This is a genomic window from Flavobacterium croceum DSM 17960 (genome assembly GCF_002917885.1).
In the GTDB taxonomy this organism is placed as follows: Bacteria; Bacteroidota; Bacteroidia; order Flavobacteriales; family Flavobacteriaceae; genus Flavobacterium; species Flavobacterium croceum.
Genome location: NZ_PQNY01000004.1, coordinates 173014 through 224585, shown reverse-complemented (window position 1 = coordinate 224585; position 51572 = coordinate 173014). Strand labels below are relative to the sequence as shown.

At 33.2% G+C, this 51572-nt stretch carries 47 protein-coding genes (1 of these 47 running past the window's edge); 27 read left to right on the top strand and 20 right to left on the bottom strand.

The features are described 5' to 3' along the window. Nucleotides 1-323: 323 nt before the first annotated feature. Nucleotides 324-1205 (top strand): GTPase Era, encoded by an 882-nt coding sequence (era, locus tag Q361_RS04620; protein ID WP_103725543.1) that lies wholly within the window; start codon nucleotides 324-326, stop codon nucleotides 1203-1205. Here the strand turns inward: era and Q361_RS04615 are convergent, their stop codons facing one another. Continuing rightward, nucleotides 1206-1700 (bottom strand): hypothetical protein, encoded by a 495-nt coding sequence (locus Q361_RS04615; RefSeq protein WP_103725542.1) that lies wholly within the window; start codon nucleotides 1698-1700, stop codon nucleotides 1206-1208. It abuts the gene before it with no gap. A gap of 346 nt (nucleotides 1701-2046) precedes the next feature. Between Q361_RS04615 and der the strand changes: the two genes are divergently transcribed. Further along, the gene (gene der / locus Q361_RS04610; protein WP_103725555.1) at nucleotides 2047-3354 is read left to right on the top strand and encodes a ribosome biogenesis GTPase Der; all 1308 of its coding nucleotides are present in this window, start codon (nucleotides 2047-2049) and stop codon (nucleotides 3352-3354) included. Between the two features lie 133 nt (nucleotides 3355-3487). Beyond that, the gene (locus tag Q361_RS04605) at nucleotides 3488-3994 is read left to right on the top strand and encodes a hypothetical protein (protein ID WP_103725541.1); all 507 of its coding nucleotides are present in this window, start codon (nucleotides 3488-3490) and stop codon (nucleotides 3992-3994) included. Between the two features lie 61 nt (nucleotides 3995-4055). Here Q361_RS04605 and Q361_RS04600 read toward each other — a convergent pair whose 3' ends face one another. Further along, the gene (locus Q361_RS04600; protein WP_103725540.1) at nucleotides 4056-5033 is read right to left on the bottom strand and encodes a TerC family protein; all 978 of its coding nucleotides are present in this window, start codon (nucleotides 5031-5033) and stop codon (nucleotides 4056-4058) included. 186 nt (nucleotides 5034-5219) lie between these two features. Here Q361_RS04600 and Q361_RS04595 point away from each other — a divergent pair, with 186 nt between their 5' ends. The 4 genes from Q361_RS04595 (at nucleotide 5220) to Q361_RS04580 (ending at nucleotide 10247) form a co-directional block, all read left to right on the top strand. Beyond that, nucleotides 5220-7409, top strand: coding sequence for a glutamine synthetase III family protein (locus Q361_RS04595; RefSeq protein WP_103725539.1), 2190 nt, complete (start codon nucleotides 5220-5222; stop codon nucleotides 7407-7409). A gap of 83 nt (nucleotides 7410-7492) precedes the next feature. Beyond that, nucleotides 7493-7936, top strand: coding sequence for a GNAT family N-acetyltransferase (locus Q361_RS04590; protein ID WP_103725538.1), 444 nt, complete (start codon nucleotides 7493-7495; stop codon nucleotides 7934-7936). A 142-nt stretch (nucleotides 7937-8078) separates the two neighbouring features. After that, nucleotides 8079-8966 (top strand): OmpA family protein, encoded by an 888-nt coding sequence (locus Q361_RS04585; RefSeq protein ID WP_169929261.1) that lies wholly within the window; start codon nucleotides 8079-8081, stop codon nucleotides 8964-8966. 102 nt (nucleotides 8967-9068) lie between these two features. After that, complete coding sequence (locus Q361_RS04580; protein ID WP_103725537.1) at nucleotides 9069-10247, top strand: AIR synthase related protein; 1179 nt, start codon at nucleotides 9069-9071, stop codon at nucleotides 10245-10247. A 12-nt stretch (nucleotides 10248-10259) separates the two neighbouring features. Here the strand turns inward: Q361_RS04580 and Q361_RS04575 are convergent, their stop codons facing one another. Both Q361_RS04575 and Q361_RS04570 read right to left on the bottom strand, forming a co-directional pair. Then, nucleotides 10260-10682, bottom strand: a complete 423-nt coding sequence (locus Q361_RS04575) for a VOC family protein (protein WP_103725536.1) — start codon at nucleotides 10680-10682, stop codon at nucleotides 10260-10262. 1 nt (nucleotide 10683) lies between these two features. Continuing rightward, entirely contained in the window at nucleotides 10684-11094 is a 411-nt protein-coding gene (locus Q361_RS04570) for an SRPBCC domain-containing protein (RefSeq protein ID WP_103725535.1), read from the bottom strand. Nucleotides 11095-11130: 36 nt separating this feature from the next. Between Q361_RS04570 and Q361_RS04565 the strand changes: the two genes are divergently transcribed. Next, complete coding sequence (locus Q361_RS04565) at nucleotides 11131-11568, top strand: hypothetical protein (protein WP_103725534.1); 438 nt, start codon at nucleotides 11131-11133, stop codon at nucleotides 11566-11568. A gap of 36 nt (nucleotides 11569-11604) precedes the next feature. Here the strand turns inward: Q361_RS04565 and Q361_RS04560 are convergent, their stop codons facing one another. From Q361_RS04560 to Q361_RS04535, 6 genes are all read right to left on the bottom strand, one after another. After that, nucleotides 11605-12858 (bottom strand): peptidylprolyl isomerase, encoded by a 1254-nt coding sequence (locus tag Q361_RS04560; protein ID WP_103725533.1) that lies wholly within the window; start codon nucleotides 12856-12858, stop codon nucleotides 11605-11607. Between the two features lie 10 nt (nucleotides 12859-12868). After that, nucleotides 12869-13975, bottom strand: a complete 1107-nt coding sequence (locus Q361_RS04555; RefSeq protein ID WP_103725532.1) for a peptidylprolyl isomerase — start codon at nucleotides 13973-13975, stop codon at nucleotides 12869-12871. Between the two features lie 41 nt (nucleotides 13976-14016). Next, nucleotides 14017-14607: a gliding motility-associated peptidyl-prolyl isomerase GldI gene (gene gldI, locus Q361_RS04550; protein WP_103725531.1), complete on the bottom strand. Its 591-nt coding sequence runs from the start codon at nucleotides 14605-14607 to the stop codon at nucleotides 14017-14019. Nucleotide 14608: 1 nt separating this feature from the next. Next, on the bottom strand, nucleotides 14609-15613 hold the full coding sequence (locus Q361_RS04545) for a DHH family phosphoesterase (RefSeq protein WP_103725530.1): 1005 nt from the start codon (nucleotides 15611-15613) through the stop codon (nucleotides 14609-14611). Between the two features lie 74 nt (nucleotides 15614-15687). Next, nucleotides 15688-16059, bottom strand: coding sequence for a fluoride efflux transporter CrcB (crcB, locus tag Q361_RS04540; protein WP_103725529.1), 372 nt, complete (start codon nucleotides 16057-16059; stop codon nucleotides 15688-15690). After that, a complete protein-coding gene (locus tag Q361_RS04535; protein WP_103725528.1) occupies nucleotides 16060-17316 on the bottom strand; it encodes a DEAD/DEAH box helicase in 1257 nt (418 codons plus the stop codon). It abuts the gene before it with no gap. A 116-nt stretch (nucleotides 17317-17432) separates the two neighbouring features. Between Q361_RS04535 and guaA the strand changes: the two genes are divergently transcribed. From guaA to Q361_RS04475, 12 genes are all read left to right on the top strand, one after another. Beyond that, complete coding sequence (guaA, locus tag Q361_RS04530; protein WP_103725527.1) at nucleotides 17433-18962, top strand: glutamine-hydrolyzing GMP synthase; 1530 nt, start codon at nucleotides 17433-17435, stop codon at nucleotides 18960-18962. A gap of 166 nt (nucleotides 18963-19128) precedes the next feature. Then, complete coding sequence (locus tag Q361_RS04525) at nucleotides 19129-21075, top strand: LysM peptidoglycan-binding domain-containing protein (protein WP_103725526.1); 1947 nt, start codon at nucleotides 19129-19131, stop codon at nucleotides 21073-21075. Beyond that, on the top strand, nucleotides 21075-21485 hold the full coding sequence (locus Q361_RS04520) for an OsmC family protein (RefSeq protein WP_103725525.1): 411 nt from the start codon (nucleotides 21075-21077) through the stop codon (nucleotides 21483-21485). The genes Q361_RS04525 and Q361_RS04520 overlap by 1 nt, the downstream gene beginning before the upstream one ends. Continuing rightward, the gene (locus Q361_RS04515; RefSeq protein ID WP_103725524.1) at nucleotides 21482-21697 is read left to right on the top strand and encodes a DUF3820 family protein; all 216 of its coding nucleotides are present in this window, start codon (nucleotides 21482-21484) and stop codon (nucleotides 21695-21697) included. The genes Q361_RS04520 and Q361_RS04515 overlap by 4 nt, the downstream gene beginning before the upstream one ends. Nucleotides 21698-21940: 243 nt before the next feature. Beyond that, complete coding sequence (locus tag Q361_RS04510) at nucleotides 21941-23557, top strand: CTP synthase (RefSeq protein ID WP_103725523.1); 1617 nt, start codon at nucleotides 21941-21943, stop codon at nucleotides 23555-23557. Between the two features lie 72 nt (nucleotides 23558-23629). Next, complete coding sequence (yidC, locus tag Q361_RS04505; protein ID WP_103725522.1) at nucleotides 23630-25528, top strand: membrane protein insertase YidC; 1899 nt, start codon at nucleotides 23630-23632, stop codon at nucleotides 25526-25528. A 57-nt stretch (nucleotides 25529-25585) separates the two neighbouring features. Continuing rightward, on the top strand, nucleotides 25586-26317 hold the full coding sequence (locus tag Q361_RS04500) for a toxin-antitoxin system YwqK family antitoxin (protein WP_245874607.1): 732 nt from the start codon (nucleotides 25586-25588) through the stop codon (nucleotides 26315-26317). Nucleotides 26318-26409: 92 nt separating this feature from the next. Then, nucleotides 26410-27597, top strand: coding sequence for a tRNA 2-thiouridine(34) synthase MnmA (gene mnmA, locus Q361_RS04495; protein WP_103725521.1), 1188 nt, complete (start codon nucleotides 26410-26412; stop codon nucleotides 27595-27597). A 195-nt stretch (nucleotides 27598-27792) separates the two neighbouring features. Then, a complete protein-coding gene (locus tag Q361_RS04490) occupies nucleotides 27793-29397 on the top strand; it encodes a S8 family serine peptidase (protein WP_103725520.1) in 1605 nt (534 codons plus the stop codon). Next, complete coding sequence (locus Q361_RS04485) at nucleotides 29397-30341, top strand: NAD(P)H-dependent flavin oxidoreductase (RefSeq protein WP_103725519.1); 945 nt, start codon at nucleotides 29397-29399, stop codon at nucleotides 30339-30341. The genes Q361_RS04490 and Q361_RS04485 overlap by 1 nt, the downstream gene beginning before the upstream one ends. 83 nt (nucleotides 30342-30424) lie before the next feature. Then, on the top strand, nucleotides 30425-32035 hold the full coding sequence (pafA, locus tag Q361_RS04480; protein ID WP_103725518.1) for an alkaline phosphatase PafA: 1611 nt from the start codon (nucleotides 30425-30427) through the stop codon (nucleotides 32033-32035). A gap of 51 nt (nucleotides 32036-32086) precedes the next feature. Next, nucleotides 32087-32848, top strand: a complete 762-nt coding sequence (locus Q361_RS04475; protein ID WP_103725517.1) for a T9SS type A sorting domain-containing protein — start codon at nucleotides 32087-32089, stop codon at nucleotides 32846-32848. Nucleotides 32849-32884: 36 nt separating this feature from the next. Here the strand turns inward: Q361_RS04475 and lysA are convergent, their stop codons facing one another. Further along, entirely contained in the window at nucleotides 32885-34090 is a 1206-nt protein-coding gene (lysA, locus tag Q361_RS04470) for a diaminopimelate decarboxylase (protein ID WP_103725516.1), read from the bottom strand. A 337-nt stretch (nucleotides 34091-34427) separates the two neighbouring features. Here lysA and sucC point away from each other — a divergent pair, with 337 nt between their 5' ends. Continuing rightward, nucleotides 34428-35621: an ADP-forming succinate--CoA ligase subunit beta gene (sucC, locus tag Q361_RS04465; RefSeq protein ID WP_103725515.1), complete on the top strand. Its 1194-nt coding sequence runs from the start codon at nucleotides 34428-34430 to the stop codon at nucleotides 35619-35621. 190 nt (nucleotides 35622-35811) lie between these two features. Beyond that, nucleotides 35812-39270, top strand: a complete 3459-nt coding sequence (locus Q361_RS04460; RefSeq protein ID WP_103725514.1) for a gliding motility-associated C-terminal domain-containing protein — start codon at nucleotides 35812-35814, stop codon at nucleotides 39268-39270. Here Q361_RS04460 and Q361_RS04455 read toward each other — a convergent pair. Further along, nucleotides 39267-40031 carry an ABC transporter ATP-binding protein gene (locus Q361_RS04455; RefSeq protein ID WP_103725513.1) on the bottom strand — a complete coding sequence of 255 codons (765 nt, stop codon included), beginning with the start codon at nucleotides 40029-40031 and terminating at the stop codon, nucleotides 39267-39269. The genes Q361_RS04460 and Q361_RS04455 overlap by 4 nt on opposite strands. Next, complete coding sequence (locus Q361_RS04450; RefSeq protein ID WP_103725512.1) at nucleotides 40028-40777, bottom strand: MlaE family ABC transporter permease; 750 nt, start codon at nucleotides 40775-40777, stop codon at nucleotides 40028-40030. The genes Q361_RS04455 and Q361_RS04450 overlap by 4 nt, the downstream gene beginning before the upstream one ends. 177 nt (nucleotides 40778-40954) lie before the next feature. Here Q361_RS04450 and Q361_RS04445 point away from each other — a divergent pair, with 177 nt between their 5' ends. Next, nucleotides 40955-41572: a hypothetical protein gene (locus tag Q361_RS04445; RefSeq protein WP_146046978.1), complete on the top strand. Its 618-nt coding sequence runs from the start codon at nucleotides 40955-40957 to the stop codon at nucleotides 41570-41572. Between the two features lie 19 nt (nucleotides 41573-41591). Here Q361_RS04445 and Q361_RS04440 read toward each other — a convergent pair whose 3' ends face one another. The 6 genes from Q361_RS04440 to Q361_RS04415 form a co-directional block, all read right to left on the bottom strand. After that, complete coding sequence (locus Q361_RS04440) at nucleotides 41592-42440, bottom strand: glycosyltransferase (protein ID WP_103725510.1); 849 nt, start codon at nucleotides 42438-42440, stop codon at nucleotides 41592-41594. 26 nt (nucleotides 42441-42466) lie between these two features. Continuing rightward, nucleotides 42467-42994, bottom strand: a complete 528-nt coding sequence (locus tag Q361_RS04435; protein WP_103725509.1) for a class I SAM-dependent methyltransferase — start codon at nucleotides 42992-42994, stop codon at nucleotides 42467-42469. A 97-nt stretch (nucleotides 42995-43091) separates the two neighbouring features. Continuing rightward, complete coding sequence (locus Q361_RS04430; protein WP_103725508.1) at nucleotides 43092-44150, bottom strand: 3-oxoacyl-ACP synthase III family protein; 1059 nt, start codon at nucleotides 44148-44150, stop codon at nucleotides 43092-43094. Nucleotides 44151-44410: 260 nt separating this feature from the next. Next, complete coding sequence (locus tag Q361_RS04425; RefSeq protein WP_103725507.1) at nucleotides 44411-44791, bottom strand: group III truncated hemoglobin; 381 nt, start codon at nucleotides 44789-44791, stop codon at nucleotides 44411-44413. A 374-nt stretch (nucleotides 44792-45165) separates the two neighbouring features. After that, the gene (locus Q361_RS04420) at nucleotides 45166-45723 is read right to left on the bottom strand and encodes a TIGR02594 family protein (RefSeq protein ID WP_103725506.1); all 558 of its coding nucleotides are present in this window, start codon (nucleotides 45721-45723) and stop codon (nucleotides 45166-45168) included. A gap of 211 nt (nucleotides 45724-45934) precedes the next feature. Then, nucleotides 45935-46420, bottom strand: a complete 486-nt coding sequence (locus Q361_RS04415; protein WP_103725505.1) for a hypothetical protein — start codon at nucleotides 46418-46420, stop codon at nucleotides 45935-45937. A 281-nt stretch (nucleotides 46421-46701) separates the two neighbouring features. On the opposite strand from Q361_RS04415, the gene Q361_RS04410 reads away from it, so the two are divergent. From Q361_RS04410 to Q361_RS04395, 4 genes are all read left to right on the top strand, one after another. After that, complete coding sequence (locus tag Q361_RS04410) at nucleotides 46702-47295, top strand: hypothetical protein (protein WP_103725504.1); 594 nt, start codon at nucleotides 46702-46704, stop codon at nucleotides 47293-47295. Nucleotides 47296-47576: 281 nt separating this feature from the next. Beyond that, complete coding sequence (locus tag Q361_RS13635) at nucleotides 47577-47936, top strand: hypothetical protein (RefSeq protein WP_146046977.1); 360 nt, start codon at nucleotides 47577-47579, stop codon at nucleotides 47934-47936. Next, nucleotides 47929-48696 (top strand): sensor histidine kinase, encoded by a 768-nt coding sequence (locus Q361_RS04400; protein ID WP_169929260.1) that lies wholly within the window; start codon nucleotides 47929-47931, stop codon nucleotides 48694-48696. Before Q361_RS13635 ends, Q361_RS04400 begins: the two co-directional genes overlap by 8 nt. A 1-nt stretch (nucleotide 48697) precedes the next feature. Then, nucleotides 48698-49357 (top strand): response regulator transcription factor, encoded by a 660-nt coding sequence (locus Q361_RS04395; protein WP_103725501.1) that lies wholly within the window; start codon nucleotides 48698-48700, stop codon nucleotides 49355-49357. A 63-nt stretch (nucleotides 49358-49420) separates the two neighbouring features. Here Q361_RS04395 and gcvP read toward each other — a convergent pair whose 3' ends face one another. Further along, nucleotides 49421-51572: the 3' portion of an aminomethyl-transferring glycine dehydrogenase gene (gcvP, locus tag Q361_RS04390; RefSeq protein WP_103725500.1), read on the bottom strand. It continues 692 nt past the right edge of the window; only the last 2152 of its 2844 coding nucleotides appear in the window; its start codon lies off the right edge, out of view; it ends in the stop codon at nucleotides 49421-49423.

Sequence of the window (51572 nt, the reverse complement as noted above, 5' to 3'; positions counted from 1 at the left end):
TTAACAGGACGTGGATATGGCGAATCACAATTGGTAAACAATTGTGGTTGTGAACCAACAAACAACTCTTCATGCTCGGAAGATCAACACCAAGCTAATAGAAGATCGGAGTTTATTATTACTAAAATGTAATAATCCTTATCCCTAAATACTAAGCCCGCATTAATTATGCGGGCTTTTTTTGTTTAGTAGTTAAGAATTTATTTAAAAATGATCATTATAATTACTAGTAAATAAGTTTCTTTTCAAGCAAGTTTTACAAGTAGATTAAACCTTCTTGACATATTGCGTATATTTGTGGTTTTAATATAATAGGTATTTTTATGCATAAAGCAGGTTTTGTCAATATTATAGGTAATCCAAATGTAGGGAAATCAACTCTAATGAATGCCTTTGTAGGCGAACGCATTTCAATTATTACATCAAAAGCCCAAACTACTAGACATCGTATTTTGGGTATTGTTAATGGAGATGATTTTCAAATTCTTTTTTCAGATACACCTGGAATTATAAAACCAGCTTACGAACTGCAATCATCTATGATGGATTTTGTAAAATCTGCATTTGAAGATGCTGATGTGCTCGTTTATATGGTTGAGATAGGAGAAAAAGAACTCAAAGATGAGGCTTTTTTTAATAAAATTATACATTGCAATATACCTGTTTTGCTTTTATTGAACAAAATAGATAAATCAAATCAAGAGCAACTAGAAGAACAAGTTAATTTTTGGAAAGAAAAAGTACCCAATGCAGAAATATTTCCTATATCTGCTCTTGAAAACTTTAACATTACTACTGTATTTGATAGAATAGTAGCCTTGCTTCCAGAATCAGCCCCGTATTATCCAAAAGATGCTTTAACAGATAAGCCCGAAAGGTTTTTTGTAAATGAAATTATTAGAGAAAAAATCCTTCTTAACTACGATAAAGAAATTCCTTACGCCGTTGAAATAGAAACCGAAGAGTTTAAAGAAGACGATACTATTATACGAATAAAAGCCGTTATTATGGTTGAGCGCGATACTCAAAAAGGGATTCTTATTGGGCATAAAGGAACTGCTTTAAAAAAGGTAGGCGTGCAATCGAGAGAAGAATTAGAGAAGTTTTTTCAAAAGAAAATACATTTAGAATTATTTGTTAAGGTGAATAAAAACTGGAGAAACAATGCGTACCAATTAAAACGTTTTGGCTATAATCAAAAATAATTAGCGAAGTACTTTATTCATCAATTGTTCTAAATTTTCCATCTGAGGCAAACATTTCTTTCGGTTTATTCTTGCTTGAATGTACAATGCAAACCAAAGTACAACCATAATTGCCATAATAACAAAATCAAACAAAAAAGGTTGTTTAATGCTCCAATTAGAATAGGCAATCATTCCAAAAATAAGGAAAACTCCTGCAATAATAAAATGTAAAAACATAAAAAATGTCCAAACAGTTTGGTCTGGGCCATACAAACCTTTTACATGAGTGGTATTGTCTTCATTTTTTAGTAATTCTATATGTAAATGAGGAGAATAGTATTTTCTTTTTGCAAGAGTAATGAAAAAGAAAATATGATGATCTGAAATTTTTATTCGGTAATCATCTTTAACTTCTGCTTTCAATACGGCAGCATCTTCTAAAATTTTATCAATACTTTTTGAAACAGATTTATGAAATCTTGGTCGTAAAACGATACTGTTCTCGCTTTCCATAGCTGTTAGTTTTAATTAATTCGTTGCTAAATAATAATAAAAAAACGAATAATAAAATTTATATCTTAAATAATTTAATAAAACGCAAATAAACTTGTTTAATTTAGAAAGTTTCTAAAAAGCATATTGAAACTTAGGTAGAGTTAATGTCCTTATTTTCTTTAAAATAGTGTACATTTGCAAGCAATTTTTGCTACTCAAACAACTATTGTTCGATGTTTTTATCAATTTGTAAATAAATTGAATGAACTATAGTTCAAAAAGTAGTACCTTTTTGAAATACTTGTTTACACATAGCAAGTAGATGAAACATACTATATGTTTCGCCAAAATTAAATTTATAAATATGAATAATATAGTAGCTATAGTAGGTAGACCAAATGTAGGAAAATCTACTTTTTTTAATAGACTTATACAGCGTAGAGAAGCTATCGTAGATTCTGTAAGCGGTGTTACTCGCGATAGAAATTATGGGAAAAGCGAATGGAATGGAAAAGAATTTTCGGTAATAGATACAGGTGGATACATTAAAGGATCTGATGATATTTTTGAAGCAGAAATACGAAAACAAGTTGAACTAGCTATAGACGAAGCAGATGTTATTGTTTTTGTGGTCGATGTTGAAGAAGGTATTACGCCAATGGACGAAGAAGTAGCAAAGCTGCTTAGAAAAATTACCAAACCTGTTTTGCTGGCTGTTAATAAGGTAGATAATGCCATGCGTGAAAAAGACGCTTATGAGTTTTACAATTTAGGTCTTGGTGAATATTTTACAATTGCAGGAATGAATGGTAGCGGTACAGGCGAATTACTTGATAAGTTGGTAGAAATTTTACCCGAAGTGCCCTCGAATGAAGAAGAAGAAACATTGCCTAGATTTTGCGTGGTTGGCCGACCAAATGCGGGTAAGTCATCATTTATAAATGCTTTAATAGGAGAGGATAGATATATCGTTACCGATATTGCAGGAACTACAAGAGATGCTATAGATACAAGATATACTCGTTTTGGGTTTGATTTTAATTTGGTAGATACAGCAGGAATAAGACGTAAAGCAAAGGTAAAAGAAGATTTAGAGTTTTATTCTGTAATGCGTTCTGTAAGAGCTATAGAACATTCAGATGTTTGTATTTTAATGATTGATGCTACGAGAGGTTTTGAAAGTCAAGATCAAAACATATTTTGGCTTGCCGAAAAAAACAGAAAAGGTATCGTAATATTGGTAAACAAATGGGATTTGATTGAAAAAGATACGATGTCTGCTCGAGATTTTGAGAAAAAAATACGGAAAGAAATAGAGCCATTTACCGACGTGCCTATATTGTTTGTTTCGGCTCTTACCAAACAAAGATTGTTAAAAGCACTAGAAGAAACCGTAAACGTGTATGAAAATCGCAAACAACGCATTGCTACTTCTAAGTTCAACGAACACATGCTTACTATTATAGAAAATTTTCCTCCACCAGCTATAAAAGGAAAATATATTAAAATAAAATACTGTATGCAGTTGCCTACTCCAACACCACAATTTGTGTTTTTTGCCAATTTGCCACAGTATGTAAAGGAGCCATATAAACGTTTTCTTGAAAATAAAATTCGTGAAAATTGGAATTTTGAAGGTGTTCCTATAGATATTTACATAAGAGAGAAATAATATAAAAGTCCGAATTTTTCGGACTTTTTTTATACAATAGCTTTTGTGTTCTTCTTAAAGTTTTCTTAAAACAAAATTTGTGGCATAACAATTGGTTAATGTAAAATATAACCATTAGAAAACTTTATAGATTATGAAAAAAATTACTTTATTGTTTGCTTTTATCGGGATGATAACGCTACAAAGTTGTACTGTAAACGAAGTTCAAAATACACAAGACAACGATACAATAAGTCAAGTGTTTGAAGTAACACGTTCGTTCAATTCGGCTAATGGTTTCACTGCCAATGTAACTTTTCCGTATACTATCTATTCTTCAGATATGGTTTTGGTTTATAGATTATCGGGTGTTTATCAAGGTGCAGATGTTTGGAAACTTTTGCCAGAAACATATTATTTTAACGATGGCACATTAGATTTTAGATACGATTTTGATTTTACAAAATACGATGCTCAAATATATATGGACGGGTATGATTTACCAAGCGTTTCAGCAGCATACAGAACCAATCAAGTGTTTAGAATAGTAATTATTCCTGCTGGATTTTTAAATAAAAATAGTTTTTCAGATTATTCAAACTACAACAAAACATTAGAAGCTTTTCATATAAAAGCAGATAACATCATAAAGGTTAATTAGATTAGGTTGGTTTTATAGTTTGTTTTGAAAAGGGTTGCTCAAATATTTGGCAACCCTTTTTTTATTCTTCGTCTCTAGAAGGCTTGTTTTCGTGTTCTTTTTTATCTCTGTGTAAAGAATAAAATACACCTCCAGCTAGTGCTAAAGCAATAAAACTTAAAGAAGCCCATTCAGGAATATGTAAATAATCATGAGCAAGCATTTTTACACCTACAAAACTCAAAATAGCAATAAGGCTGTATTCTAAATAACTGAATTTTTCTAACATATTTGCCAAAAAGAAGTACATAGAACGCAAGCCTAATATCGCAAATATATTAGAACTAAATACAATAAATGGATCTGAGGTAATAGCAAGAATGGCAGGAACACTATCTACAGCAAATAGTACATCCATCATTTCAATTACTATAAGCGCTACAAACAATGGTGTTGCTGCTTTTTTACCTTTGTAATTTCTTATAAAAAACTTCTCTTTATCGTGTTCAGAAGTTACAGGGATTATTTTCCCTAAAGTTTTGTATACAAATGAATCTTTGGGATTAAAATTATCTTCTCCATCTTTAGAAAACAACATTTTTATCGCTGTAAACAAAAGAAAAACACCAAAAACATAAGTAGTCCAAGTAAATTTATTAATTATAATTACACCAAAAGATATCATTAAACCTCTAAAAACGATAGCGCCAAGTATACCCCAAAATAGCACTCTATGTTGATATTTTTGAGGAATTTTGAAAGAGGTAAAAATAACAGCAATAACAAAAATATTATCAATACTTAAAGAAAGTTCTATAAGATAGCCTGTTATAAACTTTAACGCAGCATTGGTTTGAGATAATGAGTTCGGATTGTTAATGTATTGTGTGCCATACAGCCAATAAATTACACCCGAAAAAATAAAAGAAAGTGTAACCCAAATTCCAGTCCACTTACTAGCTTCTTTGGTGGAAATAATATGAGGGGTTTTATTAAAAACACCTAAGTCTAGAGCCAAGATAACTACTACTAACGAAAGAAATAATATCCAAACAGTCATAAGCTATGTAATTTTTTACAAACATAAGTTTTTAAAATTTATATTCATTACAACAGTTTGTTAAATCATTTTATTTAATTTTTTTAAAACAACCCCTAAAAAAATAGGGTTAAACGTTATTTGTAAGTATAAAATTGTTATTTTTGAGCAAAAAATTAAAGGGTTACTAATTTTAAATATAAAAAAATGGCTACTTTTCGTTTTGAAGCGCTAAAAAAAGCAGCTGGTAGAAAACCAGTAAAAGTAAAAGAACTCGATAGAAAATCGGTAATTTTTGCAAACAATGTATTTAATGATAAGGCGATGCGCCAATTTCTTACTCCAGAAGGGTATCAGGCAGTAAAAGGTGCGGTACAATATGGAACAAAAATTGACAGAAAACTTGCCGATGCTATTGCGCAAGGTATGAAAGAATGGGCGTTGTCTAAAGGGGTTACACATTATACACATTGGTTTCAACCTTTAACAGGTACTACTGCAGAAAAGCACGATGCTTTTTTTGAAACTTCATTTGACGGAAGTGATCCTGTAGAAAAATTTGGTGGAACTCAATTAGTTCAACAAGAACCAGATGCTTCTTCGTTTCCAAACGGAGGTATTCGTAATACATTTGAAGCACGTGGTTATACAGCATGGGACCCAACTTCTCCAGCATTTATTTATGGAACCACACTTTGTATACCTACAGTATTTGTTTCCTATACAGGCGAAGCATTAGACAATAAGACACCTTTATTAAGAGCCTTACACGCTATTGATGCTGCAGCAACAGATGTGGCTAAATATTTTGATAAAAATGTAAAAAAAGTTGCTCCTACTTTAGGTTGGGAACAAGAATATTTTTTAGTAGATAAAGCGTTAGCCTCATCTAGACCCGATATTTTAATGACAGGTAGAACCTTATTGGGGCATACTTCTGCCAAAGGGCAACAACTAGAAGATCATTATTTTGGTTCAATTCCAACTCGTGTATTAAACTACATGCGCGATTTAGAAAATGAATGTATGCTTTTAGGAATACCTGTAAAAACCCGTCATAACGAAGTAGCACCCAACCAATTTGAATTGGCACCTATATTCGAAGAGATTAATTTAGCAGTAGACCACAACTCATTACTCATGGACGTTATGTCAAAAGTGGCAGAAAGACATGATTTTAAAGTTCTTTTTCACGAAAAACCTTTTAAGGGCGTAAATGGTTCGGGTAAACACAACAACTGGTCTTTGGCTACAGATACAGGTATTAATTTATTAAGTCCTGGTAAAACACCTATGAGTAATCTACAGTTTTTAACATTTTTTATCAATACCATTAAAGCTGTATATACACACGAAGAATTGTTGAGAGCCTCTATAGCATCGGCAAGTAACGACCATAGACTCGGAGCAAATGAAGCACCACCTGCTATTATTTCTGTTTTTATTGGGCAACAACTTACCAAAGTATTGGCAGAGCTTGAAGGTGTTTCGAAGGGTAAACTTTCACCCGAAGAAAAAACCGATTTAAAATTGAATGTAGTAGGTAAAATTCCAGATGTATTGCTCGATAATACCGATAGAAATAGAACCTCTCCTTTTGCTTTTACAGGAAATAAGTTTGAGTTTAGAGCCGTAGGTTCGTCTGCCAATTGTGCTACATCAATGACTACTTTAAATACGATTGTTGCTAAACAACTTAAAGATTTTAAAGCAGAAGTAGATACCTTAATAGAAGGAAAAGGGCTTAAAAAAGATGAAGCTATTTTTAATGTGCTTCGCGAATATATAAAAGAAACTAAAGCGATTTTGTTTGAAGGAGATGGGTATAGTGATGCTTGGGAAAAAGAAGCGAAAAAAAGAGGTTTAAGCAATCATAAAACAACACCAAAAGCTTTAAAAGCAAAAGTGTCAAAAGAAGCGGTAAAACTATTTGCAGAAATGGGTGTTATGAACCACGTAGAAGTTGAAGCTCGATATGAAATAGAATTGGAAGAATACACCAAAAAAATCCAAATAGAAGGACGTGTACTTGGCGATATTGCTCGCAACCATGTTATCCCTACAGCCATTCGTTATCAAAATACTTTAATAGAAAATGTAAAAGGATTAAAAGAGATATTTGGTAAAGATTTTGAAAAAGTTGCCAAAGAACAAATAGCTTTAATCAAAGAAATTTCTACGCACATTGAAGGTATTAATACAAATGTTGATGCTATGACCGAAGAACGCAAAAAAGCAAACAACTTAAGTTCTTCCGAAAAAATGGCCGAAGCCTACTGCGATAAAGTAAAACCTTATTTTGAAACCATTAGAGAACATTGTGATAAACTAGAACTTCTTGTAGATGATGAAATTTGGACTCTTACCAAATACAGAGAGTTGTTGTTTACGAGATAAACAATAAAGATAGAATTCAAAAAAACTCTGTTGAGATGCAATTTCAACAGAGTTTTTTCTTTACCTCATAAATTATTTTGAAAATGAAAATAGTACGAACAAATTCTTCCAATAAAGATTTTAAAACTTTAGTAGTAAAACTAGATAAAGAATTGGAAATACGAGATGGAGAAATGCACAGTTTTTATCATCAATACAATACGATAGAAACAATCAATGAGGTTGTTGTTTTATATGTTAATGATAAGGCTGTGGCTTGTGGAGCATTAAAAAAATATCATGATAATATGGAACTTAAAAGAATGTTTGTACTACCAGATTATAGAAGTAAAGGTTATGCTACCACGGTTTTAAAAGAACTTGAAATATGGGCAAAAGAGCTAGAGTTTAAACAAATAATTTTGGAAACAGGGATTAATCAGCCCGAAGCGATTTCATTCTATATAAAAAATGGTTATATACAAATTGAAAATTATGGTCAATATAGCGGGATAACTACTAGCTTATGTTTTTTAAAAATACTATAAACATTAAAATTGACTTTGGTACGATTTTAGGTATATTTGAATGATATAGTTATAAAATCGTTACAATTAAAAACGTTATGCAAGTAAACACCAATGAATAAACGATTTTATACTATTTTATAAAATAAATAAAAATATACAAATGAATAAATTTCTTTCTATAGTCATTGTGCTTTTGGTGGTAAATACCTACGCTCAGCAACAATTTTCAGTATATTTTGATTCTAATAAGTATGAAACAAATGCCACAGAAACCAAAAAACTACAACGTTGGATTTACGAAAATCCATCTGTAAAAATTGTAGCCATAAATGGCTATACAGATGAAGATGGTACAAATGTGTTTAACGACAGTTTAGCTAAAAAAAGAGTAGATTTTATTTTTAAATTAGTTAAAGATAAAATAAAAATTAGAGAAGATTTTAAAACGCGAAGTTTTGGAGAAAATTTCAAACAATCAAAAATTAAAGCAGAAAATAGAAAAGCGATAATTTATTATTTATTAGCCAAAGATATTCCTAAAGAAAATGAAATATTAGGAATAAAGCCCGAAGTATCTGTAACTAAATCAGAAAAAAAGAACATAAAGTATCCAGAAAAAATGATTTTTGAAAATCCAGATGGTACTAAAAGTGAATACGATTTGGATGTAAAATTTATGAACGAAGTTACACAAGCAAAAATAGGTGATAAACTCAAAATAGAAAACCTCAATTTTGTTGTAAATACGTTTATTGTAGTTCAATCTTCTAGAAAAAAACTGTACGAACTACTACTCGTAATGCAAAATAACCCTGATTTAAAAATAGAAATACAAGGGCATTTGTGTTGCCAACCTATCGATAGAGTAAATCTTTCAACACAAAGAGCACAATCGGTTTATAAATTTTTGGTAGCCAATGGTATAGATAAAACCCGATTGAGTTACAAAGGTTTTGGTAGCACACAACCTATATATTCTTTGCCCGAAAAAAATGAAGAAGAACGAGCAGCCAACCGCAGGGTAGAAATTTTGGTTGTACAAAACTAAACCATATACATTGTTTGTTAAAAATACTTTTAAAAATTTCTACATTCATATTTTAAATTGAATAACTAAAAAGTATCTTTGCCCTACAACACACAACAACACATGATTTCCGAAAACAACCAACGCTACAACCAACGAGGCGTTTCTGCATCTAAAGAAGATGTACACAATGCTATAAAAAATATAGATAAAGGTTTATTTCCAAAGGCTTTTTGTAAAATAGTTCCAGATTATTTAACAGGCAACGAAGATTATTGCCTAATTATGCATGCCGATGGAGCAGGAACAAAATCGTCTTTGGCCTATATGTATTGGAAAGAAACAGGAGATTTGTCTGTTTGGAAAGGCATTGCCCAAGACGCTTTGATTATGAATGTAGATGATTTACTGTGTGTAGGCGCCGTAGACAATATTATGCTTTCTTCAACCATTGGGAGAAATAAAAATGTAATTCCAGCAGAAGTAATTTCTGCCATTATTAATGGCACAGAAGAACTTATCAAAGAGCTTAAACAATTTGGAGTAAACATACATACTACAGGAGGTGAAACAGCAGATGTAGGCGACTTGGTGCGTACCATAATTGTAGATTCTACCGTTACAGCTCGAGTAAAAAAAACAAATGTTATTGATAATGCTCATATTAAAGCAGGCGATGTTATTGTAGGGCTCGCTTCTTACGGGCAAGCTACTTACGAAAACAGTTACAACGGCGGAATGGGTAGTAATGGGCTTACTTCGGCTCGCCATGATGTTTTTGCAAAATATCTAGCAGAAAAATATCCAGAAAGTTTTGATAATGCAATACCAAGCGAATTAATTTATTCTGGAAATATAAATCTAACAGATTATATTCCAGATACACCATTGAACGCAGGAAAACTTGTGCTTTCTCCAACCCGAACTTATGCTCCTGTGATAAAAAAAGTATTAGAAAAATATACAGCAAGTCAAATACACGGCATGATACATTGTAGCGGAGGGGCTCAAACCAAAATATTACATTTTGTTGATAATTTGCATATTATAAAAGACAATTTGTTTCCAATACCACCACTTTTTAAACTGATACAAGAACAGTCTAAAACTACTTGGAGAGAAATGTATCAAGTTTTTAATTGCGGACACAGAATGGAACTCTATGTTTCACAAGATATCGCAGAAGATATTATTGCTATTTCAAAATCATTTCAAATTGATGCACAAATTGTGGGTAGAGTAGAGGCTAGTGATACAAAAAAACTCACTATAAAAAGTGAGTTTGGTGTTTTTGAATATTAAAAATAAGTGTAATTAAGCATCAAGCAGTTTCTGAATATCAAATTTTACCATTTGTTGTAAAGCGGCTACAACTTTTGGTGCTTTTTCTGGGTTGCTCATTAATTTACCAAGCACACTTGGAACAATTTGCCAACACAAACCATATTTATCAGTAAGCCAGCCACAGGCTTTTTCTTTTCCGCCATCTAAAAGTTTTGCCCACAAATAGTCAATTTCTTCTTGTGTATCACATTCTACAACAAATGATACGGCTTCGTTAAATGTATGATATGGGCCACCATTAAGCCCCATAAAATCTTTTCCGTTTAATAAAAAACGAACAACGTAATCATTTTCAGATATAATTTTTGAGTTTTCAAAAATAGAACAGTAAAATAGAGCCGCTTCTTTTGCATTTCCATCAAACCATAAACAAGGGTAACTAGATTGTATCATATTAATGGGTTTCTACATATTTTTTAAAATTATCCAAAATAGCCTGCCAACCAACTTGTTGCATTTCTACAGTATTGATGTTTTCGGGTTCAAATACTTCTGTAACGGTTGTAGTATCGTTGTCTTCTTCAAAATATACAGAAACATTTCTGCCATCGGCTATTTTATATTCTAAGTAATTATTGTTTTTTACAGTGGTATAAACTCCTTCAAAATCAAACCCAAAACTACCGTCTTTGGCTTCCATGCGAGATACAAATTTACCACCTACTTGTAAGTCATTTTCGGCTTTTGTAGTATGCCAATCTTCGGAGGCATTATTCCATTTAACAATATGTTTTGGATTGGTAAATTTTTCCCATACTATAGAAATATGCTCTTTTATATTTGTTTTAATAGTAATTTTGTTCATTATAATAGGGTATAATAATTTGATAATTGTAAAAATATGGAAATAAAATTAAAGTATGGCATTGCAAATTTGTTATTTGGTATGAAGACGAATGATGTAGAACAATGCTTAGGGAAACCAGATAAAAAAACAACAGACGATGATAAAAACTCAATCTATATCTATACTAATCTAAAATTAAAACTTACTTTTTATATTGATGAAGAATTACGGTTTGGCTATTTTGCAACCACAAATCCAAGTGTTACTATTTTTAATGTTTCGGTTATATCAAAACCTATTTCTCTTGTTATGAAAGAATTGGAGAATCATAAAATAACAAAATGGGAAACTTCTGAAGATGAAAACTACGTGTATTATTTTAATGAAAGTAATTGGATTACCTTACAAACAGAATTTGATGAGGTGGTTCGAGTAGAAATTGGAGCTGTTTTTAATGAAAAAGAAGATGAATTTGACTGGAAATATCTATAAAAAAAGAGGCTGAAAAGCCTCTTTTTTATGTATTCTTTATTTTGTTGGAGGTGTTTCTAATAGTTCAACCTCAAAAATAATATTGCTGTTTGGAGGAATCACATTGCCCGCACCTTTTTCTCCATATCCTAAATTTGATGGGATAAAAAACACGGCTTTGTCGCCAAAAGACATTAGGTTTAACCCTTCTAAAAACCCAGGTATTAAGCCACCTTTGTTGCCGTATTGAAAAGGAAAAGGTTGGTATCCATTATTAGCACCTCTATTAGCGTCATATTTTCCAAACTCTTTATTCACGCTTTCGTAGCTACTATCAAATAGAGAACCATCTTCCAAATATCCAGCATAATGCACATATACCGTAGCTCCTTCGGCTGGTTTTTTACCATTGCCTTTTTGAGTAAAACTATATTGTAAACCACTTGCAGTTTTTGTAGAAGTAAGTTTTATTGCTTTAAGTTTTGCCAATTTAGCAGCAGCTACAGGTGCAAATTGTTTGGATAATTCGGCTTTCTTTTTAGCTTCAGCTTCGGCTTTTTTCTTTTGAAATTCGGCTGTTATCGCTTCTAGTTTTTTTCTGTTTTCAGCGTTTTTTACAGCTTGATTTTTATCAAAATCAGTTTTGGTAGCCATATAGTCTGCAAAAACTTTCGAAGCATCGAACTTTTTAGCATCTTCACCTTTTCTTTCAAATGTAATTTTATTGATTACATCATCTTGTTTTATAGCGTTTACAACGTCTTGCCCTTTTATTACATGTCCAAACACAGTGTGTTTTCCGTTTAACCAAGGAGTTTCAACATGTGTAATAAAAAACTGACTTCCATTGGTACCTTCTCCTGCGTTTGCCATAGATAGTATGCCAGGACCTGTGTGTGGTAAATCTGTAATTTCATCTACAAATTTATAACCAGGTCCGCCAGAACCATTTCCATCTGGATCTCCGCCTTGTATCATGAAATTTGGTATAACACGATGAAATTTTAAACCATCATAAAAATGTTTTCCTTTAAATTTTTCTTCAACAGCTGTGTTGGTGCCTTCTGCTAATGAAATGAAGTTGGCAACTGTAATTGGTGTTTTTTTGTATTCTAGAGCCAAAACAATGGTTCCTTTGTTGGTTTCAATAGTAGCAAAAATACCATTATCGTCCATGGTTTTTACTTCTAGAGGTTCTGTTTTTTTAACTACGGTAGTTGTCGTTTTTTTGGCTACTGGTTTTTTCTTTTTAGTTTGTGCAAAACTTAAAGAAGCACAAAGAATTACAAGGGTTAAAAATTTTAGTTTCATTATAAAATAATTATTTAATTTCTATTTCAAAAATAATATTAGCATTTGGCGGGATAACATCTCCTGCTCCGTTTTCGCCATAACCTAAGTTTGAAGGGATAAAAAATAGGGCTTTATCGCCTTTGTGTAATTTTGTGATACCTTCTTCAAAACCAGGTATTAATTTTCCTTTTTCGCCTACTACAACGTCTAAGCTTGAATAGGCATTTTGAGCAGCTCTTTCTGGGATAAAAGTCCCGAATTTTTTGGCAACTTCTGGGTTGCTTGTGTCAAAAAGTGTACCGTTTTCTAGAAAACCAGAATAAGCTACTTTTATGGATGTACCTTTTGCTAATATTTTGCTTTCTCCAGCTTGAGTAATTTTGTATAAAAGACCAGAAGGAAGTTTTGTAGCGCTCGATTTTTGTTGTGCAAAGTAGGCTAATTTTTCAGAAATTACTTTTTCAAATTTCTGTCTGTATTTTTTCTCTTCTTCTTTTTTTAATGCTTCTTGTTGTTTTACAAATTCTTGTTGTTTTGCATAAGCATCAGAAAATATTTTAACAGCATCAAATTTTTTGGCATCTTCACCTTTTCTAATGATTTTTATCGCACTTATTTCGTCGTTTAATTCGGTATTATTTACCACGTCCATTCCTTCTATCACATACCCAAAAACAGTATGTTTACCGTCTAGATGTGGTGTGGCAGCAAGCGTAATAAAAAACTGACTTCCGTTGCTATTTGGCCCAGAATTTGCCATAGATAGCGTGCCTGCTTTATTGTGTTTTAAATCTGAAAATTCATCTCCAAATTTATAACCAGGATCTCCAGTACCATTACCTAGTGGATCGCCACCTTGAATAACAAATCCAGGTTCTACTCTATGAAAAACCAATCCATCAAAAAATGGTTTTCCTTTTACATCTTCTGTAACAAACGGATTTGTGCCTTCTGCTAAAGAGACAAAGTTTGCAACGGTAACAGGTGCTTTTTTGTATTCTAGTTGTAGCAGTACAGTTCCTTTTGGTGTTTCAATTTCAGCATACAAGCCATCTTTCAAATTTTGGTGTTTGTCTTTACAGCCTAGTAATAGCAAGGCAACTAAAATGGTTAAACTTAAAAATTTGGTTTTCATTTGTAAATATTTATTTTAAAACAATAGTAAATTTCAAACCATTACTCTTGTGTTAATGGCTCTTTTATGGGTTTGATAGGTGTGGTTTTTTGTTCTTTTTTAAAATGAGTTAAAGTTACAGTGCAAATTATTGGTTCGTTGGTGCCTATACGATTGTTATCGCCATGATAACCGTATGCTACATGTGATGGGAATAAAAACTGAACGGTTTCTTTTTTATGCATTAATTTTAAACCATGTCTTAATCCTATTAAAATATCTTGTTTGTCTACAATGTATGTTTGAGGTTTAAGTTCTGTTTGAGAGTAAATGATATTCCCTTTTAAATCTTTTATCTCATAATCAAAATAAGCAATATCTCCTTTTTTTGGAGTGAGCGTGTCTTGGTTGTTTTGTACAATATAGCGATACCAATAACCTTTGTTGGAAGCTATATATTTTACGTTTGGATTACTTTTGATAATAGAGTCTATTTGTCCTTCTTCACCTTTTACTATTTTTTTATTTCGTTCTACAGATTCTTTTAGGAAAGTACCAGATGAATGTGAAATAGGGCGACGTGCTTGTGGTTCTTTGCAAGAAATGAGCAAGATAAGAAAAAGAACAATGCTTAAATATTTAAAGTTTATCATGTTATATATGAATTTCTGAAACTATTTTTTCAAATTTTTGAAGTGTAACCTGCATATTGTCAAACGATTTTCCGCCTGCTGCATTAATATGACCTCCGCCGTTAAAATGCGTTCTCGCAAACTGATTTACATCAAAACTGCCTTGCGATCGAAACGAAATTTTGATGTAGCCTTCTTGCTTTTGTTCTATAAATATGGCAGCAAAGCTAATGTTTTTAATGGTAAGTCCATAGTTTACAATGCCTTCTGTATCGCCTTTTACATAATTAAATTCTTGAAGTTCTTGTTGCGATAAACTTGTATAGGCTGTTTTGTATTGAGGTAAAACTTTCATGTTTTGTAATGCACGCCCTAATAGATGAAGTCTATCAAAAGAATTGTTGTCAAAAATTAAATTAGGGATTTCAGTATTTGGGGCGCCCAAATCTATTAAATCGGCTACAATTCGGTGGGTTGTACCCGTAGTTTTAGGGTATCTAAATTGTCCGGAGTCGGTCATAATACCTGTGTACAAACACGTAGCTATATCCTTATCAATAAGCTCTTTTTTATTGAGCGCAACTAGGGTGTTATACACCATTTCGCAAGTAGAACCAAAACGCGTGTCTGAATAAGTTATTGTGGCATAGGTTTCGGGCAATTCATGATGATCTATCATGATAAATGGCACGGTTAAGTTTTTTAACACCTGTTCCAATTCGCCTGTTCTATGCAAAGCATTAAAATCTAATGTAAATATTAGATCTTGACGAGCAAGTAGTTGAGCAATTTCTGCTTTGTTATTTTCGTAAATCAAAACCGTTTCACTAGAGGGCATCCAAGCTAAAAATTCTGGAAAATCATTAGGAGAAATTACTATAGGTGTGTGGTTGAGTTTTTTAAGAAAAAGGTATAAAGCAAGCGTAGAACCCATGGCGTCTCCGTCTGGGCTACGATGAGGAATAATGGCAATCTGTTTTGGATTTGCCAATAGTTCTTGTAATTGTTGAACTTGTAACGTATTCATAGCCTGCGAAGATACAAAAATATTCCTACTAAAGTATGTCGAAATTCGCTAACACTTCGTTAAATAAACACGAGTTATTTGGTACAATAGATGCCCAATGCCACAGCTAGAATTCCTACAATAACACTCGTGGTTATGTAAAGTAAAGCTATAGGAAATTGTTGTTGCTGTAGTAAAGACTGATTTTCTAAACCAAAAGTAGAAAACGTGGTGTACCCGCCACAAAAACCAGTTACTAAAAACCATTTTAAACCTGAATTTTCAACAGTGTTTTTATCGAGATAGCCTACAAATAAACCAATAAGAAAACAACCTACTATATTAGTAATAAAAGTTGCCAAAGGAAATGTTTGATTGTAATATTTGGAAACCCAAATAGAGGTAAAATACCGCAATACACTACCCAAAGCACCGCCCAAGGCGATAAGTAAAATGTTTTTAATCATTTAATACCAACGTTTTTTGTTCTTTTTAGCTCCTTCTGATTTTCTAGAGTTTACGTTTTTATTTTTGTTTCTTAAATCGGGCTTTTTTTGGACTTTTACATCTTCGTTTTTAGGTTCGTTGTTCCAAGGAAAAGGGTGGTCTTCTACCACTTTTATTTTCATTCGGATTAATTTTTCAATATCTTGCCAGTATGGTTTTTCATCTTTTCCGCAAAATGATATTGCCATACCACTATTTCCTGCTCGACCTGTTCTACCAATACGGTGTACATAAGTTTCAGAAATATTGGGCAAATCAAAGTTAATCACATACGGCAAAAGTTCAATATCAATACCTCGTGCGGCAATATCGGTAGCGACCAAAACATCGATTTCTTTGTTTTTAAAGGCTTCCAAAACACGTTGTCTCGCTGTTTGAGATTTGTCTCCATGTATAGCCTCTGCAAAAACACCATTTTTCTTTAATGCTTTTACTACATTGTCTGCGCCATGTTTTGTTCTAACAAATACCAAAACATTTTTTAATTTATCATTTCTAATAATGTGATAGAGCAGTTTTCTTTTGTCTTCTTTTTCTACAAAATATATTTTTTGGTTTACATTTTCGGCTGTAGATGAAACAGGAGCAACGGCAACATATTTTGGTGATTTTAGTATGCTATCTGCCAATTCTCGTATTGCTAGTGGCATTGTAGCAGAAAACAAAAGCGTTTGTCTGTTTTCGGGTATAAGTTTGATTGTTTTTTTTACATCATTAATAAAACCCATATCAAGCATTAAATCTGCTTCATCTAGTACCAAATGGTGCAATCCGTCAAAATTAACAAAACCCTGTTTGTGTAAATCCAATAGTCTTCCTGGTGTAGCAATAAGTACGTCAAACCCTTTTTTTAATTGCTCAACTTGTGGAGTTTGGTTTACGCCACCATACAAAACCATAGAAGTAATGTTGGTGTATTTTCCGTAGGTTTCAAAGCTTTCTTGTACTTGTATAGCAAGTTCGCGAGTAGGTGTAAGTACTAGGGTGCGTAACTGTTTTCTTTTGGTATTTCCTCCTACAATTCTATGTAAATAATGAAGAATAGGAATGGCAAAGGCAGCGGTTTTTCCTGTTCCTGTTTGTGCACAAGCTACTAGGTCATGCTCTTCCAAAATTACAGGTATGGCTTGTTGTTGAATAGGAGTGGGAGTTGTGTAGCCTTCTTCTTCAACAGCATGAAGGATTGTTCTATGTAAATGTAAATCGGTAAATGTCATTCGAATAATTTGTGCAAAGATACGTTTTTTTAACCGAGTGCATTTTTCATTACAAAAACATGCACTATTTGTCTAATTCAGATTTTTATAATAGCTAAAAAATAGTACTTTTGCACATGCAACACAACGTACTTATTTTAGATTTTGGCTCACAATACACACAACTTATTGCGCGCCGTGTAAGGGAACTTAATATTTTTTGCGAAATTTATCCTTACAACCATTTTCCAGAAGATTTATCTGGATTTAAAGCTGTTATTTTATCGGGAAGTCCTTATTCTGTAAGAGCAAACGATGCTCCGCATCCAAATTTAACTCATATTAAAGGAGTTAAACCTCTTTTAGCTGTTTGTTATGGAGCCCAATATTTGGCCCATTTTGGAGGTGGTGAAGTAGCTCCTAGTACTATAAGAGAATACGGTAGAGCAAATTTGGATTTCATTAAAACCGATGAAGTTTTATTTGACGGAATTGCTACAGGTAGTCAGGTTTGGATGAGCCATTCAGATACCATAAAGCAACTGCCTACAAATGGTGTTTTACTTGCTAGTACCAAAGATGTTACTAATGCAGCTTACAAAATAGAGGGCGAAAACACGTATGCTATTCAATTTCACCCAGAGGTTTATCACTCAACAGATGGAAAGCAATTGTTAGAGAATTTTTTATTAAAAATAGCCCACATTGAACCTAATTTTACCTCTACTGCTTTTGTTGAAGATTGTATAGCCGATTTGCAAAATCAATTACAAGATGACAAAGTAGTGTTGGGGCTTTCGGGTGGTGTAGACTCTACAGTAGCAGCCGTATTATTGCATAAAGCTATTGGTAAAAATCTCTATTGTATTTTTGTAAACAATGGGTTATTGCGTAAAAATGAGTTCGAAAATGTATTAGAACAATACAAACACATGGGACTTAATGTAAAAGGAGTCGATGCCTCGCAACGTTTTTACGAAGCTTTAGCTGGTGAGAGTGATCCAGAAAAGAAAAGAAAAATAATAGGCAGGGTTTTTATTGAAGTTTTTGATGATGAAGCGCATCAAATAGAAAATGTAAAATGGTTGGCACAAGGAACAATTTACCCCGATGTTATTGAGTCAGTTTCTGTAAAAGGTCCTTCGGCTACTATTAAATCGCATCATAATGTAGGAGGTTTGCCCGATTTTATGAAACTTAAAGTAGTAGAACCTCTTAGAATGTTGTTTAAAGATGAGGTGCGTAGAGTAGGAAAGACATTAGATATAGACGACGAGCTTTTGGGTAGACACCCATTCCCAGGTCCAGGTTTGGCTATTAGAATACTTGGCGATATTACTCCCGAAAAAGTACAACTTTTACAAGAAGTAGATGCTATTTTTATTAACGGACTCAAAGAACACAACCTTTATGATAGTGTATGGCAAGCAGGAGCTATTTTACTGCCTGTAAATAGTGTTGGAGTTATGGGAGACGAGCGCACTTATGAGAAAGTAGTCGCTCTAAGATCGGTTTCCTCTACCGATGGTATGACTGCCGATTGGGTACACCTACCTTACGAATTTTTGATAAAAATTTCCAACGAAATTATCAATAAAGTTAAAGGTGTAAATAGAGTAGTTTATGATATTAGCTCTAAACCACCTGCTACTATAGAATGGGAATAAAATATTAAAATTTAGAAACCTACTTTAAAAACCTCTATCAAATTTATTTTTTGTAAATTCATAGAGGTTTTTTTGGTGTTAATATTGCTTATTTTGTTCTAAAAAATAAAACCGTCATCTTTTTCGGAATACATTTTGCATATATTTGTTTTATAAAAATATACCTATGTTTAAATCTTTTTTTTATATAAGTTTCTTTTGCTTTAGCGCTATTGTATTCGCTCAAAATTATACCAAGCATACAGTACAACAAGGCGAAACAGTTACGAGTATTGCGCAAAAATATAAAATTACACCAAGCGATATTTACCGATTAAATCCAGATGCCCAAAATGGATTGTCTTATAATGCCGTTTTACTTATTCCAAAAAGTACTACTCCAACCACAACTTCTTCCGAAAAAAAAATCACGCACACTATAGTTGCCAAAGAAACTCTTTACGGAATAGCCACAAAATACAAAACTACTGTAGAGGCTATTGAAAAAGCAAATCCAATACTCAAAGAAAAAGGCTTACAAGTTGGGCAAGTTATTGTTGTTCCAAGTTTGTCTCATTCGAAATCTAATCTAGAAGACAAAGTTTTAGCACTCAATAAAACGACGCATATTGTGCAAGAAGGTGAAACAAAATATGGAATAGCCAAACAATATAGTATAACGGTAGATGAACTAGAAAAATATAATCCGAGTATTAAAGATAATTTACCCGTAGGTGCTGTATTGAATATAAATGCTCAAAAAAAAGCAACGGTTTTAGTTTCTACAAAAGAGATTGAAACATCAACACCACCCACTACAAAACCCGAAACACCTAGCAAACCAGAAGTTTCATTGCCTAATAATTTATACAATTATACTGTAAAAGCAGGCGAAACATTTTATAGATTAACCCATAAATTTTCGATTTCTCAAGCCTCTCTTATTGCTTTAAATCCAGAGCTTAACGAGGGTGTTAAAGAAGGTATGATACTTAGAGTTCCGGCTTCGGTATCTGTAAAAAAAGAAGTGTTGAGTAGTTTTAAAGACCTTACAAAATCTATAAACAATCAAACTAGAAAAGAACTGGTGCTTTTTATACCTTTTAATGCTTCAAAAATTCAAAACGATACTTCGCAAACCGTACAAGAGCGCCTTAAAAAAGACAAGTTTCTAAACCTTACACTCGATTTTTATTCGGGAGCACTTATGGCTATAGATTCTGCCAAAACATTAGGACTAAATGTAAATGTTCGTGTTTTTGACTCGCAAGAAACCAAAAATAGCACATCTGCGTTAGCCTTATTAAGGTCAAACGATTTTAGCAAAGCCGATGCAGTAATAGGGCCGTTTTATCAAGTAAATGTAGAAAAAATTGCCGAAGCATTAGAAAACCAAAATATTCCTGTTATTTCACCACTTTCAAAAGAAGAAGGTAACAATTACAGTAACTTATACCAATCTATGCCTACACCACAAGCTGTAAAGAACGCCATGTTTGAATACATGCAAAAAAAAGAAGGAAACATTATAGCTGTAGTAGATCCAAAAAAAATAGCGATAAAAGAATATATAGAGCAGTATCAAAAAGAAACCCAAATAGTACCTCTTTCCGACAAAGGAACAATTACTGCCGATAATATCAAAAAAATGCTCGTAAAAGGGAAAATGAACTATGTTATTATGGAGTCGGAAAAAACAGGTACTATTAATCTTATATTAAATACACTTATTGCAGCACAAAAAGAATATCAAGTAAACTTGGTAATTTTAGAAGAAAATGAAACACTTAATTTCGAAGAAATCCAGCTCAGCAAACTTACCAAATTAAAAATGACATATCCATCAATAAATAGAGATAACGATTTGCGCGACGCTCAACTTTTTGAACGATATTATAAAAAGAAAAACAATACACTGCCAAGCGCCTATGCCACTCGCGGATTTGATTTAACATTCGATACCTTGTTGCGATTGTCTCAAAATACCGAATTTTCAAACAATGCAGTATCTATAGCCACACAATATGTAGAAAATAAGTTTGATTATGCTCCAAAAGTATCGGGTGGATTTCTCAACGAAGGCGTACATATTTTGTATTACGACACCGATTTAACCATAAAAACAGCCAACTAATGCCAACAAGTACAGTAACTTACCTAGGAGATTTGCGTACCACATCGGTACACGAGTTTTCACAATCGCACATCATAACCGATGCGCCATTAGACAATCATGGTAAAGCACAAGCTTTTTCTCCTACAGATATGGTTGCCAATAGTTTGGCTACCTGTATGTTTACCGTTATGGGCATCAAAGCACGCGATATGCAGGTAGACATTGCAGGTTCTACAGCAACGGTTACCAAAATTATGGGAACAGAACCACGCAGAATAACAGCCATTCAAATACAAATTGTTATGAAAGGTGATTTTGATTCAAAAACCAAAACAATACTCGAAAACACAGCCAAAACCTGCCCCGTTTGGCATAGTCTACACCCAGAAATTAAAAAAGAAATCGAATTTAATTGGGATAAAATTTGACACCACAACAAGAGCAATTACTCCAGTTAGCCAAAGCCAAAATGCCCTATGGAAAATACGAAGGTCGGTTTTTAATAGATTTACCTGAATATTATTTGCTATGGCTCAAAAACAACCGACTTCCGCAAGGAAAATTAGGCGAACAAATACTGCTTATTTACGAAATTAAACTCAACGGATTAGAGCCACTCATTCGTAAACTTCAAAAGTAAAACCAATAATTTTTGAAGCTATTTCCTGCTATCCATTTCAAGTCCGCAACCCAAACAGCTATTTTACACGGTAAAAACGAGCTTCCTTTGGTCGCTGTTTAATACCTGTAAAATATACTGTTTTGGTTTTACGGGCTTTCCATTACTATCAGGGCTAAAAAATAAAGTATTCGCAATGTCTCACATTGCCACATTCATTTATAAATACTATTTTTGCGCACACAACAACACAACAACAATACCATGAATCAAACCAAGTATATATTTGTTACCGGCGGTGTAACATCATCTCTCGGCAAAGGAATTATAGCCGCCTCATTAGCCAAGCTTTTACAAGCAAGAGGCTATCGAACCACTATTCAAAAATTCGATCCTTATATTAATGTAGACCCAGGTACACTAAATCCTTACGAACATGGAGAATGTTTTGTAACGGACGATGGTGCAGAAACTGATTTAGATTTAGGGCATTACGAACGATTTTTAAACGTTCCAACCTCTCAAGCCAACAACGTTACCACGGGCAGAGTATATCTATCAGTAATAGAAAAAGAACGTAGAGGAGAATTTTTAGGAAAAACAGTTCAAGTAGTACCACACATTACCAACGAAATAAAAGAACGTATGCAGTTGCTTGGCAAATCGGGCAATTACGATATAGTTATTACCGAAATAGGTGGCACTGTAGGCGATATAGAATCGTTGCCTTATATAGAATCTGTGCGTCAGCTTGTTTGGGAGTTGGGCGAAAACAATAGCATTGTTATACATCTTACACTAGTGCCTTATTTGGCAGCAGCAGGCGAACTCAAAACCAAACCCACACAACATTCTGTAAAAACACTTATGGAAAGTGGTATCAAAGCCGATATTTTGGTTTGTAGAACAGAACATGAGTTGTCGCAAGAACTAAAACAAAAATTAGCTTTATTTTGTAATGTAAAACCCGATGCTGTAATACAATCTATAGACGCATCAACCATTTATGAAGTTCCCAATTTAATGCTAGAAGAAAAGCTCGATGTAGTAGCCTTAAAAAAGTTAGTATTACCCGAAAAATCGGCGCCAAATTTAACCCAATGGAATGATTTTGTATATCGATTAAAAAACCCTAAGCATACCATAACCGTTGGTTTGGTGGGCAAATATGTAGAGCTTCAAGACTCTTATAAATCTATACTAGAAGCATTTATTCACGCAGGAGCAACACACAATACCAAAGTAAATGTAGTAAGTTTACATTCAGAATACATCAATGCCAATTCGGCAGAAACTCAGCTAAAAAATATCGATGGCATACTTGTTGCACCCGGTTTTGGCGAGCGAGGCATAGAGGGTAAAATAGAAACGGTAAAATATGCTCGAGAAAAAGGAGTGCCATTTTTTGGCATTTGTTTAGGTATGCAAATGGCTGTAATAGAATATGCTAGAAATGTGTTAGGTTGGAAAGATGCCAACTCTACCGAAATGAATCAAGCTACTGCACACCCCGTTATTTCGTTAATGGACGAGCAAAAACACATAACAGACAAGGGCGGTACTATGCGTTTAGGCGCTTGGAAATGTGCCATAGAAAACAACACGTTGGCATATTCTATTTATCAAAAAAATGATATAGAAGAACGTCATCGTCATAGATATGAATTTAATAATAACTATAGAGATCAAATAGAGCAAGCAGGTTTGGTGTGTTCGGGGGTAAATCCTGATACAGGTTTGGTAGAAATAATAGAGTTGCCCAACCATCCTTTTTTTATAGGAGTTCAGTATCACCCAGAATATAAAAGTACAGTTGTAAATCCGCACCCAATTTTTGTTAGCTTTGTGGCGGCTATTGTAAAAAATAAATACGGTTTGTAAACACGTGTGGTTTGCAATATATATAGAGAAAGTAATATGTAATTATTACTATAAAATTTAATAAAATAGATAATGGAAGAAAAAAAGTTCGATCGTAATTCCTTAATAGGCTTTTTGTTGTTGTTTGTTATTTTTGGTTGGATGATGTACAATACGAGCAAACAAACAGAGCAAGAAGAGCTCGAAAAAGCAAAAAAAGAAAAATTAGCTCAAAAACAAAAACAACAAGAGGCAGTTGCCCAAAAAATAACACAAGTAGCTGTAGACTCTACGGTTTCTGATACGGCAAAGCTTCAAAAACTAAAAACAACTCTAGGTAGTTTTGCATATTCGGCTACGTTACCATCTGCCAAAGATGGTTTTACAGTCCTAGAAAACCAATTGGTTACACTTAAAATAGCCAACAAAGGTGGCTATATTGCAGAAGCCACCTTAAAGAATTACGAAAAGTTTAAAAAAGGATCTGGAGATTTGGTGTCTCTTATCAAAAACAATAATTCAGCATTAAATATTGAATTAAAAACAACCGATAATAGGTTGCTTAACACCAAAGATTTGTATTTTGAACCAACAGTTTCCAAAGAAGGCGATAAACAGGTGCTTTCTATGAAACTTAAAGCAGGAAACAACCAATATTTGGAATACAAATACACTTTGCCAAGTAATGACTATATGATTGATTTTGATATCAATTCAGTAGGTTTAAATCAAGTATTAAATACAAATCAACCAGCAAATCTTTCTTGGGATTTAAAAGCCTTTAGAAATGAAAAAAGCGTTTCGTATGAAAATCGTTATGCCGAAATTTATTTTGAACATAAAGATGGGAAAGTAGATTATGCAGGTATAGGTAAAGAAGAAGATGAAACATTAGAAAAACCGACTTTTATTGCATATAAACAACATTTCTTTTCTTCAATATTATTGTCAAAAACAGCTATAGCTAGTGCTCAAATACATTCAAAAAATTTGGTAAAAGATGAAAAAGTAGATACTGTTTTTACCAAACAATTTTCCGCCAAAATGCCTTTAGCTTATGCAAATGGTGGACTTAACTACAAAATGAATTGGTATTTTGGTCCTACAGATTATAAAACATTAAAGAATTACGATAAAAATCTAGATAAAATTATTCCGCTTGGTTGGGGAATATTTGGTTGGATAAACCGATTTATTTTTGTGCCGTTGTTTGCATTACTTGGAGGTTGGATGTCATTAGGTCTTGCTATAATTGTGTTTACATTTATTATAAAAATAGCAATGTCTCCTATTACCTTCAAATCATTTTTATCGCAAGCCAAAATGAAGGTACTTAGACCCGAAATGCAAGAAATAAACGATAGAGTTAAAGACCCAATGAAACGTCAGCAAGAAACTATGAGTCTTTATCGTAAAGCAGGTGTAAACCCTATGGCGGGTTGTATACCAGCCTTGATACAATTGCCTTTTATGTACGCATCGTTTCAGTTTTTTCCGTCTGCTTTTGAGCTTAGACAAAAAAGTTTTCTTTGGGCAGACGATTTGTCTTCGTTTGACGAAATTGTAAAACTTCCTTTCAATATTCCTTTGTATGGAAACCATATCAGTTTATTTCCAATACTCGCTGCTATTGCAATTTTTATATATATGAAAATGACATCTGGCGATCAACAAATGGCACAACCAACCCAAGAAGGTATGCCAGATATGACTAAAATCATGAAAATGATGATTTATATATCGCCAATCATGATGTTAATTTTCTTTAATAGTTATGGTTCTGGATTGAGTTTGTACAACTTTATGTCCAATTTAATAACGATTGGTATTATGCTTATCATTAAAAAATATTTTATAGATAGCGATAAAATTCATGCTCAAATACAAGAAAATAAAACCAAGCCTAAAACAGAAAGTAAATTTCAGAAAAAAATGCGCGAAATGATGGAGCAAGCAGAAGCTCAAAAAGCCGCACAACAAAAGAAAAAATAATGAAAAGCTGTCTGTAAAGGCAGCTTTTTTTGCAATAATTATCAAAAAAATGCGTTTATGAAAATAAATAAAATCACCATGAAATTAGTATTTGTTTTATGTTTTTTTACTGTGAGTTTTTTTCAAGCACAAGAAATAAATAAGTTAGATGAAAAAGGATTAAAACATGGGCTTTGGAAAGGCGTTCATACAGAATCTAAACGACCGCGTTACGAAGGAACTTTTGATCACGGAAAAGAAATAGGAATTTTTAAATTTTTTGATGATACCAAAGCAGGTACATTAATTGCAACGCGTGAATTTAATACAAAAGATAATTCTTGTTATACTACATTTTACAATCAGAAAGGTTTTAAAGTAAGCGAAGGCAAAGAAGTTAATAAACTCTATGAAGGCGAATGGAAGTATTATCACTTAGATTCTGATAAAATAATGACCACAGAGTTTTACACACAAGGTAAACTAAATGGTGCTCGAAAAGTTTATTATAAATCGGGAAAAATAGCAGAAGAAGCCAACTATAAAGACGGTATAAAACAAGGTTTGTATAAAAAATATACCGAAGACGGAATCGTTTTGGAACAATCCAATTTTGTAAATGGCGAATATAACGGATTGGCAATTTTTAGAGATTCAGACAATTCCATTATAGCAAAAGGACAATATAAAAAAGGAATTAAAAAAGGAGAATGGGAAGTTTTGGACAAAAACAAACTCGTTAAAAAAAACATGGATAAGCAAAAACCAAAACGATTTGCAAAAAGAACCAAGCCAGTAGAAAAAGAATAATATAGATTTTATGAATACAAAGCATATACAGAAACTATTCTGTATATGCTTTTTTATTTCTATAAAGTTTACCTTTGCAAAAAAATAATATAATGAAACGTGTTGTAGTAGGACTTTCAGGAGGAGTAGATAGTAGTGTAGCTGCGTATTTACTTCAACAACAAGGGTATGAGGTGATTGGTCTTTTTATGAAAAATTGGCATGATGATTCGGTAACGATATCCAACGAATGTCCGTGGCTCGAAGACAGTAATGACGCTTTGTTGGTTGCTGAAAAACTAGGAATTCCATTTCAAACAGTCGATTTAAGCGAACAATACAAAGAGCGTATTGTAAACTATATGTTTCACGAATACGAAAACGGGCGTACACCCAACCCCGATGTGCTTTGTAATAGAGAAATAAAATTTGATGTGTTCATGAAAATGGCACTTTCTCTAGGAGCCGATTATGTTGCTACAGGGCATTATTGCCGTAAAGGAACCATAGAAAAAAACGGTAAATTTTATTATCAACTTTTGGCAGGAGTAGATACCAATAAAGATCAATCTTATTTTTTGTGTCAATTATCGCAAAATCAATTAGCCAAAGCATTGTTCCCAATAGGAGAACTTACCAAACCACAAGTGCGAGAAATAGCTACAAAACTAGACCTTGTAACTGCCGAAAAAAGAGACTCACAAGGATTGTGTTTTATTGGAAAAGTGCGATTACCCGAATTTTTACAACAACAATTACAACCCAAAGAAGGCATTATTGTAGAAATAAGTAACGATGCGCCATTGTACAATCAATCATTACCATTGTTTCAAAACCTACAAGAACAACTCGAATTTGAATCTCAAAAAATAAACTACCAACCCGAAATGGGTAAAGTAGTAGGTAAACATCAAGGCGCACATTATTACACTATTGGTCAAAGAAAAGGGCTTAATGTAGGCGGAACCAAAGAGCCTTTATTTATTATAGCAACCAATGTACAGCAAAATAGTATCTATACAGGTCAAGGCGCCAGCCATAAAGGTTTGTTTAGAAAAACCCTTCAAGTAAAACCCTTAGAAGTACATTGGGTACGAGAAGATCTAGCCTTAAACCCCAACCAAACGCTTGAGGTAAAAGCACGTATACGCTATAGACAAGAATTGCAACAAGCCACTTTGTTTTGCTATGAAAACGCATTTTACGTCCAATTTAAAAACCCTCAATCAGCCATTACCGAAGGGCAATTTGTAGCATGGTATATAGACGATGAATTAATTGGTTCTGGAGTAATTGCTTAAAAAATTTACTAGTTGTAGCAAAATCGGTAGTGCCATTGCTATACCTTATTCCTGCCATCGCCAGTCGCTTTTTTACGCCATTTCATTTTGTAAAAAGAGCTCCAACAAAGGCTCTGTCAGGGCTAAAAAGTAATCTATAGTTATAGATAATTATTATGTAAAAAATACTATTTTTACACAATAATTGTTCTCACAATGATAAAAAGAATACTTCTATTCTTATGGCTTGGTTTCTCTATAAACAATTATGCACAAGAACAAGACGCTTGGGTATATTTTAGAGATAAGCCTAACGCCTCTAGCTACTTAAACAACCCTTTAAGTATGCTTACTCAAAGAGCCTTAGATCGTCGTGTAGCTCAAAACATAAGCTTGCAAATCAACGATGTGCCTGTAGAACAAAGCTATATAGACGCCGTAGAAAATGCTACCGGAATTACAGTAAAAGCAAAGTCAAAATGGCTTAACTGTGTACATGTACGAGGCACACAAGCAGATATACAAAATGTAAGCACTTTAGTTTTTGTAGACCATATTGTTTTTGCAAATGCTTCATTAAATAAGTTAGCATTTACCAATACAAGCCCTGTAAATAAACAATTAGATGTACAAACCAATTTTAATTACGGAAATTCTGGTAGTCAAATACAAATGTTAAACGGACATATACTACACCAACAAAACTATACAGGAGCAGGTAAAATTATTGCCGTATTAGATTCGGGTTTTATCAATGTAAATACTACAGCGCCTTTCCAGCGAATGTATGCCAACAATCTTTACTTAGGAGGTTATAATTTTGTAAATAATTCTACAGATGTCTATGCTTTGCATAACCATGGTACTATGGTGCTATCTACCATGGTTGGCTATGTAGATGGTCAGTTGGTAGGCACAGCACCAGATGCTCAATATTATTTGTATGTTACCGAAGACGTAACTCAAGAAAACCCTGTTGAAGAAAGCTATTGGGTAGCCGCTGCCGAAGAAGCCGATAGAGTAGGTGCAGATGTAATAACGTCTTCTTTGGGCTATTTTGCCTTTGATAATCCTGCCTACGGACATAGTTATAATGACATGACGGGTAATAGTGCTTTTGCTTCTCGTGGTGCTAACATAGCCTTTAGCAAAGGTATGGTGGTATTGGCAAGCGCAGGAAATAGCGGAGGCTCATCACAACCTCACGTAGGTGTGCCCGCAGAAGCTACAAATGTTTTAGCGGTAGGAGCCGTGCAACCCAATGAAACAGTGGCAAGTTTTAGTTCTATTGGGCCTAGTTTTGATGGCAGAATAAAACCCGACTTAATGGCACAAGGGCAAGGAGATACAGTAGCAACTACATCTGGAACATTAAATAATAATGGAGCAGGTACATCATTTGCTTGTCCAATATTGGCAGGTGCAATTACAAGTTTTTGGAGTGCCTTTCCAAATTTAACAAATCAACAAGTTGTAAATTTAGTAAAACAATCAGCAGATAGATTTAACAATCCAAACAATACTTACGGTTATGGTATACCCGATTTCCAACTTGCTTTAACCAATGCTTTGTCATCAAATACAACATCAGCTATAAATTTAAAAGTATATCCAAATCCTGTTTCAGATACCCTTTATATTTCTGAAAATACAATATTGTCTAATGCTTATTTTACATTATATAATATTCTTGGGCAAGAAATTCTACATACAGTATTAAATGCCAATGCTATATCTGTTGCTTCGTTGCAATCGGGAACATATATTTATAAAGTACAAACCGATAACCAATCTTTTTTTGGAAAAATGATTAAAAAATAATGAATACAATAACTCAATTATTCAACATAAAATATCCAATTATTCAAGGAGGAATGATTTGGAACAGTGGTTACAAACTCGCTAGTGCTGTAAGCAATGCTGGCGGATTAGGTCTTATTGGAGCAGGCTCTATGTATCCTGATGTATTACGAGAACACATTCAAAAGTGCAAAGCAGCTACCACCAAACCTTTTGGAGTAAATGTACCTATGTTGTACCCAAATATCGAAGAAATTATCGATATCATTATTCAAGAAGGTGTAAAAATTGTATTTACATCGGCAGGAAATCCAAAAACGTGGACAAATCATTTAAAACAACATGGCATTACGGTTGTACATGTAGTGAGTAGTGCAAAGTTTGCTCTAAAGGCTCAAGATGCGGGTGTAGATGCTGTAGTAGCAGAAGGTTTTGAAGCAGGAGGGCACAACGGACGTGAAGAAACCACAACACTTACTTTAATACCTATGGTAAAAGAGCAAATTTCAATTCCGCTTATTGCGGCAGGAGGTATTGCTACAGGTCGTGGTATGCTTGCAGCGATGTGTTTAGGTGCAGATGGTGTGCAAATGGGAAGCCGTTTTGTAGCATCTGTAGAAAGTTCGGCTCACGAGGCTTTTAAACAAACGGTTATAGACACCAAAGAAGGCGATACACAATTAACCTTAAAAGAGTTGGCGCCTGTTCGACTTATAAAAAATAAATTTTACAACGATTTGCAAGAACTCTACTCAAAGTGTCCTACTACCGAAGATTTAAAAGCCCTTTTAGGAAGAGCAAGAGCTAAAAAAGGAATGTTTGAGGGAGATTTAATAGAAGGTGAACTCGAAATAGGACAGATAGCAGGTTTAATTCATAACATAGAACCAGTTCATACTATTGTAGAAAATGTAATGACAGAATTTTATGATGCTCAACAACAACTGCAAAAAATCACATTTTAATTCCATTACTAATAAGTTTAAACCAAACCCCAATTGCTATAAGCGCTGCGAAATAGCCTAAAAACATAAATATTATCTATAAAATGAAAAAAACACTTCTTGTTTCTTTATTGATTACTCAAATTATTTTTTCTCAAAAAAGACCAAAATTAGTAGTAGGTATCGTAGTAGACCAAATGCGTATGGAATATTTATACCGTTTTCAAAACGACTTTTCAAACGATGGTTTCAAACGAATTATGAGCAATGGTTTTACTTTTCATAATGCTCATTACAATTATATGCCTACGTATACTGCTCCAGGTCACGCTAGTATCTATACAGGTACAACACCCTCTGTACATGGCATAGTGTCCAATGAATGGTATAGTAAAACCAATGAAAAAGAGCGTTATTGTACAGATGATGAAACTGTAACTACTCTTGGCGACGGTACAAAGCAAGAGGGAGCGATGTCTCCAAAAAACCTTCTTGCAACAACCATTACAGATGAGCTTCGTATGGCTACAAATTTTCAAGGAAAAGTAATAGGAATTAGCATTAAAGATAGAGGTGCTATTTTGCCAGCAGGGCATTTTGCTAATTGGGCATTTTGGTACAGTAAAACAGGTAATTTTATTTCTAGTAGTTTTTATGGAGATAAATTGCCAGAATGGGTAACTAGTTTTAATGCTAAAAAAAAATATATAGACTATATTAATCAAGGATGGAATTTATACAAACCTGTAGAAACATACAATGAGAGCGACCCAGATGATAGCCCTTATGAAGGGAAACTTTATGGTGTAGACAAACCTGTTTTTCCTTATGATTTAAAAAGTATGTATCAAAAAAATGATGCAGGAGTATTAAGAAACACTCCTTTTGGTAACTCTCTTTTGGCAGATTTTGCCAAAGAAGCCATAGAAAAAGAAAATTTAGGTAAAGATGAGGTAACCGATTTCTTAGCTATAAGTTTCTCGTCTACAGACTATGTAGGGCATGTTCTAGGAGCTCGTTCTATGGAATTGCAAGATACCTATTTACGACTCGATGATACTTTAGCCGATTTGCTTAAATATCTAGATGAAAAAGTAGGTAAAAATAATTATTTGCTATTTCTTACCGCCGACCACGCTTGTGCAGAAAACAGTATGTTTTTAAAAAACAAAAAATACAATGTAACTAATATAGATTATAAAGAAGTTTCAAAGTCGCTTAAGAAATTTTCTACCGATACCTTTGGAGAAGATTTTGTAAACAACTACTCTAGTTTTAATGTGTTTTTAAATAAAAAGAAAATAAAAGAAAAAGGATTAGTGTATCAAGATGTAGAACAAGCCTTTAAAAACTATTTAATGACGAGAGAGCATGTGCAAAGAGTTTACAATGAAGATGAAATATTACATGCCTGTAATAACGATTTTTATTTGAACATGATAGCCAATGGGTATGATGTTACACAAAACGGAGAATTAGTTTTGTTGGATAAACCAGGATATATGCAATACATGGCAACAGGAACTTCGCATGGCTCGCCTTATGCTTATGATACCCACGCTCCTTTACTCTTTTATGGCTGGAATATACCCAAAGGCGAAAGTCATACTAAGAAATATATTACACAAATAGCACCAACTTTAGCACAAAAAATAAATATTACCTTTCCAAACGGTACAAAATGTGAAGTGTTAGATGAATTGTTTAAAAAATAATCTTTATTTTTGAAATCGATAAAAATCAAATTACACCGATAAAATACTTATATGAAAAAAAATTACTTCTTTTTCCTACTTTTTTCTTGTGTGTTTTCACAAGCTCAAGTGCAAACTCAAAATTTTGAAGGAACTTCCTTACCTACAGGCTGGACAGCTACTGCAGTTTCGGGAACAAAAAATTGGACATTTGGATCTGGCAATATGCCAAATGGTACTATTTCAGATTTTGCAACCAATGCAGCCATTTTTGTAGATATTAATGCTACAAATAATATCGCAGAATTAATATCTCCAACAATAGATGTTTCCAACTACACCTCTTTATCGTTATCTTTTGACTATATTATGCAGGTATATCAAAATTTTGGCAATATGAAAGTCGAAGTTTGGAACGGAACAACTTGGATTCAGCTTCTTTATAAAGACATTGATGTTAATTTAACCAATGTTTCGTTTGATGTTTTGGCTTACAAAAATGCTTCTTTTAAAGTTCGTTTTACTTACAATGACGAAGGAGGCTGGGGCTGGGGTCTAGGTATTGATAATTTTAATCTGTCAGGAACGCTTAGCAATGAGTCTTTTGTAGTACAAAACAATAAAGTGTTTCCAAACCCAGTAAAAGATTTTTTAACAATAGATGTTCAAGAACCTATTGAAAAAGTATCGATACTAGACGTTTCAGGTAAAATAATCGCTCAGCCAAATATAATTAGCAATACTGTTGATGTTTCCAATTTACAGTCAGGCATATACCTTGTAAACTATACGGCCAACCATAAAAATTATGTTTCCAAAATTGTGAAGCAATAATTTAAAAAGAGGTTCTGAAATTTCAGAACCTCTTTTTTACACTTCAACCATAATTTGATTTTTTAATAAATCGTCAAAATTTTCACGCTCTCGTATTAAATATCCTTTACCTTCTTTCCAGAGTACTTCTGCGGGTTTAAACCTAGAGTTGTAGTGAGATGACATAGAAAAACAATAAGCTCCTGCATTTTTAAAGCATAAAATATCGCCTTCTTTTATTTCGGCTATTCTACGGTTATTAGCAAAAGTATCGGTTTCGCAAATATATCCTACCACAGTATAAAAGCGTTCTTTACCTTTTGGGTTTGATATGTTTTCTATTTGATGATGCGAACCATAAAACATAGGTCTTATTAAATGGTTAAATCCAGAATCTATTCCAGCAAACACAGTCGATGTCGTTTGTTTTACAACATTTACTTTGGCTAGAAAATAACCCGCTTCACTCACCAAAAACTTACCAGGTTCAAAAGCGAGAGTTAAGGGTTTTCCATATTCTTTTTCAAAAGCTAAAAAGCGTTTTGTTAATTTTTTACCTAGTTCTTCAATATTTGTTTCGATATCTCCTTTTTTATAAGGCACTTTAAATCCAGAACCAAAATCTAAAAATTCTAAATTGTTAAATTGTTTGGCGGTATCAAACAAAATTTCTGCTGCATATAGAAAAACTTCAATATCCAAAATATCAGATCCTGTATGCATGTGTATTCCGTTGATAGTCATGTTCGTATTGTTTACTATACGCAATACATGAGGAATTTGATAAATAGAAATTCCAAATTTACTATCGATATGTCCTACAGAAATATTTTCATTTCCTCCTGCCATAACATGAGGATTAATGCGTATACAAACAGGAACTTTTGGATGTTTGGTGCCAAAGTGTTCAAGTACCGATAAATTGTCAATATTAATTTGTACGCCCAATTGAGCTACTTCTTCAATTTCTTCAAATGAAACTCCATTGGGAGTAAATATAATATCTGATGGTTCAAAACCAGTATGCAACCCAAGTTGAACTTCTTGAATAGATACAGTGTCTAGCCCAGAACCCATTTTTTTGAGCAACTTCAAAATAGATATGTTTGATAAAGCTTTCATGGCATAATTAACACGTAATTTTTCTACCTTAGAAAAAGCTTTTGTCAAACGGTTGTACTGCTGTTCTATGGTTGTAGCATCATATACATACAACGGACTACCAAACTCTTCGGTAAGTACAAGTAAATCTTTTGGTTGCATTTTCTTAATTTTTTATAAAATGTAAGGCGCAAAGATAATTGTGATACACTTTATATCAAAAGCGAATAAGTGTTTCTGCGAATTGCTTAAAAATAAGTCTATAAAAAAACAGCATCTATAAGAAAAATACTATATTTTTAACAATTTGACAAATGCTTAGCCTTGTTATTAAAATACAGAAAGCCTATTTCTTGTATCTTTTAAATACTATTATAAATCCAATTTTATAGATGAAAGCAAAAGGCCTAAATAAATGTACTAAATTGATATACATTTGCTTTATCATTTAATACGAATTAATTACATTTGTGGCACATTAATAGACAAATTCTATATTATGAATATACACGAATATCAAGGAAAAGAAATTTTGGCAAGCTATGGTGTACGCGTACAACGTGGTATTGTGGCTAACAATCCTGTTGAAGCAGTAGCTGCTGCCAAACAACTTACTCAAGAAACAGGTACGCAATGGTATGTAGTAAAAGCACAAATACATGCCGGAGGTAGAGGAAAAGGAGGAGGAGTAAAACTTGCCAAAAATTTAGAGCAAGTAACAGAAATATCTGAAAATATTATAGGTATGATGTTAAAAACACCTCAAACTCCGCCAGAAGGAAAACAAGTACACAAAGTGCTTATAGCTGAAGATGTATATTATCCTGGAGAAAGTGAAACATCAGAGTTCTACATGTCGGTATTACTTAACCGTGCCAAAGGAAGAAACATGATTATGTATTCTACAGAAGGAGGTATGGATATTGAAGAAGTAGCCGAAAAAACACCACATTTGATATTTACAGAAGAAATAGATCCAAATATTGGGTTACAAGGTTTTCAAGCGAGAAAAATTGCGTTTAACTTAGGTCTATCTGGAACTGCTTTTAAAGAGATGGTTAAATTTGTAGAAGCTTTGTATGCTGCTTACATCGGTTCAGATTCATCTATGTTTGAAATTAATCCAGTTTTAAAAACATCAGATAATAAAATATTAGCCGTAGATGCTAAAGTTAATATTGATGATAATGCGTTATTCCGTCAGCCAAAATATGCTGAAATGAGAGATGTGAGAGAAGAAAATCAAATTGAAGTAGAAGCAAAAGAAGCAGGTTTGAATTATGTTGATTTGGACGGAACAGTGGGGTGTATGGTAAATGGTGCAGGATTGGCTATGGCTACTATGGATTTAATTAAATATGCAGGATATGAGCCAGCTAACTTTCTAGATGTAGGAGGTACTGCAGACGCTAAGAGAGTAGAAACAGCATTTAGAATTATTTTGAAAGATCCAAATGTAAAAGCTATTTTGATTAATATTTTTGGAGGTATTGTACGTTGCGACCGTGTGGCACAAGGTGTTGTAGATGCTTATAAAAATATGGGCGACGATATAAAAGTGCCTATTATTGTAAGATTGCAAGGTACTAATGCAGAAATAGCAAAAGAATTGATAGACAATTCTGGAATGCCAATACTTTCTGCCGTTCAGTTTCAAGAAGCGGCAGACCAAGTTAAAGCGGCTTTGTCGTAAACTGATATAAAACTTTTTTATTACAGACCATTCATTACATTTGTAGTGAATGGTTTTTGTTTTTTTATAGTATTGCACATTAATTGTAAATACTATTACTCAAATTCTCATTCAAAACATATCTTTACTCATTTTGTGAAGTTAAATACTATAAAAATTACTATTTTAGTTGCAGTTTAATTTTTGTTATATGAGAGCCTTTAAAATTTATTTAGTATTCGCCCTATTTATTAGTCAATTTTTGTTTGCGCAGCTTAACAATTTCACTTTTAATGTAACTCCAACTCATGAAACTTGTACTGCCAACGGAAGTTTAAGCTTTGTTACAACAAATTTACAAGCAGGGTCTACAATTGTTTATGCTATTTATTTGTTGCCCAACACAACCACTCCTATAGCTATAACTTCTGCGAATAATTATGGAGGTTTAACAGCTGGAAACTATAGAGTAATTGCTACCCAATCTTTGGGTGGTAATGCAGCTTCAAAGCAACAAGATGTAGTAATACAAAATCAAATACAAATTTTAGATTATCAAGTTAGTTCTGAAAGAGTTATTTGCGGAAATGATGGGAAAATAATAATAACAACAACGAGTGGTACGGCAGTTTCTTACGAAATTTTTGCAGGGCCAGTAATTCGCCCTTTACAATCGTCGAACATATTTTCCAATTTGCCTGTGGGTATGTACCAAATACGAGTGTATAATTCTTGCGGAGAAGGAGTTGTAAAGACATTTACTTTGGTAAATCTAGACCCTACATTACAATTATCTGCAAGTAGTCCGCAATTGAGTGGCTGTAATCAGGCTTTATTAGGTGTAAATATCTCATTTGTAAACCCTACTATTGGGGTTATTAAATACCCTTTACAAATTACCGCTACAGTAACAACCAATGCAGGTGTAACAACCACTTTTTCGCAAACTTTGACAAATGATACTTTTTACGGGTTTTCAATTCCGTATACACTAGCCCAAACCTATAGCTATCAATACACTGTTGTAGACGGTTGCGGAGCATCATACAGTATTAGCGGAACATTTGTATTGAATTTTAGCGCAACCCATTCGTTAAGCCCCGTTGATTGTACACATAAAAAAATAATCTTTAACAGTATTTCTGCATTACAATTAACATCTGCCCCTTCTACTTATCCTAATCCCTTACCGCAAAATTTAACACCACAAATAAGTTCCAATTCGTTTACTTCGGCACCTTTATCGGCAGGGGTTTATGTTTTTCAAGTTACAGATGTTTGTGGCAATCAAGAATCGGTAAGTATTACTATAGAAGCGCAAGATAATAATCAGCCTTATCATATATTGTACAATAGAACTTGTGCCACAGGTTCTGTGATTATTTACAATGTCAGTGAGGCGGTACTCGTGAATGCACCAGCTACTTTTACGGGAGGTAGTTTGCCACTTAATTATACTTCAGTAATTAATTCGGGTAATTTGTTATCGATTCAAAACTTACCTATCGGAACCTATCAATTTTCGTTGGTAAATACTTGTGGCATTAGTTCAACTTTGGTTGTTACTATTACAGCCATGACTGTATCTCCTACTGTTTCTATATTGGGTAGTTGCGACATAGGTTTTGATACCTTAAAGATTTCGGGAGCTATGGTTTCGCTTCAATTAATATCAGCTCCTAGTGCCTATACAGGTGTGGTTCCTTTCGATTTTTCGAGTGCATTAATTAGCAATGGTTCAAATAGTGTATTTACTTTAAACAATTTGCCTATAGGTACTTATGTGTTTACAAGTTATAATGCGTGCAATACCTTGTCTACAACTACCGTAAATATAGCAGGTTATCAAGAAAATACGGTAATAAATGTTATTCCTCATTGCGGTTCATTTGATTTAAATTTGCAACATACGAGTACCAATACAAGCTCTTTAAATACATTTTGGTTACAAAAATATTATCCTAATTCAAACACATGGGGTCATCCAACAACAGGAGTCGTCTATATAGCAGGTAGTACGCCCACTAATACAAATTCGTTAGCCATAACCAATAATTTTTTAAACCTTAATTTACAATTTTCAGGATCTTTTAGAATAGTAAAATCTCAAGCAACTTATGGGTTAAATAATACAGCTCCATTTTGTTATAAGGTTATAAAAGAATTCATTTTTGATAATCAACCAAAAATCAATAGTATTACTTCTGTTTCATGTGGTTCGAATTTAGAAGTTTATGTAAATGCTACAGGAATGCCTACATTGACTTATAAAATTACGCAGCAAAACGGACAACCATTTGTAGTAGATAATGGAACTTCGAATGTTTTTTCTGGTCTTACTGCTGGTATTTACAACTTTCAAATAATAGATGGATGTGGGAATGTTCTTAATAGCCTGTATGAAATTGTAACTACCGATCCTATGGTAATTACTCCAAACGGTTTTTGTAATGGACAGCCAGCTTCACTATCTGTACCCAATTATCCTTTTTTAACTTACAAGTGGTGGAAGGGTACAAATAATACAACAATTTTAAGTACGAGCAATGTAGTAAACTTTAATTCTTTTAATTCTACAACAGATAATGGAGATTATCATGTTGAGGTCATTTATCCTACTAATGTATCCTCTTGTTTAAATACAACATTGTCTTACACTATTAATATAGATAATCCTTTGCCAAATGCAGGCGCAGATGCAACAGTAAGTTATTGTGGGAATCAAGGATTTATAAATTTGCCTTCGCTTATAGTGGGTAACTATACTGCTGGAGGTACATGGCAAGAACTTACAACTAGTGGCATGCTTTCGGGTTCAGTTTGGGATTCAAACAATGTATTGCCTGGTACTTATCAATTCAAATATACTGTAGCAGGTGTTTGCAGCACTTTTGATTATTCTATAATTACCATTACTATAAAATCGATACCTAATACTCCTACAATTTTAGGCAATCTAAATTTGTGCGAAGGAGATGTTTTGAACTTAACAACTTCTTATTTGCCTAATGTAACCTATCATTGGCAAGGGCCTAATGGATTTACTTCCAGTCTTCAAAATATTAATATTGATAATGTAAGTATTTTAAATCAAGGAGTTTATACATTGTATTTAGACAAGCAAGGGTGTGTTTCTCCAAGTGTTTCTGTAAATGTTTCGGTATATACTGTGCCGCAATGTGTTGTAGAACAAGGGTGTCAAGAAAATGTTTATTTATTGCAAGCATTTCCTGTAAATAACTCATACAATCCAGCGGATGTAAATTACAGTTGGACAGGCCCTAGCGGTTTTAGCAGTACATTAAATCCCGTAGATATTACGAAAAAAGAAGTAGGCGTTTATACACTAACAATAACGAATAATCAGGGTTGTACTACTACAAAAACTGTTGATGTAGTTGCTACGCATTGTCAAATTCCTTTGGGTATTTCGCCAAATGAAGATGGCAAAAATGATACGTTTAACCTTATAGGATTTAATGTAAAATACATCAAAATATACAGCCGTTATGGGGTAACTGTGTATGAAAAAGAAGGCTATTTAAACGAATGGCACGGTCAAGATTTTAAAGACAGATTATTGCCTGCGGGGACTTATTATTATTATTTGGAGTTTGCAGACAATAAAGAAGCCAAGACAGGTTGGGTGTATGTAAATAGGGAAGACTAAACCTCTTTGTTTTGCGCTTCGCGAATTTTTTTAAATAAATTAGACGAATATACAAAATCGGTAACCGCAGCGTTATCGGTTTTGAATATTTCTCTTTTACTTCCTTCCCACGCAAGCACACCTTGTTTAAGAAAAACAATTTTTTCGCCTATCTCCATTACAGAGTTCATATCGTGTGTGTTTATTACAGTAGTAATATTATATTCTTCGGTAATTTCTTGAATAAGATTGTCTATTACAATCGAAGTTTTTGGATCTAAGCCCGAGTTAGGCTCATCACAAAATAAGTATTTTGGGTTATTTACTATAGCACGAGCAATAGCAACACGCTTTTGCATTCCGCCCGATATTTCTGATGGTTTTTTTGTATGGGCATTTTCTAAATGAACCCTGTCTATTACAAAATCTACTCTTTCTTTAATTTCGGCAATTGTTTTGTTGGTAAACATTTTCAACGGAAAAGCAACATTTTCTTCTACAGTCATGCTGTCAAAAAGGGCGCTACCCTGAAACACCATACCTATTTCTGTACGTAAATCTCTACGTTCGTCGTCGGTAAGCTCCGAATAAATTCTTCCATCAAAAGAAATTGTACCCGAGTCGGGTGTATGAATACCTAGTAACGATTTCAATAAAACCGTTTTGCCAGAACCGCTCTGCCCTATAATTAGGTTTGTTTTTCCTGTTTCAAAAGTGGTAGATATACCTTTAAGAACTTCTACACCATTAAAAGATTTTTTTACATTTTTTACTTCTATCATGATGCTAAAAGGAGTTGCGTTAAAATATAATTAGCCAATATAATAATAACCGAAGTCCACACAAACGATACAGTACTCGCTTTACCTACTTCGAGTGCGCCACCTTTCATGTAATAGCCATGAAAAGAAGGTATTGTAGCCAAAATTAAAGCAAAAATTACAGTTTTAATAAAAGCATAAACAATATGAAAAGGTACAAATTCCGACTGAAGTCCTTGTATAAATTCCGAACTACTCAAAAATCCGCCGTAAACCCCACCGAGCCAACCGCCCAAAATACCTAAAAACATAGCAATGCCTATCACAAAAGGAAAAAGAAGCAATGCAATAAGCTTTGGAAACACTAAATAATTAAGCGAATTTACACCCATAACCTCTAGTGCATCTATTTGTTCTGTAACCCGCATCGTGCCAATACTAGAAGTAATAAACGAACCCATTTTTCCGGCCATGATAATAGAAATAAAAGTTGGCGCAAATTCCAACACAACCGATTGGCGTGTAGCAAAACCAATTAAATATTTTGGAATTAACGGATTGGTAAGATTCAGCGCTGTTTGTATAGAAACTACACCACCCACAAAAAATGAGATAAAAGAAACAATACCCAATGAGTCAATAATCAAATCATCAATTTCCTTAAAAACAAGTCCGCGCATAACAGACCATTTGGTTGGCTTTTTAAAAATTTCGGCCAACATAATAAAGTATTTTCCAATTTGCGATAAATAGCGCACCAACATCATAGCAATAAAATATGGGCAAAAATAGAAAGAAGTTATGAGTTATTTTGCAATAATTATTTATATTTTTGGCGTTACCCTAACAGGTCGGGCTATTCGCTGTATCTTTTGTTTCGCTTCTCTACACAAAAGGATGTCGCTACTATCCCTAACGCATTCATAATTGTAAAATGTATTTTAATGAAAATAACTGGTCAAACACCTATTCTTTTGCTCTTTATTGTCATGGAAGTACTACAGGGCTGTAGTTTTCCACACTATTCACTGCTTTCTAACGGGCCTAGTGTAGGTGTAGATTTTACAAAAGGCAAATGGTTACTTAATGAGGTGCACACCAAAAGTAGCTTAGATATAAAATTGCAACAGAAACTAGATGCTTTTTTAACCTCAAAAATAGCAGACAGATACAGTTATATTCACACAGATAAAACGGTTTTGATACCCAATACTATTTCTTCTGTTTTAGATTTAGAAACATTAAAAACCATCAAAAAAGGAGCATCACAATTTGATTATGTAGTAAACTTATATTCAAACAAACAACAAAACCAAGCAGGCACTATAGATATTGACGGAACTTCCAATTATTACAAACAAAAAGAAAATAGTGCAACTTTAACGCTAGAGATCTACGACTTAAATACGCTACAAAAAATTTATACAAAATCGGCAACAGGAACCAGCACAATATCCAAAGGAACGACTTCTGATGTGAATTTTACCACTTCTAGCGATATGTTGTTACTGGGTTGTTACAAGCGATTAGAAAAATCTTTAGAAAAAACATCAAACTACTAAATAGTTATAAACTTTAGTTTTAAAACAACTTCTCTTTTATTTTTTTCCAGCGGTAAGCTCTAATAAATTTTGCTTGTTCTTCTGTAACTAAAAGTGGTTTTTTAGATGATTTTGCTTTCCAAAAACCTTTTATGTAATCTAAAAACAACAATGGTTTGCCTTTACGCATAGCAAGTTTTAAAGAAGCAATAGCTGTGATAAAAAATCCATATCCCAACGTGTAAAAAGCCTCTCCTTGTTTAAATCTAGCAGTTTGGTTGTAGCTTGCGCCTGTTGGTTTGAGGTGTTTTACGTGCAAACTTTCATCGGTAACAACCTTCCAATTATAATATTTACAGAGTAATTCATCAACAGTATCCCAACCCATATTTGGTTTCAAACCTCCAATTTGCTTAAACGTTTCTTTTCTGTACGCTTTTAATGCACCACGAATATGGTCTTTATCGGTTAAATTTTCCAAAACCCATTTACCTTCTTTTTCAATATAGCAAAATCCGCCAACCATACCAATTTGGTTATCCATTTTGAAATGGTTGATGATGGTTTCAAAATAATGATTAGGAAATATCAAATCGGCATCTACTTTTACAATAATATCATAGTTGTCATCAATGTTTTTTTCGCCTTCATGAAAGGCTTGAATTACTTTGCTTCCGGGTAAATGAATCGCATTTGATGTTTTGTTTATTAATGAAATAAATGAATAATTCGAAACAAACTCAGAAACAATTTCTGGAGTTCTATCGGTAGAATTATCATTCACCACAACAATTTTTGTAGGCAAAACGGTTTGTTCTACCAACGATTGAAGCGTTAGAGCAATAAATTTTTCTTCGTTGTATGTAGGAATAATAACGTAATAGTTCATTAGATAAAGTCTTTTTCTTTATTCTATTATCTATTTTCTCGAACGGCATAAACCATATAATATCTTGGTGTAAAATAGCGTAGTAAGGGTCTAAAACCTAGTTTTTTTACAGGATGTGTAAACTTTAATCGATCTATAATTTTATATCCTGTTTTTTCCAAAAGCCAATCGAGTTGCCAGTCTTCAAATTCATGATAATGTCTGTCCCACATGTCGGTTTTACTTCTATATGCAGGAGAAAACCACAAGCGTAAGGGTATCGAAATTAAAATTTTATCGGCTTTTACATTTTGCAAAACCGTGTAAGGGTTGAGTAAATGTTCAAATATTTCAAAGGCAGTAAAAACCGAATATTCTTCGGTTTGCAAAGCAGTTTGGTTGTTGTCGAGATCTTCGCCTTTTGTATTGATAACTTTATACCCGTTTTCTTCCATTATTTTTGAAAACGGATTTGAAACGCCCAAATCAAGTATAGTTTCTGAAGTTGTTACGTGCTTTTGTAAAAATTCTAATGTGTGCTTAAAGCGTTTATTTGGAAAAGTTTTTTCGTACATTATAGAAATTGTTTCAAGTTTAATGTTTCAAGTTGAAAACAGTTGGTAAAAATAGTGATTTTACATGGAACTTAAAACCTGAAACCTGAAACAAAAATTACATTTTGTATACAAAAGCATTAATATTCATACCAGCGCCTACAGAAGCAAAAATAACAACGTCACCTTTGTGGAGTTGTTGATTTTCTATTTTGCCTTTTACCAATAAATCATACAGCGTAGGAACAGTAGCCACACTAGAATTGCCCAATTCGTGTATACTCATAGGCATTATGCCCTCGGGTGGTGTTTGTTTGTATTGTTTAAAAAAACGATGAATAATAGCTTCATCCATTTTTTCGTTGGCTTGATGAATAAGTACTTTTTTTACTTCCGAGATATCTATACCGCTTTTATCTAAGCATTCTTTCATGGCTTTTGGAACATTGCTTAGTGCAAATTCATAAATTTTTCTACCATACATTTTTATATAGCGCACATCTGGATCGTGAGAAGTATTAAATGAATTTCCAAAGTATAAATAATAGGCTTCATCGTGTGCAAAAGTAGCCGACTCGTGCGATAATATGCCACCTTCTTCATCTGTAGCTTCAATAATTGTTGCGCCAGCACCATCAGAATAAATCATACTATCTCTATCGTGAATATCGACTACCCTCGATAGTGTTTCGGCACCAATTACCAAGCATTTTTTTGCCATACCTGCTTTAATGTAGGCTTGAGCTTGTATAACGCCTTCTACCCAACCTGGGCAACCAAAAAGAATATCGTAGGCTACGCATTTTGGGTTTTTTATTTTTAAATCGTGTTTTACTCGACTAGCAAGACTTGGCAAAATATCGGTTTGTATAGCGCCTTGTTTTACATTTCCAAAGTTGTGTGCAAATATGATATAATCGAGTGTTTCTGGATCTATCTTGGCATCTTCTATTGCTTTTTTAGCCGCAATCGATGCAATATCTGATGCTAATAAATTATCGGTAACGTAGCGGCGTTCTTGAATTCCGGTAATTTCTAAAAACTTTTCTGCAACCACCTCGTTTGGGTATGGAAATGGAGAGCCATCTTCGTTAAGGAATTCATGCTTAGCAAAATCTAAGTTGGTCACTGTTTGGGTAGGAATATAACTTCCTGATCCTGTAATTTTAATATTCATAGTATCTAAAATCTATTTTTTAAACAGTATATGATTGGTAGTTTTTATCGGTAGTAATTTTGCTAGAAAAGTATAGTTTACCAAAAAATTTGAACTACTCATTTCTAGTTATACTTTGTATAATTAATCCTTTCATAAATGCTTACTATAGAGCTAAGTTACAATATTAATACTGTTTTGTATTCGGTATTACTTAAAAAAGAGTAATTTTTATTAAATTAAAATTAAAACACGAGTAAAATTTTTAGATTACTAATTATTTACTTGTTTTGAGCTATTTTAATTTGCATAATTGTAGATAAATTGTGTGCCATGTTTTTCATACGTTCGCCATTAAAGCCTTCAAAGTTTTCATTTATAGCGGCTTCAAAATGTTCTAACCATATAGTAAACAACTCTTTTGATAGTGCCGATTTGTTGTGCACATCCAAATGTATTTGTGTCATATTATTAAAATAACCTCCTGTACCCAATATGGCTTGCGACCAAAATTTTACAAGCATTTGCAAATGTTCTTCTAGTTTTTGATCTACAGGAATTACGTCTGTAAATATGTAACTAATGCGCTCATCGGCAAATAGTTTTTTGTAAAATTCATCTACAACTTTATAGATGTCTTCTTGTGTTTGTATGTCTTGCATATTTTTTAAAAATAAAGCACAAAGTTACACGATTCCCGTTTCAATACGTTGATATATATCATTTTTGTAAAATAAAAATCCCAAATACACAACACTGTATTTGGGATAGAAAATGAATAAAAACGAACTAACTTAGACTATCTATTTTTAGTAAATTTTCATATTTAAAAAGTAGTGTCCAATAGTGCGGATTTGCAATCCGTGGCTGTAAAATTTTTAAATTTATAGATTGATTTTGTATACTAGTAAAAGAAGTACGGCGTTTACAGGGCTTTTATTTTTTGTTTATGTAATACGGATTGCAAGTCCGCGCTATTGGGTAACTAGAGTGTTTTTATTTTAATTATTTTTTTCATCATTGTTGCTGTTAAGTATTAGCTTTCATTTTGCGAGATATTACCATTTGCTGGCAATTTTACTTTTTTTACACAACTAGGTTGGTTGTTGTATTGAGGTCTTCGGGCTACATAGAGTCTGCTTTTTTGTATTCTTGTTATACATACTTTGTCGCTTTGATTACCGCCCAAAACATGATAACAATCTACATCTTCACCAATATACAAACCTACATGCCCTGCTTTGGTTCCGTTTTCGGTAATTCGTACAAAGGTGAGTACATCGCCAAACATAGGTGTAGCGGTATAACTACCAAAGTTACCCCAATTGAGTGCCCATAGGGGCGATTTTACTACTTCTTTGCCTGCGTTTTTGGCTACTATACCCATAAATAAACCGCACCATGGTATGCTATCGGCTACATATATTTGTTTTACTTCTTGCCCTAGGCTTTTTGCCCACGCCATAATAGTAGGGTTGTTTGCTTTGCCATAACTCTCTTTTATACCATAATAGCGTAGGGCTTCTTCTATCATTTTGGTTACTGTTGCTGTTTTAAGCCAACTGTAGTTTTTTTCAAGGTTTTCTTTACTCATGTTTTTATGTTTTTTAGATTTAACAAATATGTTTTAGGGTTAAAAAATTAAAGTTTTAGGTTTTAAACTATTCACTTGGGGTTTTTTACTGCATTTTTGCGGGTTTTTGGGTAAAAAATGGGGTTGTAGACCTAAAAATTGGACTTTGTAACCTTAATTTTTTTGTTTGTAACCCAAAATAGGCATTGTTAAACCGTAAAAAACATATTTTTTAGTTCTCTGTTGGTGTGTTTTGGCTTGCCGAACTGGTTCTTCCAAAAAATTGCTTTAAATCGTTCATTTTGGTTTCATAGCCTACTGTGCCTGTGCCCGCCATAAAAGTAGTATAAGCATAGTCTGCCAATGCCGCTTGGTAGTTATCATAATCGTGCAAAATTTTAGCATTTTTAAGTCGGGTAGTTAGGCTCTCTAGTCGAGCAATCATACTTTCTAGGTTATTTCGGCTTGTATAATCATTGTTGTATTCTACCCAATCTATATGAGGGGTTTGCAAATTGGGTTGGTTGTTATGGTAATCCATTACTTTGTTTACCAATAGTTTGTTTTGCTCGTTAATACTGCCATATCGTTGGCGGTCTTCTGCCGAGAGATTTATATTTATGATTGTTAATGCAGTTTCCAAAGCTGTTAAAGCGTCTTTGGCACTCAATACTTGTGCTGGGGTTAAATGATTGTTGTTTAAATTGGTAATAGCCATGGTATTTAATATTATAGTGTTAGTAATGTTAAGCTCATGTGTTTACATTTCTAGAACAAAGCTAAAGGCATGATATGATAAACTATTAGGAAAAACCCTAACACTATAGGGTATTTTACCTAATTGCCAAAAAACAAAGTACTTATGTGTTATGGCTTGGTTTTTTGTTTATTTTTAACCTATAGGAAAAAAAGCAAAACCAATTAGGGTTTTACCTAGTTATGCAAATGGTTTTTATTACAAAATTTGGCGTTGTTATTTACTTTTAAAATTTTGAAAACATGTTTAGTAATTATGATCCAGATGAAGTTGTTGTTTTAAAATGTATGCATCACAATTTGTATAAATTTAAAAATTTGCTTATCCACAACAAGTATGAAGATATAGAAGTAAATATTTCACTGTTGTCAAATTTTGAAAAATTACTTTTTTTTGATGAATTTAAAGACGATATTGATTATGATAAATCGTATCGATATATTGAAAAAGTTCATTCTATACGTGTTGATACTTCTGTTTTTGATGCTAACAGCATGATTTTTGAAATACATTGTAATGAATTGAAAACAGAAATCGAGAATAAAAATTATTCTCATTATATGGTGTTTAACAGTACAAACAAAAGTTATAGTATACTAGAAATAAAAGAAGTGATAAAATCTGTAGAGCAAGATTTGTTTTCTGAGGGGAGTTATTTACTATCAATTCCTTTTTTAAAAAGTTTGATTACTATAAATAACAATTCTTATGATTTACTTTTAGAATTTCATAATTTTCAAACTAATCAAGGTTTAGATGTTGCTATTGTTACACCTGCCAAATTAGTTTATGACGTAATATATAATCCTACAAAAGGAGTAGGTAAACCTTTTTAATGGCAATAGATTTTTTTAATAACATTAATCCACTATCCTATTTAGTTTGGATAACCTTTGTAATTAGTTGTTTTTTTTATTTAAAAAAGACCAAAAAAATAGTTTGGGTGGTCATTATCTGCTTGATAAATTTTTTAACAGATATTTCAACCCTAATGTGTATTTATTCAAACAAAAGTTTCACTACTATATATAACATAAATTTTATGCTACACCATTTTTTTTGGATTTATATATTGTTTACGTTTAATAGAAAATTTTCTTTTTTACACTATGTTTTAGTGGCCTTTGTTGTATTTGCACTTACAAATTTATTTTTTATCGAAAAGCAAAGCCTAAATTATTACACCTTTGTTGTAGGTGCTTTGTTTTATATTGTTTCATTTATTGTATTGAGTTTTTATCATTTAAAAAATGAAAACCTCAATTATTTTACAACCAATCAATACCTTTTACAAACTACACCTGTTGTATTTTTTATAGGATTAACGTTTATATATGCCTTTAGAGATTCAGATATGCGAAATATTATTGTTTACAACAACATAGATTTGTACACGTTTATTGCCGTAATTGTAAATATTATATACTATACTTTACTTAATGTTTATATTTTTAAAGAAAGGAAACAACATGCGTGATATTGCCTTTGGTGTACTAATAAGTGTATTATTAATTTTATTGGTAGCACTTTTTTGTGCCGTATTGATTAAACTTTACATTCAAAAAATAAAAAAATACAATCAAATTATTTATCAAAAAGAGATAGATCATCAGGTACAACTCAATCAAATGATGCTCGAAACCCAAGAGCAAACATTCCAGCATTTGTCGCAAGAATTACACGATGATGCTGGGCAACAACTCACGTATATTAATTTTCAGTTGGAGCATTTAAAGCTAGATTATCCAAATTTGGAAAATAATATCAATTTGGTTTCTAGCTCTGTTTTGCAGTTGTCTACAAGTATTAGGCAGTTGAGCCATTCGCTTAATAATCAAATACTATCGCAACAAGATTTGATAAAAGCCATTGAAATTGAAACCAATAGAATCAATCAATACAAAAATGTTCACATTCAATTTCAAAACAATTTATCTAAAAATATATCTTTTTCTACCCACGAAAAAATAGTAATCTATAGAGTTTTTCAAGAAGCAATTAATAATGTTTTTAAACATGCCCAAGCAACAAATGTGCTTGTTTATGTAGAAAATCAATCGAAATTTTTATTAAAAATTCAAGACAACGGAACAGGGTTTACAGTAGAAAATGAATTGAATACATCAAAAAGCAATGGCTTGCAAAATATGATGTCGAGAGCAGCGATTATTGGTTTTCAAATTCAAATACTATCAGCAATAGGTAAAGGAACCACTGTTGAATTAACACAAAAATAGCATGAGTAAAACTACAGTTTGTATTGTAGACGACCACAAAATTGTTCGTCAAGGATTAAAAGAATTACTAGAAAAACTAGGTAACTATGAAGTTCTAGAAGAATTTGAAAGCGGACAGTTGTTTATGGAGTCACTACCACCAAAAAAACCAGTAGATATTTACATACTAGATTATTCTATGCCAAAAATGAATGGTATACAAGTGTTGCAAGAGCTTGAAAAAAGAGAAGAAGAGTATAAAGTTTTATTGCTTACCCAGCATTTAGACGAACAAATTATCAATCAAGCTTACCATTATGGCGCACGAGGTTTTTTGCATAAAAATTGTACCGCTCACGATTTGAAATTTGCTATAGATAATATAGTGAAAATAGGGTATAACAATGTTGCCGAAATATTAAAGCGAATTAGAAATTACGACGAAACAACAAAAGATAATGATAAAAAAGAAATTAATTTATCTGAAAGAGAATTTAAGTTTTTGGAGCTAGTTTGCGACGAAAAAGAATATACCTATGAACAAATGGCAGAAATTATAGGCGTTTCGGTCAAATCAATTGATGTGTACAGGACGTCAATTTTTGAGAAATACAATATCAAATCAAAAGTAGGGTTGGTTTTGTTTTCTTTTAAGCACAAATTAACAAAGCCATTTTTGTAAAAGAAAAAGCTAAGGTTTCAAAATTAATTTGAAACCTTAACTTTTTAATACGGTTGTACAATATTACATATATGCCTCGATAGGAGCACAACTACATACTAAGTTTCTATCGCCATAAGCATCGTCTACACGACGTACACTTGGCCAAAACTTATTCTCTTTTATGTATTCTAAAGGATACGCTGCTTGTGTTCTAGAATAAGGAAAATCCCACGTATCACTCGTTATCATAGCAAGTGTATGAGGAGCATTATGCAAGATGTTGTTGGTATCTTCTTGGCTTGTTGCTTCAATTTCTTTTCTTACCGAAATTAATGCATCACAAAAACGGTCAAGTTCGGCCAAATCTTCACTTTCTGTAGGTTCAATCATTAAAGTGCCTGCTACAGGGAAAGACACGGTTGGTGCATGAAAACCATAATCCATCAATCGTTTTGCAATATCAGTAACTTCAATACCTTTTTGTTTAAACGCTCTACAATCCAAAATCATTTCGTGTGCCGCTCTTCCACATTCACCCGTATACAAAATAGGGTAGTGGTTTTCTAAACGTGCTTTCATATAGTTGGCGTTTAGTATGGCATATTTGGTAGCGTTGGTAAGGCCTTCGGCGCCCATCATGGTAATATATGCATACGAAATTAAACATACCAATGCAGAGCCATAAGGTGCAGATGAAATAGCTGTAATGGCTTTGTCTCCTCCTGTAGTTATAATAGGGTTTGTTGGTAAAAAAGGCACTAATTTTTCATTAACACAAATTGGGCCTACTCCAGGTCCACCACCACCATGCGGTATGGCAAATGTTTTGTGTAAATTTAAATGGCAAACATCTGCGCCAATAGTGGCAGGGTTTGTTAAACCAACTTGCGCATTCATATTGGCTCCATCCATATAAACCAAACCTCCATTGTCGTGAATGATTTGAGTTATTTCGCGAATAGCGCTTTCAAATACTCCGTGTGTAGAAGGGTAGGTAACCATAAGGCAAGACAAGTTGTCTTTGTTTGCCAAAGCTTTTTCTTTTAAATCGGCTACATCTATATTGCCTTCGGCGGTAGTTTTTGTTACAATAATTTGCATACCTGCCATCGCCGCTGAAGCAGGATTGGTACCGTGTGCCGAAGCAGGTATAAGACATACGTTTCTATGATGATCTCCACGAGAATTATGATAAGCACGTATGGTCATTAAACCAGCATATTCGCCTTGTGCACCCGAATTGGGTTGCAAAGTTGTGCCTTGACAACCTGTAATTATGTTGAGTTGATGCTCTAATTTTTTAAGCATAATTTGATAACCTTCGGCTTGCTCTAGTGGTGCAAAAGGATGAATGCTATTCCAGTTTGGCATAGATAAAGGAAGCATTTCGGCAGCTGCATTGAGTTTCATGGTACAAGAACCTAAAGAAATCATCGAATGATTTAGCGATAAATCTTTGCGTTCTAGTTTTTTGATGTAGCGCATCAACTGGCTTTCAGAATGATGACTATTAAACACTTCATGCGTTAAGAATGTAGATTTTCTAAGTAAACTTTCAGGAACCATTGAATCGTTGGCTAATTGACTAATTGCCACATTCTCTTTTCCTGTTGCTTCCGCAAAAATCGAAATAATTTGATTTAAATCTGAAATCGAAGTTGTTTCGTTTACAGAAATTGAAATAGTTTCGTTATCAATATAATAGAAATTTACTTCGTGTTTTTCGGCAATTGCTTTTACTTTTAAAGCATCTGTTTTTACAGAAATGGTATCAAAGAAAGAACTATTTAGATTGTAAACCCCCAATTTATTCAAAGCATCTGCTAAAGTTACCGCCGAGGCATGAACTTTATTTGCAATGTATTGCAAACCTTTTGGTCCATGATAAACAGCATACATTCCGGCCATAACAGCCAATAAAACTTGAGCTGTACAAATGTTTGAAGTGGCTTTTTCACGTTTTATATGTTGTTCACGAGTTCCAAGTGCCATTCTTAAAGCACGGTTTCCATTAGCATCTATAGTAACACCAATAATTCTTCCAGGCATAGAGCGTTTATACTCTTCTTTTGTTGCAAAAAATGCGGCATGAGGTCCACCATATCCCATAGGAATACCAAAACGTTGCGTTGTTCCTACCACAACATCGGCACCAAATTCTCCTGGCGGAGTTAATTTTACTAACGATAAAATATCGGAAGCTACCGCAACTTTTATTTCTTTCTCATGAGCT

Coding starts and splice junctions, on each gene's coding strand:
- Q361_RS04565 (WP_103725534.1), top strand. CDS start 11,131: ATGGAAATAAAATTAAAGTATGGCATTGCAAATTTGTTATTTGGTATG.
- crcB (WP_103725529.1), bottom strand. CDS start 16,059: ATGATTAAAAACATTTTACTTATCGCCTTGGGCGGTGCTTTGGGTAGT.
- Q361_RS04525 (WP_103725526.1), top strand. CDS start 19,129: ATGTTTAAATCTTTTTTTTATATAAGTTTCTTTTGCTTTAGCGCTATT.
- der (WP_103725555.1), top strand. CDS start 2,047: ATGAATAATATAGTAGCTATAGTAGGTAGACCAAATGTAGGAAAATCT.
- Q361_RS04440 (WP_103725510.1), bottom strand. CDS start 42,440: ATGAACTATTACGTTATTATTCCTACATACAACGAAGAAAAATTTATT.
- guaA (WP_103725527.1), top strand. CDS start 17,433: ATGCAACACAACGTACTTATTTTAGATTTTGGCTCACAATACACACAA.
- Q361_RS04520 (WP_103725525.1), top strand. CDS start 21,075: ATGCCAACAAGTACAGTAACTTACCTAGGAGATTTGCGTACCACATCG.
- Q361_RS04450 (WP_103725512.1), bottom strand. CDS start 40,777: ATGATGTTGGTGCGCTATTTATCGCAAATTGGAAAATACTTTATTATG.
- Q361_RS04435 (WP_103725509.1), bottom strand. CDS start 42,994: ATGTACGAAAAAACTTTTCCAAATAAACGCTTTAAGCACACATTAGAA.
- Q361_RS04400 (WP_169929260.1), top strand. CDS start 47,929: ATGCGTGATATTGCCTTTGGTGTACTAATAAGTGTATTATTAATTTTA.
- era (WP_103725543.1), top strand. CDS start 324: ATGCATAAAGCAGGTTTTGTCAATATTATAGGTAATCCAAATGTAGGG.
- Q361_RS04595 (WP_103725539.1), top strand. CDS start 5,220: ATGGCTACTTTTCGTTTTGAAGCGCTAAAAAAAGCAGCTGGTAGAAAA.
- Q361_RS04555 (WP_103725532.1), bottom strand. CDS start 13,975: ATGAAAACCAAATTTTTAAGTTTAACCATTTTAGTTGCCTTGCTATTA.
- Q361_RS04615 (WP_103725542.1), bottom strand. CDS start 1,700: ATGGAAAGCGAGAACAGTATCGTTTTACGACCAAGATTTCATAAATCT.
- Q361_RS04500 (WP_245874607.1), top strand. CDS start 25,586: ATGAAAATAAATAAAATCACCATGAAATTAGTATTTGTTTTATGTTTT.
- Q361_RS04605 (WP_103725541.1), top strand. CDS start 3,488: ATGAAAAAAATTACTTTATTGTTTGCTTTTATCGGGATGATAACGCTA.
- Q361_RS04490 (WP_103725520.1), top strand. CDS start 27,793: ATGATAAAAAGAATACTTCTATTCTTATGGCTTGGTTTCTCTATAAAC.
- Q361_RS04410 (WP_103725504.1), top strand. CDS start 46,702: ATGTTTAGTAATTATGATCCAGATGAAGTTGTTGTTTTAAAATGTATG.
- Q361_RS04485 (WP_103725519.1), top strand. CDS start 29,397: ATGAATACAATAACTCAATTATTCAACATAAAATATCCAATTATTCAA.
- mnmA (WP_103725521.1), top strand. CDS start 26,410: ATGAAACGTGTTGTAGTAGGACTTTCAGGAGGAGTAGATAGTAGTGTA.
- Q361_RS04590 (WP_103725538.1), top strand. CDS start 7,493: ATGAAAATAGTACGAACAAATTCTTCCAATAAAGATTTTAAAACTTTA.
- yidC (WP_103725522.1), top strand. CDS start 23,630: ATGGAAGAAAAAAAGTTCGATCGTAATTCCTTAATAGGCTTTTTGTTG.
- Q361_RS04585 (WP_169929261.1), top strand. CDS start 8,079: ATGAATAAATTTCTTTCTATAGTCATTGTGCTTTTGGTGGTAAATACC.
- Q361_RS04535 (WP_103725528.1), bottom strand. CDS start 17,316: ATGACATTTACCGATTTACATTTACATAGAACAATCCTTCATGCTGTT.
- Q361_RS04475 (WP_103725517.1), top strand. CDS start 32,087: ATGAAAAAAAATTACTTCTTTTTCCTACTTTTTTCTTGTGTGTTTTCA.
- sucC (WP_103725515.1), top strand. CDS start 34,428: ATGAATATACACGAATATCAAGGAAAAGAAATTTTGGCAAGCTATGGT.
- Q361_RS04510 (WP_103725523.1), top strand. CDS start 21,941: ATGAATCAAACCAAGTATATATTTGTTACCGGCGGTGTAACATCATCT.
- Q361_RS04560 (WP_103725533.1), bottom strand. CDS start 12,858: ATGAAACTAAAATTTTTAACCCTTGTAATTCTTTGTGCTTCTTTAAGT.
- Q361_RS04455 (WP_103725513.1), bottom strand. CDS start 40,031: ATGATAGAAGTAAAAAATGTAAAAAAATCTTTTAATGGTGTAGAAGTT.
- Q361_RS04580 (WP_103725537.1), top strand. CDS start 9,069: ATGATTTCCGAAAACAACCAACGCTACAACCAACGAGGCGTTTCTGCA.
- Q361_RS04425 (WP_103725507.1), bottom strand. CDS start 44,791: ATGCAAGACATACAAACACAAGAAGACATCTATAAAGTTGTAGATGAA.
- Q361_RS04445 (WP_146046978.1), top strand. CDS start 40,955: ATGAAAATAACTGGTCAAACACCTATTCTTTTGCTCTTTATTGTCATG.
- gldI (WP_103725531.1), bottom strand. CDS start 14,607: ATGATAAACTTTAAATATTTAAGCATTGTTCTTTTTCTTATCTTGCTC.
- Q361_RS04415 (WP_103725505.1), bottom strand. CDS start 46,420: ATGGCTATTACCAATTTAAACAACAATCATTTAACCCCAGCACAAGTA.
- Q361_RS04575 (WP_103725536.1), bottom strand. CDS start 10,682: ATGATACAATCTAGTTACCCTTGTTTATGGTTTGATGGAAATGCAAAA.
- Q361_RS04545 (WP_103725530.1), bottom strand. CDS start 15,613: ATGAATACGTTACAAGTTCAACAATTACAAGAACTATTGGCAAATCCA.
- pafA (WP_103725518.1), top strand. CDS start 30,425: ATGAAAAAAACACTTCTTGTTTCTTTATTGATTACTCAAATTATTTTT.
- lysA (WP_103725516.1), bottom strand. CDS start 34,090: ATGCAACCAAAAGATTTACTTGTACTTACCGAAGAGTTTGGTAGTCCG.
- Q361_RS04570 (WP_103725535.1), bottom strand. CDS start 11,094: ATGAACAAAATTACTATTAAAACAAATATAAAAGAGCATATTTCTATA.
- Q361_RS04430 (WP_103725508.1), bottom strand. CDS start 44,150: ATGAATATTAAAATTACAGGATCAGGAAGTTATATTCCTACCCAAACA.
- Q361_RS04395 (WP_103725501.1), top strand. CDS start 48,698: ATGAGTAAAACTACAGTTTGTATTGTAGACGACCACAAAATTGTTCGT.
- Q361_RS04420 (WP_103725506.1), bottom strand. CDS start 45,723: ATGAGTAAAGAAAACCTTGAAAAAAACTACAGTTGGCTTAAAACAGCA.
- Q361_RS04600 (WP_103725540.1), bottom strand. CDS start 5,033: ATGACTGTTTGGATATTATTTCTTTCGTTAGTAGTAGTTATCTTGGCT.
- Q361_RS04460 (WP_103725514.1), top strand. CDS start 35,812: ATGAGAGCCTTTAAAATTTATTTAGTATTCGCCCTATTTATTAGTCAA.